Consider the following 57,671-nt stretch of genomic DNA (forward strand, 5'->3'; position numbering starts at 1 on the left):
GAAAAGCCTGTAACAGACAGAACGTAAACGGAGCCATCAACCGCAGATTTGGCCCATCGAACGGACTTACTGAACGTAGTGTGAAGAGTACCAGTAGATACGTAACGCCTGCCAGAGTAAATAAAAAAATGAGCGGATTACGATCACTACGTTGCCACGTTGCACTACATAGGGATAATGTTCGATAAAACAGACCGAAAAGTACAGCTTGACTAAGCAGACCAATCCAGGCAAGGGTGTTGTTTCTGGATGCTGTAAAATCCCGGATGAGCAAAAATTCGTTGAAAAGCGAACAGGTAAAAAGTTTGGACAGTTCATGCCCTGATTCAGTTGGGAAAAAACGTTCTCCACCAAAGTAAGTGCCGGAAAGTGTCTGATTATGCCAGAAATAAAAGGCCATCGCTACGACGCCCAAAAAGGTATTCAGGAATAACCATTTCGATGCCAGTTTAGCATTGATTCCGCCCATTTTGCTTTGGAGTCGTAACGGAAAAATCCAAAATAAAATAGCAAGCAAGCCTGTCAAACCAAACACAAATCCGCCAACGTAGCGAACCAGAAACATAGCACAGCCGATACCAAAAAGTAGTACAGTACTACGTAGTGATGTGTGATGCAAAAGCTGAAGAATGGCCCAGATCCACTCGGCCAGCAAAACCAGAAATACGGTTTCAGACCACGTATAAGCCGCAATTTTTAGAAAACTGCCCAGCAGCCAAACTGAAAGAAGCCAACTGGCTCGGTAAACATCCAACCGATTCGACCACCGCCAGACCGAGAAACCTATCGCAATAAGGTTCATCAGTTTTGACCCTACCAGAACGGGAACGCCAAGCAAACCCGACAACGTAGCGATCAGTAGTGAATAGCCTATGGGAAATGTGCTATTCCAGACAAATCGCCCATTTTCCTGAACGGAATAACCTAGGCCTGCCAGTATATTCTCTGCCGATTGCAGGTAATAGCCAGAATCAATGCTTCTACAATGAGTTGGGTGGAACCACGATATGCCTGTTACCAGTAAACAAATTCCTGCAAAAATTGACCATACCAACGTTTTCCCTTTCATCGAGTCAGCAGAATTCTACCGGTCAGCGATACGGAACTGGCTATGGGTATGTCAGAGCCCGTGAACGTATAGAGATACACGCCCGCAGGTAAAAGTATGCCCGAGTCAGACGTGCCATCCCAATACCATTCGTTGAGGCCAATTCGCGTAACTTCCTGAAATGTTCGCACGAGTTTTCCAGATAAATCGGTGATACGTAGTGTTACTGGCTTTGATGAAGCATCCCCCGATATGGTGGTAAAAAAACGAGTCCACTGACTAAATGGATTGGGATAAACGCCAACAGTCATTAGTTCTAAAGCGTTTCTAACCCGAAAACGAATCTGATACATTGCCGCCCGATTGCCACTCAAATCGCTACCTGCAACAGCCAACGTATACTGCCCGTCGGGTAATGGAGAACGAGGTTGATAGCTAAATCGAAATGAATTAACGGATTCAGTTACAGTTCGTTGGATATTACTTTCACGTAAATTAAGCCGTTCATAGGGACAGGGTAACGTAACACAGGGCGGTTGTACGTAAAGTTCTAGTCCAACAGTGTCGGTGCGTACCAGACGCTTATTTTCATCCTGAAGTAATATGTCAATAATGGGTTGAGCCGAAACGAGTTCGCCATTGCTAATGCGTTTCCCATCGAATGCTACGTCAAGAATTGGGGCAATCACATCGGGCACAAAAGGAGGTTTCTGAACCGAATTTGCCGAACTCAATACGGCTGAATTATTCATTTCGTTCGTTTCAGGAATTTGATTATCGGGGTCGAGAACCAACTCAAAATACGTAGTATCGGTGTTGTTACGTAACGCCGGGAATGCCCAGTTCAACGTATCGGCATAGAATGGAGTTTTATGGGTAAATGCTTGTTCGTGAATGAGTTGGCCGTTGCTTTTGTAATGCCGGATACGTAGCGTGAGGGGCCGATACGTAGCACGACCATAGTTCACAACCACGCCCGATAAACGTACTGAATCGGCCTGATTTTCTACTCGTTGCAAACTACCCAATTCAAACGCTACGTCTGGCATTGAAAAAGGAAACACACGAATGGCTGGATCGCCCTGCAAGGTCATTTGCTGCGCCGTTGTGACGTCGTAAACAGAGGTGTTTGCTTTAAGAAAACGACGGATGGTTTCCTGCTGAATAACGCCGATTGGTTTTGATACGTACTGACTATCGGCCAGCAGAGCGTAAAGCTGGTCGGAGTAGCGTTTTAAAGGCTCCACAAAACCGTTATAGGTATGCGCCAGAAAAAGCACCGCACCCCGATCTGGCGTCAAAATCCAGTCGTTTCCGAATGTTGGCCGACCAAAATAGACATTCCCGGATGCGCAACCATTGACTAGTAAAAACGGGTATCGTCCTTTATTCCGGTAATTGCGTAAATCATTGCTCACAAATCCAATATCAACATCGGCAACATCTAACCCCGAATGTCCGAAAAGGCTAATCATACCAACTCCCTGATTCACAAGATCTGTAATAGGTAGCACTTCAACAGGATTGTCGGTTTGTTTAGAGAGCGTTGTTACACGAGCGCCAACGTAGCTCGTTTGCATTGTTTGGGTAAAATCGTCGATGAACTGGCGAAACTGTTTAAGCTCAGAAACGCTACGTCCACCACTCAGATGTAGGCTATTTTTGCGCCAGAGTGCTGGTTCGGATGTGTTTTCGTGCGATTTTACTTTAGTCAAATAATCCAGTACCTGTTGCGACTGACTGGCGTTGAGTCGGCCAATAGCTAGAGCGGGTACGTGGGCAGGTTCATCTTGCAACCCTTCTACAAGCGCTATATCTGAACCGGGCCATCCTGCATTAGGAACCATATCGAGTAACTCACCATTGGCCAGTTTGCGAATGCTTTGTGGATCGAGTGATTGACCGACTAGAAACAAGAATTTTGGCCGACTGTTGCCACTTCGTAGCATATAATCCGCAAACCGTCTGATTGCCAGCGGATGCCGTTCGCCATAACTAAATTGGTCAACTAATTGGCTTATGTTCACCGTCAACGTATCGAATCGGCCACCCGCTTCTGAGGCACGATAAGCGGCATACGCCTGAATTGGATTTGCTTCGTTTCCAGCGGGTTGCTGTAAGAGTGGATGGGTAATTATGAGGAAGTTTGCGTTCGATGTAGCGAATTTTCGGAACGTAACGGGTCGAATGGCCGGTACCTTCATGGGTTGATTGGTAGCTAACAATGTTCGTTCAGACTGACTGTTCCGTATTACACCTTTCCATTGTTGAGCTACTGGAGAGATTTGAATTCGAATCGGATTACCTGAGTCGCTAATATCGAACAGACGGGTGTTGGCCGGCGTATTCGCAATATTTAACCACGAACGACCATTGACATTGCTACGTAGGTGGAACAACTTCTGCGATTTCCCTGTCAGATCAGTACGTTGCGGATAACGTAGTTTCAGATACGAAACCGAAATTTCTTCACCGATTTCGTTCGGTTGTGCCGATAATACCAGCGAACCTGATGAAGAAATGGCGTTTCCATCAATTTCTGTGTCGATACGTAGCGAACGATAATCTGAAAAATGCGCGGTATCGAGCGGCTGAAGTGAGGTGATAGATGAACCCGCGAGGCAGGCGATCCGGTGCAATCTGGCACTACGTCCGACGAGTAGATAACTAGCTTTAGGGCGAATCTGCGAGCCACTAGAATCGGTTGCATGACTGAAATTTGTTAGCGAAAACATCTGGTCAAATCGGTTTCCAGCGGTTACTACTGGCCCAGTCCATCCCTCACCTGTATCATAGTTGCTTAAAATGGACCCATTGCCATAACCAGCTCCCAGCGGATAAATCGTACCGGCTGGATACGTATCGGTAAAAACGCGAAGCTCTTCTTCCCAATGATATGGTTCTGGCTGAAGCCCGGCATACGTTGTGTCGGTATAAGCCTGCATTCGTTTGCCGGGTTTGTTATCAAGTCGCCATGTCAGAAAATAAGCCGTTGTGTCGCTGAATAAGCTATAGTACGTATGTGGTTGAGCAGTAGTAGGTTCATAGAGAAGTGAATCCTGTATACCATCGTTACCTCGTCCGTAAAACTCCAGAAAATCGGTTGCGTCGAATCGTTGATCATTTTCACCTTCCACATAAATAGCCTGCTCGACACCCCGATGAACTAATTGAATCGTAACCGGATTTATCTGTTGAATCGGAATCCCCGCTCGCTGAAGTTCAGAAGTAGTGATGCGATAAAGGCCAGCCTTTGCAATTGGAATTTTGTAATAGTTCTGCGAATAACTAATCCAGCGCGTCGGGTCAGGGTCGTTCGATAGGGATTGTGCCGAGGCACTAATAAAGGAGAAAAGAGTAATAAGGACGCCAAGAATGGCGTATGCATAGACAAACGTAGTAGTGCTACGTTGTGTGGCAGGAGTATTTTTGAGACCAAGGAAAAGGCTTGTCACGTCTTAGTTTAGTTAACGTATACATACTAAGACGTGACAAAGGGTATATTTGTATCGGACTGATACGTATCAGTTTGTTAATTGTCTTTTGAAAAATGCCCATGCTTCGAGATACACATCAATATCGCCGGGGTTATTGTGCTGGCCATTAAGCACCTTAAGCAAGGTAATTTCGGGCTTACCTTTTTCTTTGAAGGTATATTTTTCAATCGTTTTGCCATCAGACGGGTCGGTATCAGGCAGCAGCGTTTTCTTCGGACTTCCTTTATATCCTGCCAGTTCAGACCAGTATTGAAAGGTTCGGTCGGTCGAGCGAACCAGACCAAGACTGATGTTGCCCGTTCGGACTTCGCCACCACCGTATGGATTTGTTTGATCGGCAGTGCCGTTGACAATCATTACAGGAAGCGCAATCCGTTTTTCAATACAGTCGAAATTATTGGTATCCGGAAGATTGGCAATAAGCGCCGTTATAGCCCGAAAACGGTCTGGCATGGTTAAGCCTAGTTTATAGGCCATGTGCCCACCCCCCGACGTACCAACCGCGAAAATCTTCTTAGAGTCGATCTGGTATCGTTTTTCGAAATAACGTATCATCTCCTCAAAGAATGCGTTCTCGTTGATATTCTCCAGATTAGCCGCCGATTGGGCCGTTTTCCGGCATTCGTTCCAATAGCGTTTATAGCCATCCGGATAAACCAGCAGAATATTTTCGGTTGGGGCGATAGCTTCAAATTTTCCGGCTCCTTTTCGAATGCCTTCGCCGTTGCCCCCCGAACCATGCATCACAAACACCAGACTCGCATTTGTCTGGGCCGGTTTTGCGTAATGAAAGCTACGATAATGGCCTTCAATCAGGAGTGAATCGGAGAGTAACTGGCTATATGTTGTTGTGGCCAATAAGGTAAAAACGATAAAGAGAACGTAGCGTTGAAAGGTCATTAGTAAAATTAACTTATTCGTGAACTGATTGCTAATAAGACCCAAACAGGCTTTGGCTGTTTGGGTCTTATTACTTAACGTAGCGATAACTAGGTTAAGTCGCTTACTTTTGAATTCCTGCCCAGGTGTACTTTGCTTTTTTGTGTTCTCGTTTTACCGTTTTCCAGGCCGTCTTTTTTAGCTGCTTTGCAAAATCTTCAGAAACCTCTTCTGGCTTGAAACGGAGCTTAACCGGCGACTCATTAAACAGAAAGCCATACCAGACGAGCCCACCCAAATAACAACCTGCGGCATTAGCGTGATGCGAGTCAAATGCTAGTTTCCCCTTGTCGTCCCAACGATAGCCTACGTGCAGCGAATTTGTCTGATCCGGCAGATTGGGTGCTTTGGCATTTCGTGGATCAAAGCTGGTGTCTTTGTGATAAGCCCATTTGGGTTTTGCTGTCATCTGCCAAAATGCATCGCCATTCGGAATAACAGGCATCGCTAATTCATTGGCTACGGTTTGGTACGCTGTTCTCAACTTTTCCCACATCTGCTCAGCGTTTTTAGCAGAATCGCCCGGTGCAATCCGACTGAAATCTTTTGAGTCGGAACGATAGGCCCAGGTTTCATGAAAAACGACGGTTGCCGTTGGCTGTAATGCATGAACGTACTCATACAACTTCTGAGCGTAAGGCCGATACGTATCGACATCGCCGGAGTTGATTGAGCTTTGCTGAATGGTCACTACGTCCCACACGCCTGTTGACAGTAATTCTTTTAACGATTTTCCGCCGTATGGTTTGCCGTTGGGATCGTCTGGATTTTTTTCGAATGCTTCAGCATGGCCCCAGTGCCGCTGCAACGAGCTCCCGCCGATTTCTGCCCGACCAATTATAAGCTCATGACCTCCTTCCTTGCTCAACTGCGGGAGATAGCGAGACGCATTCTGAGAAAAACTGTTGCCAATCATAAACAGACGTAACGTCGATTTAGACTGAGCGAACGTAGTGATTGTGTAGAAAAAGAAGAAGAAAAGAAAAACAGGTTGCCCCAATCGGCGGTACTGGTTCATAACAGGTAGGTTAAAGTAAGTCAGGTTGTGAATGCTCCTTTTAGTGATTACTGAATTAATACGTTAAAGACGCCTTGTTCGGGTCTTTAATGCTCCGAGGCTGATTATCCCTGACCTAACTATGAAACGAAACGGGATTAATCTGCGAAAATAGAACGTAGTGGCCAAAATCGACGTCATTTTTAACCATTTCTAATGGGTACCATTCTTTAACAAATCAGGCAACCATGCGCATCCTGCTGTTGCAATTGTTGGTCATTCTATTTGCAATCGCTGGGTTTAGTCAAAGTAAAGCCCAGCAATCGGTGTTATTTCCATTGCGGCTTAGCGAAAATAAACGCTATCTCGTTGACCGAAACAACCAGCCGTTTCTGATTAAAGAGTATTCGGCCTGGGGAGCTATACAGGCGTTAACCGAAAGGGACGAAAGTGCTTTTTTAGATAGCCTAAGCCTGAAAGGATTCAATACCGTACTGGTGTCTGTGCTGAGTAATGCGCCTTCGCAAATGGGTGGTAATCCGCCTTATTGGCAGGGCATTTCGCCGTTAACCCTAAAGTGGGATTTCTCAACGCCAAATGAAGTTTACTTTCAGCATGTAGACCGCTTTTTCAAAATGGCCGAAGAAAAAGGCTTTTTCGTGATGGCATTGCCCGTTTATCTCGGCTACCGAACCGATCCGTCGCAAGGTTGGTGGGATGAAATAAAAGGTACAAAAAACGATACGTTGAAAATGAAAAAATACGGTGAGTTTTTGGGCAAACGTTACCAAAACACGCCTAACATAATGTGGGTTGCTGGTGGTGATAACAATGCCGAAGGCGATTTACAACCCTACGTAACAAACCTGATTCAGGGTGTAAAATCAGTGGATACTAATCATTTGTGGTCAGGCCATTTCGATATGAATTTGGGTATGAGCTGGTCTACAGATCACCCTGTTTTCGGCGGGATTATGGATATCAACGGAGAATACGTCTGGACTGAGTCTATCCTTATGGAAAAAGGACCGCAGTATAAAGCAGAACTGGCGCAGTATGCGAAAGGAAAAATGATAATGCAGCTAGACTTGAGTTACGAACATGATAGCCCGCATTACGCTGACAATGAGAATCATCAGTGGATTCGACGGAAGATGTATGAAGGCTTTCTGACCGGTTGCAAAGGCACTTCGTTCAGTGCTGGCGAAATCGGGAATGCTAGCTACTGGTTCAAAAACTGGAAACCTCTGATGAGTACAACGGGTATGAAACAGGTGGCGGCTTGTTTTCGCCTTTACGAGTCGCGGGCTTGGGAAAAGTTAGTGCCCGATCAAAGCAATGAAATCATTTTGTCGGGTCGAGGCAATTTCGGTGAGTTGGATTATATCTGTGCCGCCAAAGCATCAGATAATAGTAGTTACATTATATATATTCCAAAAGGTAACCGAACCATCTATCTGAATCTTCAGAAAATGATTGGTAAACCGGTGAATATGCACTGGTTCAATCCACGTACGGGTGAGGCACTACGTATAGGTGTAGCCGAAGCTCGCGAAAAATTTGGAATAACTCCGCCTTCTGAAGATGATTGGGTTGTCGTTTGTGATGACAACGGGTTAAAACTACCAGTACCGGGACGTAGCAAACGCTGACGTGTAAGAAGGAGCGAAGAAGCGATACGTATTATTGCCTTAATTGTTGGGCAATAACCGGGCTGAGTTGCATAAGAATTGGTTCATTTTCTGATTGTATCAAACAAATTACCCCAGCTTGTTCCAGATTCCAGATGGCTTTCGTCATGGAGAACGAATCATGAGCAGACCTATCAAGGATCGACAGATGAGACGCCCGGTGGTTGGGTTGGCACCACAACAATCGGATAACCTGTTGTTCAAGAGGAGAGCATTGTTCAAGCATCATCATGAGACAGCGTATTAGTCGTTCGCGTTAGTAACGTATTGTTTAGGTGCAATTGTTGTGAATTATCCATATTATTTCGGGAAAATGTGCTGAAATCAACCGCCCGTTACTCAATCGTTTGCCCGACGATGTTGCTTAAAGAACGTATACATTGTGGCGCAGATTGTCTGATTAGTGTATTGATTTGTAGCTGATAACCACTCATCCCCAGTTTTTTGCCATCCATACGGAAAATGATGTAAAACAAACAGGGTACCTTGCATCGCATAGTACCTTATGCTACCTTTGATGTATTAATTAGCGAACGAGTGAAGAATCTGGCCGCTAGTGTAGTAACTGAGTACGTAACATTACTTGGTTCGATTTCACCACATTACAGACACAACTCATTCGCAAGGTCACTCTTTCATCTAACGAAAACATGAATATCGAAAACGCTCAAGTGCAAATGCGGAAGGGCATTCTGGAGTTCTGCATTCTGCACATCATATCGCGGGGCGAAGTATATGCCTCCGATATGCTCGACGAGCTGACCTCCGCCCGAATCATGGTTGTGGAGGGTACGTTGTACCCGCTGCTAACCCGATTGAAAAATGCCGGTCTGCTCGATTATAAATGGGTAGAATCGACGTCTGGGCCGCCAAGAAAGTACTATCTGTTGACCGAGCTGGGTCGCAACTCACTCGAAGCATTGAACGAAACCTGGCTTGAACTCTCTGATTCGGTTAATGCAATTGTTGGAAGAGCCGAGCAGCATAAAAAACCAGCTAATGGCTCAACACCCGTTACGCCTTTATCTGACCCAACTGCGCCATCGGCCAACTCTTAACCTACACCTTCTCAATAGCCATGAAAAAGACCATAAGCATAAATATTAGTGGCGTCATCTTCCATATTGAAGAGGATGGCTACGACAAACTGAAGAGTTACCTGACTACAGTTCAGCAATATTTTTCAACCTACGAAGATAGTCAGGAGATTGTTACCGACATCGAGAATCGGATTGCGGAGAAATTACTGGCTAAATTAAAAGCGGCTGATAAACAAGCTGTTTCGCTTGAAGATGTTAACGAGCTAACAGCCGCTATGGGTACTGTAGCTGACTTTGAAGCAGTTGAAGAAGAAGAAGTTCTGGTAACCAGCGGTGGCCGCAACTCGGCAACGGGCACAGGGCAGGGGCCTCGGGGCTCGGAGTTTCAGGGATCATCGAGCAACCCCATGCCACATGCCCAAAGCACTAACTTTGAACCACGCCGGTTGGTACGCGATATACGTCGGAAAACATTGGGTGGAGTTTGCGCAGGCTTGGCACACTACTTCAACATGGACGTAGTATGGGTACGGTTGATTTTCCTGACGCTTTTTCTAGCCTTGCCACCGATTGGTCAAGAGTTCGGAGCCGGAATTTCGGGCTTCACGTTCATCGTTTACATAGCCATGTGGATCGCATTGCCCGGCGTAATGACCATTGAAGAGGACAAAACGGTAAAAAAATTCTTTCGCAACCCTGAAGATAAAGTATTAGGTGGCGTTGCTTCGGGTATTGCCGCTTATTTCGGGGTCGATACGGGCGTAATTCGGTTGTTGTTTGTACTGGGCATTGTGCTCTTTGGCGTTGGTTTTCTGCTATACATCGTTCTTTGGATGATTGCTCCTCAGGCAAATACGCTGACCGAAAAGATGGAGATGCAGGGACAACCTATTACGTTGACCAACATCGAAAACAGCATCAAACAGAATCTGAACATCAATGAGTCGCCTAATAACGAAAGCACATTGACCCGTATCCTGTTGTTCCCGTTCCGGGCCATTGCAACAATTATTGGTGGTTTAGGTCGGGCATTAGGCCCATTCATGACGGGTGTACTGGCGGTGATTCGGGTTTTTGCGGGCGTATTGATGCTGCTGATTGCTTTCTCCATGATGGTTGCCTGTTTAGCTGTAGCGGGTGCATTTATCGGCTTTGAATCTGGCGCGCATCTGGGCAATCTCCCCATCGGAATGATTCGGGATGACGTATCTGCACCGATGATTCTAGCCGGATTATTAGTTTGCCTGATTCCTGCCTTTGGGCTGGCCATTCTGGGAATTATGCTAATTACGATGCGAAGCGTAATTAGCAGCGGTACGGCGCTAACGGTAGGAGGTGTTTGGCTGGTAAGTCTAATTGTATTTGGAGGCACTGTTACCCCGTTCATCAGCAGTTTCCAGCGCCGGGGCACAGTCGAAGAAACGAAAGTACTGAACGTAGCGGCTCCGGTTCCAACCTTCGCTATGAACGATGTTGAAAACGACGACAACTGGCGGCCAACCATCGATATGAAAGGATACAGTGGCACAAGCCTGAATCTGGTTCAGTATTTCCGGGCGCAGGGGAGCACTCGCACCGAAGCACAGAAAAACGCCCGTAAGATCAAGTATGTGTACACTATCAAAGATTCTACCGTAAGATTTGATGAAACCATGGAATTAGTTTCAGGGGCACGCTTCAGGGCGCAGGATCTGGATATGGACCTGATGATTCCTTACGAAAAACCATTCCGTATGACCCAGGAATTTGCTCGCTTTGTACGTAATGAAACATTCGGGGAGAAAGAGATGGATCGGATGGAACGTAGCATCTGGAAATTCACAAAAGAAGATAAACTGATCTGTATCAACTATCCACGCGAAAAAGATCGGGATTATAATGACGAAGATGACGACGTAACGGATTTGACTGACGACGTTCAGGATGCGTTGGCGCACGAACTTGGCGATGATTTCGACCGGATTGGTTCGCATACCCGTCAGTTCAACGTTAGCGAATTCTCGAAAGTAGACGTGAGTGGTGCGTTTGTGGTACGTTTCCGCAAGGGCGATACGTATAAAGTGGTTGCCGACGGTCGTGAAGATGATATGAGCGATATGGATGTTCGGGTAAACGGTAGTAAGCTCGAAGTGAAATTTGACCGTCGTGGCGGAATTTTCGACTGGAACAATCGCAAGCGCATTGGTCTAACCATCACAGTTCCTAAAGCCATAGAAGAACTTGACATGTCAGGTGCTTCGAAAGCGAGCCTGACGGGTTTCGAACGCTACAATAAGCTGAGTGTTAGTATGAGTGGCGCCTGCCGGACAGTGTTCGATGGCGATGTAGACAAACTGAATCTCGACCTGTCTGGGGCTTCGAACGTCGTGCTACGTGGTCGTGCCAATCAACTGGATGCTGAATTAAGCGGGGCATGTAAGCTGGAAGCTACTTCGATGAGTATAGATAAAGCTTCTGTCGATGCCAAAGGCGCCAGTCATGCCGATTTAGGACATGTCGGCACGCTGGATTCAGAAACCTCAGGCGCGAGCAAAGTAACCCGGCAGTAGGTTAAAGAGCGAAAGAATTAAAGAGTGAAAGAGCGAAAGTTTGGCGTTGTTGCCACTTTCGCTCTTTCACTCTTTAATTCTTTCGCTCTTTTTTTGTTTGTACGGCTTCCTGTTCAACTTCTTGGTCTGCTAAAGCCGCTTCCTTCTCAAGTTGTTTATTTTCCTGCTCGAAAACCTGAATCAGAACAATGAAATAGGAGAGAAGCAACGGCCCAACAACCAAGCCTAAAATACCAAAAATAGGTACTCCCAACACAATACCTGTCAACGTGATAAGCGGGTGAATATCGCCCATACGTCTCGCAAGTACGATACGTAGCAGATTATCAATATTGATGATAACAATTGCCCCTACGAGCAAAATACCGACGCCCTGCCCTGTGTTGCCCTGCGATAATTGAATCAGGCCGGCAGGAGCCCAAACAATCGGCGTACCCAAAATCGGAATGAAGGCCATGAAAAACGCAACTGTTCCCCAGAAGCCTGAATCAGGTACACCAAAAGCCCAGAGCGTAATTCCCGTTAGCACTCCTTGAACCAGACTAACCAATGCCTGACCCAATACGTTAGCGTTAACATTATTTTTCAGTGATTCAGCCAGCTCTTTTTGCGTCTCCCGTTTAAAAGGAAGGTATTTCTGTAGGCCTTTCGTAAACGACTCCTGCTGCACAAACATGAAATACATTGCAAAGAACATCAGGCCGATAATGACAATGAAATCAAGCGCACCACCGGCAATAGATGGCAACAAACGACTGGCATACGAGCCAGCCTGCTGGGCTATCGTTTTAATATTTTGCGGGCTGGTTATTTGATAGCCAATCAAATCTTCGGCATGTTTTACCAGCTTCATGATATCGTCGGTATGCTGGCTATAGTATTGAATCCGGCCGATCAGCATCAGACTCAGCGTTAAAAACGGCATGATGATCACCACGAACGCAAATACAATCAGCAGCGATGTAACCAGCGAACGATTCCATTTGCGCTTGATGGCCAGTGCGGTAAACCACGGTCGAAAAACCACATAGAGAATTCCCGCTCCCAGAAAGGCAGAAAAGTAACCGCTTAATCCAAAAATGATGAACCCGGCAATGATAAGCAGACTCGTAATGAGCAGAACACGTTGTTGCTGGGGTGTATAAATATTGGTCATGTATGATTTAATTGGAAATATGCATTAAAACCTGATAAGGCCCCCGAATTGTTTAAGCCGATTGATAAAGTGTCTTGCCTTTCCGTAAGTTAGTTAGGCATGATTATCGTTTTTATATGAACTATATGTTGCACTTTATGAAACCATCGGAGCTTATGCGTAAAATTTTACTTTTTGTGATATTTGCTACCGGAGGACTCGTTATGTTTATCTGGTACTGGACTATTCTGATTCATTGGGTAGAGCACATCAAAGGAGGTTTTTACCCGCAAAACAGCCTTCAAACCATTGTGGAAACAATGCTGGTTGTACCGTATACATACCTAGGTATACGCTTCTTTAAGCGATTAATTCCGTTCTGACCAACAACATTTGGTGTGAATTTTGCGGGCATTAGTAAACGGGAATGCCTTGGCCGTACACAAGAAAAAAAACGACTGATGTTGGCCATTCAGTCGTTTTTTTTTAACATTCGGTGGCACTTAAAGCTAAACCGGCTTCTGATGTTTCCTTGTACTTCGTAGACATATCGCGTCCGGTGGCTTTCATAACTTTCACCACTGCATCGAGCGAAATTTTCTGGAACGATGCGGCTCCTGAGGTTGCCAGCAAAAAAGCGTTGTAGGCTTTTACTGCTCCCATAGCGTTACGTTCAATACAGGGAATCTGGACATAGCCGCCGATAGGGTCGCAGGTCATGCCCAGATGATGTTCAATACCGATTTCTGCCGCTGCTTCAATAGGACTAATATTGGGTATGTCTTGAGCGCAGCGAGTCAGAAAAGCCGCTCCCATTGCTGAAGCCGTGCCAATTTCGCCCATGCATCCCATTTCAGCTCCTGAAATGCTGGCATTATGCTTTACCAGAAAACCAATGGCCGCTGCCGCTAGCATACCTGCCCGCAACGTAGCGCGATCGTAGTGAAAGTGATGTTTGGCCAGGTATGTCAGCCCCGGAATCACGCCCGATGCGCCCGATGTAGGAGCCGTAACCACAATGCCTCCAGCCGCATTCTCTTCAGAAGCAGCCAGACAGTAAGCGTTCAGGAAAATCAAAAAACTATCAGACGACTGACTCATTCCTTTGGCTTGCTGGAACAGGATCGGTGCTTTACGACTGAGCTTTATAGAGCCGGGCAATGTACCTTTATGACGTAAACCGCGCCGAACGGCCTTGTGCATAAATTCCAGAATCTGATCGATACGTTGGTTAACATCGGCTTTGCTACGTCCGGTTAAGGCCATCTCGTTGGCCATCAGCAGGTCGTCGAGTGTCAGATTATTTATTGTAAGCTGGTCCTTCAGTTCGGCCATACTACTGTACGGAAACGGAACGCTACGTGTACTAGCATCAGCATCGGGTTCGCCTTTACGGATGATAAAACCACCGCCAATCGAATAATATTCTTCTTCGGCCAGCACCTGATTCTCCGCCACAAGTTGAAGTACCATCGTGTTGGCATAAGGCGAATCGTACCGTTTTTTCTCGAAATGAATTTGCGGCACGCCAACTTCCAGCATTCGGTCGCCAACCGGAACGGGATACGTAACAGCAGGGTCACGTAGTAACTTGTTCATAGCATCAGGGTCGGTAGTTTCGGGTTGCCAGCCAAGGAGGCCAGCCACAACAGCCCGATCGGTTCCATGTCCTTTGCCTGTCGCACTTAAAGAGCCAAAAAGTCGAACATGCAGACTGTCAGCTTTTTGCTGAATACTCGAAGGGAGTTGGTTGAGCCGTTGACGAAAATCAAAAGCGGCTTTCATTGGGCCAATAGTATGCGAACTGGATGGCCCCGGCCCGACTTTAAATAAGTCGAAGACGGAAGTTGTGATGGGTGTAGTGTTCATGTTGATGAAAGAATAGGTAAGATTAACGTATCCGTGTGGATGGTCTACACGTGACGAATCTGAACCGTTAAATTAGAAACCAAAAACAAATTATTGGTCTAAGCTACGAATCTGTTGTAAGTATTCAGAAGGAAGCAGAACACGTTGGACAAGTGATCGTAAGCCAAGGGCATTGAGCAACGTATAAAGATTTATTGAATATGTGAGTAAGGGCTTTTTCGGAAGATCGAGCAGCGTACTTACCTGCTGGGGTACAAGAATGGCCTGTACCTGACGTAGCAAATCAAACCGCCAGTTGCCTAGCTGCTCACGATACCGCTGGAATAATTTATCGGTATATTCACCATGAGCCAGATCGCGGTTGAGGTGAGCCTCACGATCAATACACCAGTCGTCATACGTAGCGGGTAAATCTGGCACCTTCATCCCCGCGCCAACTTCCCGAAACGTAGCAAATAACTCCGCCTTTTCGGTTTGAGTTAGTGGACGGTGTAAAGTTTGGTAGGCCCGTTCAGAGTAATCGATCAGCATATACAATACATCCCGGTAAGCCCAGTCCGGAATAGCGTATCCTCGTTTATTCTCAACGCCAGTGTGAATGGAAGCCATTCGGGCAATGGCTTGCCGGGCTTTTTCTTCGGGCAGAAAAACAATCTCCTGTGCGTAACGTACTGTCGAAAATAAACGCCCTATTGGGTCGGCGGGTAGTTTACCCGTGAAAAAAAGCCAGTCTACCGCCCGGTTCAGGGCAAACTCAGCCGCAGAACCAGCAAAGACCAATAAGATCACATCGGCATCGCCCCAGATTCGGCGAACTATAGAATTCTGATGAACAAAAAAAGACATTGGCAAAAGTCGTCAGCCATTAGTCGTGAGTCAATAGCTGCCGGAAAGAATTTTCTAAACCCGTAATTAGACGCTGAAAGCTTATTGATTTACAAGGCTAATACAACGAATTCAACGCGCCTGTTCTTTCGTTTATTTTCTTCGGAGTCGTTGGGTGCCGCCGGATTAGCGTCACCATAGCCCGAAGCCTTGAGCCGATCCTCAATAATACCACTCCGAACAAGATAATTGCGAATTACTTTCGCCCGATTCTCGGACAGGAGCTGATTTAGTCGCCGGTCGCCCACATTGTCGGTATGTCCTGCAATTTCAATAACTAATTTGGGCGTAGTGACCAGCGTTTTCACCAGTTTGTTTAACTGCGGATACGACTCCGGACGTAACACGTAGCTACTCTGGTCGAAATACACATTATCGAGCCGAAATGATTGGTTAACCTGCAAATTTCGGAATATTGTATCAACGGGTTGAGGTTTCTGAATTTCTTCTTTTTCGAGTCGCACAACGTAGCCGTAATCAGGGCACGTATCACACGATACGGCCATGATTTCTTCAACTTCGTAATAACCGGGCGAACTCGTTACAACGCTCAACGTATCAGTTTGGGTGAGTATGAACGAAAAAACTTTTCCGCCCAGCGCGCTGGCTCCTGTAAATTTTTTCTTCGCTTTTTTTGCTTCAATTGTAAACTGAGCCGGTAATTCAAGCGACGTTTTATCATCGACCGCCGAAATAGTGAACAGCGTTTGCTGGGTTTTCTTAGCGGTTTGCTGACTAAAACTACGGTATGAGGCCAGTAAACAAAGCAGAAGGAAGAAGGTTACGACACGCATATTGGTCTTCGGTTTTTCACGGAGAACCTCACCACAAAAGAAGTGCCGAATTTTTGAAAGGGCTGAAATTGCTACGTATCTACAGCCGTTTTTCATACGCCAAAAAGCGCAGACCCGGTCGAAAACTTAGGGTAATTTCACCCGCATAGCGGTAGCCCATTTTAGGGAAAAGCTTTTGCGTGACCTGATTCTCGGAATTCGTGTCGATCCGTAGAAATGCGATACCCCGTTCGAGCGCAAGTTGTTCGGCTTGTTCGAGTAAAGCCGCTGCTACACCCTGTCCTCGAAAGTGCGGATCAACGGCCAGTCGGTGCGTGACAATGGCACGTTGGGCTAGATTGAAACCGACTTGGGCATATTCGGGCTCCTGATCTTCGGTAAGGGCGGCAAAGCCAGCTAATTGATCATTGATTTCGGTAACCCATAACTGGTTCTTCTGGATATCCTGCTGAAAAACAGTTTCGTTCGGATACGTATTATCCCACTGAAAATTGCCCGACTCATGCATGAGCGGTACTACATTTCGGAGAATGGTTAACAAGGCGGGAATGTCGGTACTCGTGGCAGGGCGAATGATCATGCTAAGTAATAGAGAAAACTGAAGATTTTAAGACAATGTAATTTGGTCGCCGTGAACGCGGTCGCCGTGAATTCGGTCGCCGTGAATTCGGTCGCCGTGGCTTTTAGGGGTGGAGGTAACGGTGAAAATAAGCTCATCCTGCGAATCATTACGCATCTGGTGAGCTATTAAGGGTGGAATCTCTATTCCTTCAAATGGGCTTAACCGGAGTGTTTTATCTCCAACTTCCATAGTGGCAGTTCCGGCCAGAATAAAGAAAAACTGACGCGCTTTTTTGTGATAGTGTTTTACCTCCGAGGTGCCAGATGGCATTCGTTCCTGAATAATACTTAGCGCGTCTGACTTGACCAGATGCCAGCCATCACAGCCGTTTCCCCAAGTGTAATGCTCGGCTGTATTTGTGCTGACGGGACGGATCGCTTCTTCATTCATCTGATACGATTGTCTGGGACAAATACATTAAGTCAAAAATATGAGTAGTTTATTTACCCTCCTTCAGCATTTCTACCACCAGGGCCAACTCATCGACCGTTGTTTCTGGGTCGCCCGAATAACCAATGGTACGATAACGTACTCGCCCGTTGGGGCCAATAACCACCTTAGTCGGAATTCCTTTCACTTTGTAGGCATTGGCAACTTTTTGCTGCGTATCGAGCGGCACCACAAATTCATACGGGTGTTTATTCATGAAATTGTGTACTCGTTGTAAAGGGCCGCCCTCGCGAGTATTGACAAATAGGAATCGCACGTTTGGGTCGCTAAGGAATTTATTCTGTGCTTGCTGCATTGCCGGAAACGAAGCAATACAAGGGCCGCACCAGGTAGCCCAGAAATCGAGCACGATTACTTTTCCTTTAAAGGCTGATGAGGAAATGCTACGTCCTTTTAAATCGGTAAGAGCAAAGGCTGGAGCCGGTTCATTAATAAGCAGTTGTGCTAATTCATCCCGTTTATCGGCACGAATGTCGGCTTCTAAATCGGCTAGATAGGTGTCAGCTTTAGCAATCGTATTTCCCGGCTGTTTGGCATACCAGTCGCGAAGGGAAGTTTTAAGTCCGATGTTTGCTTTTCCGATCTGCACCGCTGATTCGATATAGGGCAGTGCTTCATTCATCTGATTGGCACGTATTGCACAAAGAAGATAACGTTCGTTAACGCGGACTTCGCTGTTATCGACATCGTCGGGAATAATCACATCCTTGTAGGCTGTATAGGCATCTGCAAATTTCCCCTGCTGTTCCTGCGTTCGGGCATACGTATTCATGAGCTGCCGGAGACGGGCTTTTTGTTCGGCTTCCCACGTACTGTTAATCCGTTGAGGCTTTGGCTGGGCTTTGAAAACCGAAAGGGCTCGCTTGATCAAAAATTCGGATTCGGGCAAGGAACGACGTTCGTCGGCGAGTTGAAATGCAATCGTATTGAGCACCAATACGTCAGTTTGCGCGGCTGGCAAAGGTTCAACAAACTTCACTAGTCCGGCGATATCGTTTTGCTTGAAGTAACTATCAGTCATGGCCACCGCTAAAGCCGGTAAGTGGGGCGATGTCGGGAAATCCTGCACGAATGATTGATAAGCCGCCTTTTTTTTCGCCCAGTCAATTTCACTACGTACAGCATTCGCACGATCTTTCTGCACTAGCGAACCGGCTGGATCTAGTGTTTTCATTCGTTCGCGCAGGGTATTAGCTCGTGGAAAATCGCCCATGCTTTCATACAACTGTGCAGCCGCCGTTAATTCTGCCGCCGTTGGAGCAGTGCGCGACGCCAAATATGATTCAATTCCTGCTTTTACGGATGGTCCATAACCCGGTTTTCGCTGTTTGATCTGGGTTGCCAACAGGTCTGACCAGTAAAAAGACTGCAAATCAGGGTTCATCGCCAGTTCGTGCTGAAACAACGTAACAACCCAGTTGGGGTCGAAACGGGTGCCGGTTTCGTTCAAGAAATGACTGCGGGTAAATACCGAAGCCTGGCCGCCCACCGCGTGTGGCAGAATTTTGCCAGCGGCATCATGCACCGGAATGACATACAACTGCCCTTTATTCAAGTCAGTACGTTTGGGTTGGGAGCTGTTTCTAAAAAACAGCATCGTTCCCATTACGTCCTTTTTCGGAATATAAATTTCGCCCACAAAGTCGCGCCCCTGACGTACTAACGTAAGCGTAGTTGGCCGACTAATGTGCATCATGTTCGGCGCACCGTAGCGAACGTAACGGCCTTCCAGCGTACTGTCGTTTGCCAATGGCGTTGTTTGGGGAGTATAGGTAAACGAAACCATTTGTCCAATCTGCGGGCGTTCCGGCAAAAAGCAGAACTGGGCAAACGTACTATGTGAAATAATACAGATTAAGGCGAAAAGGTAGGTAAGAAATCTCATAACGTACTGATTCATTGATCGAAAAAGAAATTGAGTAGGGATTCTGCCGCTTGCTGATACCAAAGCGACAGACTCACATTTAAGCACAAAAATGTGGTTAAACTGAAACGGATTGTTCCTGTTTTTTAGGTTTCGAGACGATCAACAAGCCTACAAACGTAATTAATCCGTTTAGCAGGAGCCGTTCAAAGCCAAACTGATACCCACCGAACCAAGCCGCCGAATTCTGATTGATGATATATGTCAGAACGGGCGAAGCTACACAGATAAACGGTACAGCACCATCCATAACCGGACGTTTACTGAAAATACCGAACGCGTATAAACCCAGCAATGGGCCATATGTATACCCAGCAATGTCGAAAACAGCCGTGATCACTTCTTTGCTGTTCAATTGACGGAAAACAATGATAACCACGTAGAACAGCAACGAAAAACCAATGTGAACGATGTGTTTGATACGTGCCCGACTCGCTTCAGGTCGTTTCTCTACATTCATGAAATCGATACAGAATGAGGTAGTTAAAGCCGTAAGAGCCGAATCGGCACTGGCATACGTAGCGGCTGTGATACCCAGCAGAAATGTAATTCCAACTACCAGACCAAGGTGATTCAGTGCCAACATTGGGTAAAGGTCGTCGGTGCGTTCGGGAATGGCAATGCCTTCGCGTTGAGCATAGGCGTAGAGTAGCACGCCTAACGACAGAAACATAAAATTGACGAAGACCAACGTAACGGTAAACCAGAACATATTTTTCTGTGCTTCACCGATATTCTTGCAGGTCAGGTTTTTCTGCATCAGATCCTGATCGAGACCGGTCATTACAATGGCAATGAACGCACCCGAAACAAACTGCTTGAAAAAGTTTTTTGGGTCGTTGGCATCCCAATAAAAAATCTGCGACATAGGGCTGTCGGATACGGTACTGACTATGCCGCTAAAGGATAAATTTAATTCCCTGGCAATCAGGAAAATGGTTAGAATGACGGCTGTTATTAAGAACACGGTCTGAAGCGTATCGGTAACGATGATGGTTTTCACCCCTCCTTTAAACGTGTAAATCCAGATAAGCCCGATCGTAATCAGCACTGAAACCTCAAATGGAATTCCGAGCGGACTAAACAGAGCCAGTTGTAACACACCTGCGGCCACATAAAGCCGTACTGCCGAACCAACCGTGCGCGATAAAAGAAAGAATCCAGCACCCGTTTTGTAGGACCAGAATCCAAAGCGTTTTTCGAGATAACCGTAGATCGAAATGAGATTTAGCCTGTAGTAGAGTGGCATCAACACCGAACCGATCACGATATAACCGATAATGTAGCCTAATACAACCTGAAAATAGGAAAACCCGATTTTGCCAACGGCTCCCGGCACCGAAATAAACGTAACACCCGACAGCGACGTACCGATCATGCCGAACGCCACTAGCCACCAGGGCGATTGGCGGTTGGCCGTAAAGAACGTAGTGGTATCGGCCCCGCGTGCCGTATAAAACGAAACGGCAATCAACATGCCGAAATAGGCAATCAAAATGACAAGTGCAAGTGTTGTATTCATGGAGAAATTGACAAGCGACGGTCTCGAATGACAACGTGAAAATCTGGTAGTTTATCAGTGTTGGAAAGCCACCACACTACCTGCAAAATCATTGGTTGTGATTCGCTTATATGGTCGATTTTTTGTAAATTTGCTAAGTAAACACGCTTTTTGCTCCCATGCAACCTTTTGAAGAAAACGACTGGTCGACTGAGGTGGACGTATTGGATGATGTTGTCGAAACCGACGTACATAACCTCGTGGTTTTCAACGACGATGTGAATACATTTGACCACGTTATCGAAACACTTATTGATGTGTGCGGCCACACGCCCGAACAGGCCGAACAATGTACGCTGTTGATTCACTACAAAGGCAAATGCGCCGTGAAGCATGGGTCTTGGGATGAACTAGTGCCGATGCGTAACGAAATCTGCCGTCGGGGCATCTCGGCGGAAGTGTTAAATTAGTGATGAGTGATGAACGATAAGTGATAAGTAAGCCGAAGCGCTCTATTCATCGTTCATCACTCATCGTTCATCTCTTATCACTAATTCTCTTGGAATACCCCTCCAAACTTATAGAAGAAGCAGTCAACGAAGTGTCGAAACTGCCCGGAATTGGCAAAAAAACGGCGCTCCGGCTGGTTTTACATTTGTTGAAACGTGACGAAGATCAAACCGAATTGCTGGCGCAAAGCCTGACGGCAATGCGGACAAAGGTGAAATACTGCCGCAAATGCCATAATCTGTCCGATCATGACGTTTGTACTATTTGCGCCAGTCACAAACGCGACCAATCGCTGATTTGCGTGGTCGAAGACACGCGCGACGTACTGGCGATTGAGAATACAGCCCAGTATAAAGGCTTATATCACGTATTGGGTGGTATCATTTCGCCGGTAGAAGGAATTGGCCCCAGCGACCTTCAGATTGACTCACTCATCGAACGGCTAAAAGGTGCTGAAGGAGAGTCTGTTCGAGAAATTATTTTGGCGATCAGCCCGACAATGGAAGGCGATACGACTGCCTTTTATCTTCAGAAAAAGTTAAAACCGTTTAACCTCAAGATTTCGACTATTGCACGTGGTATTCCTATCGGTGGCGATCTTGAATATGCCGATGAAGTTACCCTTGGCCGAAGCATTTTGAGCCGGATTGCCTACGAATAAGCCCCATTTGCGTTAAATCAATTGATTGTTGATGCGCTTGGGTACGAAAAACTCGTTTATTTGCGTCTGTGTCCTTCTTTCTGTTGAACATTTACCCAATTGGAGGGTTGTTTGTTCGATGGCCCAAATGGCTGTAAACAGAATGGCACAGACGCTTTTTTGTTCTTCCCCAAAATCAACATTCGCATGAATCGCTCCGAGTTTTTGAAACTGGCCTTCGGTGCTTCGGCTGGTTTAGTTGCCTTCCGCTCATTTGGATATACACCTGCTCAGGCTGAAGGGCCGTTTAAACTGGCCCCACTACCTTTCGACGCGGGTGCGCTCGAACCGCACATTGATAAAATGACCATGGAAATTCACCACGGTAAACACCATAAAGCGTATGTCGATAACCTGAACAAAGCCGTTGCCGGAACCGATATGGCTAAAATGGACATTGAAGCGTTGGTAAAAAGTGTGAATGCCAGCACGCCAGCCGCCGTACGTAATAATGCCGGTGGTCATTGGAATCATACGTTCTTCTGGAATATTCTAGGCCCCGGTGGTGGGGTGCCAAAAGGTGCTTTGGCTGATGCTATCAACAAGAAATTTGGCTCGTTCGATAACTTTAAAACCGAATTCGGCAAAGCGGCAGCCGGTCGTTTCGGATCGGGCTGGGCATGGCTTATCAAAACAGGAAATGATATTGAAATCATCTCGACGCCTAATCAGGACAACCCACTCATGGCCCTCGCCGAGAAAAAAGGAACCCCAATTCTGGGCCTCGATGTGTGGGAGCATGCATATTATCTTAAATATCAGAACCGTCGGCCAGAATACGTAACAGCATTCTGGAACGTAGTAGACTGGAATAAAGTCGGAAAGAATTTCTCGTAATACGTATTGAGTTATAAACCGGGCCGCCGGAGTGGTTGTAGGGTTATAGAGTTGTAGAGTGGCTGACGCAAATCATACGCGCTGAGCAGCTTTACAACCTTATAACCCTACAACTTTATAACTTAACATTCACTATTTTTGTCAAAATAGCTTTCGTCTATGATAAACGAAGAATTATACAACGAAATCCCATCGTTAGATCTGGCTGATTTTACCTCCGGCGACGCGGAACGGAAAGCACGTTTTGTACAGGATTTAGGACGTGCGTTTAATCAAATTGGCTTTGTTGCCATTCGTAATCACGGTCTGACCGACGAGCTAACCAAAGAACTTTACGATTCGGCCAAGGCATTTTTCTCGGCTCCAGATAGTGTAAAGCAGAAATACGAACATCCTGAGCTGAACGGTCAGCGCGGTTATATCGGTAAAGGAAAAGAAACGGCTAAAGGATTTAAAGTCGCTGATCTCAAAGAGTTTTATCACGTTGGCCAGCCTGAACCCGAGGGTGATATGCCCGCCAACGTATTTCCAGAAGAATATCCGGAATTTCAGAACGTAACGCTGGAAACGTATCGGACGCTGGAAAACACTGGAAAACAGTTGCTACGTGCCATTGCACTCTACCTGGAACTGCCCGAAGATTACTTTGACGCTAAAGTTCGGAATGGCGATAGTATTCTACGGGCTCTTCATTATTTCCCGCTTAATCCCGAAACCACACCCGATGGTGCAGTACGTGCTGCCGCACACGGCGACATTAACCTCATTACATTGCTGATGGGCGCTTCCGCCGATGGTCTTGAAGTGCTACGTCGCGATGGTAAATGGATCGGCATTACCGCATTACCCGATCAGGTTATTGTAAATGTAGGGGATATGCTCGATAGGCTTACTAACCATAAACTGAAGTCGACCATTCATCAAGTTGTGAATCCGCCACGCGAAAAAATGAATCAGTCACGCTACTCGATTCCATTTTTCATGCATCCCCGTGGCGACATGGATTTGAGCAGTCTGGAAAGCTGTATCGATGCGCAACACCCGAAACTATATGTAAATATGACAGCGGGTGAATTTCTGGACGAGCGCTTAATGGAACTGGGACTGAAGAAGAAATAGGTAATGTCTAGACAAGGGTTGTTACGATTAGTCAGGACTAGTCGGAGATATACAGCGAAAGGTGGCTTCTCGCGACGATGGCCAGTTATATCCTGATCCGTCTCTGATCCGACCGAAATAATCCTAATAACCCTTTGGCATATCTAACCCTTTCTGAACGCGTTGAGCATGTTGCCTTACATTACCGCTGTTAAACCCGTACGTAGGATTCGGTATATCATCTTCTTAAAAGATGTACTAATTCTGGCACTGACAACGTTTGGCGGGCCACAGGTTCATCTGGCTATGCTTCACGACCGTTTTGTTCGGAAACGACGCTACGTTACGGACGAAGAATTACTAGAATTAAACGCACTCGGACAGGTACTTCCCGGCCCAACCTCAACGCAGACGATTACCGCCATTGGCTTTAAAATTGGTGGCCCAAATCTGGCATACTTAACCCTTATTGTCTGGATACTTCCTGCCGTAAGCATTATGACGGCGGCTGGAATTGGAATCTATTACATGGAGCGGCACAGTATGTCGCTACAATTTACCCGGTTTATTCAGCCAATGGCCGTGGGTTTCATGGTTGTAGCCGGGTATCGGATCGGGCGAATTGTAATTAAGGACAAAGTAAGTTTGGCACTGGCGTTAACGGCTGCTATGGTGGGTTACGTATTTCGGTCGCCCGTTATGACACCTATCGTGATTGCGTTGGGTGGGCTTACAACGGCCTTAACTTACGAGAAACAGCAACGAATGGAGAAAGAGCCCCTGCGTATACAGTGGGCTAATTTTTTTCTGTGGCTAGGCGTTTTTGTGGCCGCTGCTACGTTGGGAGCGGCTACTCGTTCGTTACCCGTTCGTTTGTTCGAAAATTTTTACCGTAACGGAAGCTTTGTTTTTGGCGGAGGACAGATTCTGACGCCGATGCTTTATAATGAGTTTGTTGAATTTAAGCGCTACCTCTCTCGTGAGGAGTTTCTATCCGGTTTAGGATTGGCGCAGGCCATACCGGGGCCGGTCTTTGCCATAGCTTCCTACATCGGTACGTTATCGATGCGCGACGCGGGTGTTTCGGGGCAACTGTGGGGGAGCTGTGTGGCTACCGCCGGTATATTTCTGCCCGGTACGTTTCTTATCTTCTTTGTCTACCGTTTCTGGGAGCAGCTCAAACGATATCGGGTAGTGCGAGCCTCATTGGGCGGCATAAATGCTGCCAGCACCGGCCTTACGGCAGCAGCGGCCATTGCCCTGTTTGAGCCAATGGCACCGTACTGGCCTTCTGTGTCAGTTGTCATTCTGACCATCGTGTTGCTGATTTATACCAAAATTCCGCCTTATGTATTAATACTCGGGGGCTTATTGGTTGGTTTTATTATTAGGTAAATTTGGTATATTGCACAATACGTAATGATTTTAGAGGAGTACTTAATGTACTTTCCTTCAGGTATATAGCCCGTACTAGTTAAGCTTTAGCTCTATTCAAAAATACCAGATACGCTGACTTCGCCTATTGAATATGGAAAACTTTGGTTTTAGACTAGTATGGGATTTCCCTTTCAGTTCTACCTCCGTTTATCTCCGCCGATAGTCTGGTATGATACGTATCAATGATTTCTGGCTACGTTGGCTAGGTCCACTTGGGCTTTTTCTGTTTGGGAATCTGTTTTTTCGGCTTTCATTCTGGATGGATGCTGATCTGCAAACGCTTTTCGATTCGATATTAGTGGGGCTGGTTGCCGGGTATCTGTTTTGGGAGGTAAATCGATTGGTTATTTCCGAGTTGCAAGAGCAATTTCCCGGCCTGGAACGTAGCCAGAAAAGGCTTTTGCTAATATTACTGCTGAGCCCGCTGCTAGTCAATGCGGCCGTTTTCTTTCGTTACGTCCTGCATATTCTGCTTGGGTCAAGGCACGTATTGTGGATAGATTTAGTCGATTACGTTACGTCGCTGGGTATTCAGTTGTTTTACTTCGCGGTTTATTTCAGTATTTACGAAGGGTGGTACGTCATGCAACAATGGCGACAGACGTATCAGGAAAAAGAAGCATTGGTAAAAGCACAATGGCAAACCCGTTTCGATTCGCTTAAGAGTCAGGTCAACCCGCATTTTCTGTTTAACTCACTAAATTCGTTGTCGGCGTTGATTGATGAATCGCCGATGCAGGCCAGCCAGTTTGTTGATGAATTATCGACTATGTATCGGTATTTACTACGTGCCAATGATCGGGAATTAATTTTGCTAAGCACAGAGCTGACATTTATTGAGTCCTATGCCCATTTGTTGAAAACTCGGCACGGCGCCGGGCTGACTATTCAAATACACGTAGCACCAGATTATCTGGGTCATTCGATACCACCCCTAACTCTTCAGTTACTGGTCGAAAATGCGGTAAAACATAATATTGTTATGGCTGAGCAACCGTTGAAAATTGAAATTGCAACGACCAGCGACGGCCAGTTGTTGGTGCGTAACAACTTACAACGGAAGAATGTGCATAACGCCAGCAACGGCATTGGACTGGCAAACGTTGCCGCCAAATACCAGATGCTGGCGCAGTCTACGATTGTTATTGAGGACGAAGACGAGCATTTTACGGTCTTACTGCCTCTGCTGAATTAAATCTCTATAATTCGTCAGACAGAAATTTACGGATGTTCTGGTAAGGTCGAAGCGCATTGGGCTTGCCATTAGCGCCATTGGTGGGCGTTGTTGTGGCTGGTGGGCGAGGCTCTTCAGTCCGTTTGCGATTACTATTCTGAAGCGTCAGCATTTCTTTACGTAGCTGCTGTTGTTCTTCGTCGCTCAAAACATTTCGAGTTGCTTCGCCCTGACCATAACCGTCGTTGAATGTGCTGATTCTACTGTCGGTCTGCGAAAGTTTCAGTTCGGCCAGTAGTGCGTCAATGTCGTTGATAAGTGCCTGACGGCGTCCGCGCAACTCATTGAGTGATGGAAGCAGGTCGAGGTTATGTTGAAGTACCTGTTGACGAGTGCGTTGCTCAGCCAATTGTGCTTCGAGCGGAGCTATTTCCTTATCAATACGTTTCAGCCGTCGGCGTAGTCTGCCCAGTTTAATGTCGGCCTGTAGCCATCGAAACCAGAAGGCCGACAGCACAGGCAAAGCAATCCCTAAGCAAACTGCTCCGGCCAGGGCAAACAGAATACCACTCAACACAAATGACATCAGCGCCCACGGACTGTTGACCAGCGCCAGATTCAATTCGCTCGACTCGCTCAGTTGTTTCTCGATTTTACTCATCATAGAGGGGCTGAGAACCTGCGTAGCTGCCGATGGATCGGTGTTGAGCTGAAGCTGGCGAACCGATTTGTTAATGGCTGCTTTCAACTGATCAGTACGGTAGGCTTCATACCGAAACCAGCCCAATACGGCCAGAGTTATGACCGAAAACACCGCTAGCATGATCTTGAACCGACTGTATTTTGTCTGATTCTGTTCTGGATTTTCCTGATATGGTTTTTCAATTAGTCGGTCATAGGCAGGTTTTAGTAGTATTGATACCATGGCCAGGCCAAATGCAAATGCCCAGGCCTCATCGGAGTTACGTATGTTGAGCGCATACGCTACGATTTCGTGGGAGATAATCAAATCACCCGCCAGAAAAGCAATACCAGCTATCAGAAACAGTAGACCCGCCAGTAATGAATAATCAGGAGAGGCTTTGGCGCGTCGTTCCTGCAGGGCGCTACGTTCGGCTTCAACGGCCTGTCGGTTGGTTTCGATCTGTTTTACCTGTTTCGACAGCCGTTCTACCTGAAGTGTATGGTTCTGCAAGTCGGAGTAGGCAGCCCGATTAGCTTCAGTGGTTTCAGCCAACTGTCGTTCGACATTATCCAGATTCGTGCGCTTTTCCTGAATGCGTTCAGTCAACCAGTCCGTATTAATCTGGCTGGATAAATAGCCTTCGTATGTTTCCCGACTAACACCTTCGACACCGCTGTTATAACCGTGCTGAAAATCGGGACTGTTCGTTGGTTCCATATTCAAGGTTGTAAAGTTGTTGGGTTATAAGTGTCCAGTTGTAAGGTTATAAAGTTGTCCAGTTGTAAGATTAGAATTTTCAAAAACTCTAAAACGTTACAACCCTATAACTCTACAACCATACAACTCTATAACTTTCTTACTCCAATTTCCTATTTAAACATTGCTTCTCGTTGAGACTCAGTGAGTCGGTCGCGGAGGCTACGGGCGAGTTCGAACTCGCTGATAAACAAATTAACAAGCCGATCGCGCTGAGTGTTCAATTGCACTCGCTGTGCTTCGGCCTGATTGAGGGTAGAAATCAACGGCCATTTCTGTGTTCGATACTGATCAATTTCCCGAATCAGGAACGTTAATTCGGATTCAAAACGGGGGATATCTTCCTGTTTGCGGCCCTGTAGACTCTGGTTTGCGGCCAATACGTTGATGTCATTTTGGAGGGCAGTTAACGTACTGAGGGCTAATTTGCCGCCTAACAGAAACAGAAAAAAAACGAATAAAAATAGTCCAATTGCCTGAGTAGGTGTTTTGTATTCCAGCGCCTGTACGAGAATAAATACCGCCGTTGCGAGTGGTAAACCCAATTCTTCAATGAGCCGACGACTGGTTAAGCGTGTGCCAGTTTCATAAAAGAACGATGTGCGGCCAAACAAATTGAACATACCCGCCAGAAAAACCCCAACCGAAATCCAACGATTCGGAAAAGCGGGACGTAGTGTTTCGTCGATAAGGTAAAACGTACCAATACACATTACCGCCGATAATAACAGACTGCCTACAGTTCGAATCAGGTTTGTGGGAGCTGGTTGCTGGTTGCGCAGGTCTGCAATTTGCGCACGAAGGGTTGATGCGCGGTTTTCGCGTTCGCTGATGAATTGATTGATTTCGCCAATTTTTTCGGAATACTGCCCAACTAATTCATCAGTAAGAGCTGATTGTTGGGCGAACCAGGCGCGAATCTGCCCAGTTTTTCCATCGGGACGCGCATCCGATAAACCAAACAAGACACCTTCATCACGTAACGATTCTTCATCGGCCAGCCAGTTGGGAAGTGGTTCGGTAGGTAATAACGTAGTAAAAAGCGGGGGCGCAAACGTAGCATTCTCTTCCTGCAAGGCAGGTACTACGTTCATAGTCACGGGTATAGCTGCCGGAGTATCCGACGTAGTACTGACTACTGGTATTGGTTTTGAAAAAAAAGTACGAAGTCGTTGGGTAAGCGTCATTATCGTTGCCAGACAACGGATTTGCTGTCGGAGTGGGTTGTCGAACAAAAAACGGCTGTAAATACGTAAATAGTGCTTTATCAAAGCAAATAGTATGTGATGAAAGGGGAAACTATTTTCGATAATAAGCCGGAAAACCGTTGTCTGCTATAAGCTGGATTGTGAATAGATAGGTAAACACAACCAGTTATTTGCTGGGGTATACTCAGTATTGACTTCCGATTGGTAGATCAAGGTTGGCCGCGCAATTTTGTGATCAATCAGTTCTTATCGATACATCAGCGAATCATGAAATTTCCGGCGGGGGATTTATTTATACTTCTTTTCTTCCTGATTGGTGCTACGTTGGTTAGCGTAGCGTACTACGTCTACTGGAGCCATCAGCAACTCGTGAAAAATGGCATTTCCACCAAAGGCACTGTCATTGGTATGCATCGCATGAAACCGCGCGAGTATCCTGTAGCCCCATCGATACGTTACCAGACGCAGGACGGGTGCGAGCGTATTTTTCATAGCTCAGAAGGACGAAACCCTCCTGCTTATCAGATTGGCGAAGAAGTAACACTTTATTATGATCCAAACCAGCCCGATAAAGTAGTGTTAGATGGAGATTTTCTACTGGTCTATGTTTTTGGGGGAATGGGCCTGGTTTTTATCTTCCTGTCGGTCTGGGGCATTGGCGAATCAGTGACCAATGTCTGGCAATGGATGATATATCGGTAAAGCCGTTTTCACTACCTAACAATGATAAAATACATCACGATCATTAACTGGATTGCCATCATCGTGCTGGGTGTGGTTGTGGTAGTTTCGCTGGTGTTTCCAACAAAAGGGGGCGATGCGGCCAGTAAAGGTATGGGCGAAGCTATTGTTTTGTTCGCTTGTATTGCGCTGGCTACGTTGCTGTTACTTACTATTTTACCATTTAACTGGTCGAAATATGTAGCATTTTCGATCATCATGCTTCCGGTGGCGTTTATACTGCTGAATAATGCCGGAAAAATGATAAAGGATTTGACGCGAGCCATTACGTATTCACAGACCGATTTTGATGGCTCCAGTTATTTTTCAAATCCGAAACAGAAGGCCCTCATGGCGGCTGTTTTTCATGAGGACGTATCAAAAGTAGAGCAGTTGCTACGTGAACCTGCTCCTTATATTAATGATCTGGATACCGAAAACGAACAGACAGTAATTGATTATACCGCAACGCACTTTAGTGAGTATAGCAGAAATTGGGCCTCAACGAAGCGTATTCTGGAATTGATGCTTGCTGCTGGAGCAACGCTAAACAGTACTGATTCAAGGCGAGAGTCGACGCACGTAGCGGCCATTCGAAATGCAACACCAGATATGCTGGCTTTTTTTCTGGAACATGGAGCCAACCCCAACGCAGTTGACGAGAATGAAACTCCCATGTTGTATCGGGCGATTCTAACAGGCGAAGAGGATGCTCTGAAAAAAGTGAAGCTATTGATCGACTATGGGGCCGATTGTAATGTGATTGCGACGTATGACCGAAACAGCCCGAATTTCTCACCCGTACTTTTTGCCGCTGCCTATGGCTACTGGGATGTTTGCTGGTTGCTCATTCAACGCGGTGGCGAGGGTCACTACGTTACGCCGAACGGCACGTCGTTAAAAACTTACATTGATCACTTCGACAAAGAATTTAAAGAACGTAGCGAAACGCCACCAAACTCATTCGAACAAGTGAAGAAGTTGATGAAGAATGAAAAATAGGGAGTTTTGTAAAGCATGATCCATTTCTATCGTAAGAAAATGCGTTTCAAGGATCTCCAGATTCGTTTTATGAGATTTTTCGCTTCGAAATTAGAGGGAATATTAGCGATTTTGCCTTAGAGATACACTAAGGAGCCACAGAGACGCACGGAGTTCTCTGTGGCTTTGGGGATTTATGGTGGGTTGCTACGTCGCTAAGGCTTCCAGTTGCTCGTTCACTAGTACCTTCCATCGATTAATTGGCTGATGGTTTAGAACTCTTTTATAAACCCAGCAATGTGATAAATATTAGTTAAAAAATATGGTGTGTTTGTGAGCTAAAAGTAAGCGTTATTGGTGTGAAGTTAAACGCATGGTCATTTACAAGGTAGATTGTCTTTAACACTGAATAGCTAGTGGTTCTTTACAAAGCGCACAGTAAAGCGATTGAGGGAATTATTGCTATCGCCATAGAACGATAAATTATGTGTTGAGCCTGCCACTTCCTGAATACTAACAGTTTTGCCATCTGCTAGCCAGAATTCCGCTAAGTCGCCATCCTGAGGGGGAGCATCCCGAAAACAGTAGCCCGTTGGATAGGCGTTGAAGCCCGATGCATTGCTACCGGCTTTGGTTCGCCAGCTCGTTGTGGAAAGTAGTTTCTGAATGGCATCCTGACGAGTTGCTCGGTTATTTTCAAGTACAATACCCTGATTTTGAGCTAGAACAATATAATCCTGCATGGTTGGAATTCGCCAGCCAGTAGGCAGTTTGATGGCTTTAACCTCCTCGAAGGTGTAATAGCGGCCATACTCAGGCTTTTCGCTTTTGGTGCCGTATGCCACTCCACCTTGTCCACTGTAATTGACGGTAGTCCATATCTGATTACCTATGGATTGTATTGAATACGCCCGATTACTAATCTGAACTGAATCGGCCTGTGGAGTCAGTGGGTTGTCTGAACCGGATTTACAAGATGCAATTATTAGCCAGCTTAAAAGCAGGATGCCCCAGGTACGAATAGCCGTAGATGGGATTAATTCGAGTTGCATTTCCATTATAATTTGCTGTTTGATAAGCCATTTAGAGCGAACAGAGGATTGCCCTACTATTCGTTCTGATAATGGGACAAACCTAGGTAACCTAAGCGATCAGGAGAAGATAAACCGTACTGAGTTGAGAGAAGATGGATTTAAAGCGGAAAAATCATGCGTGAATTGTATTTATAGCAAACTGGTATGATCAGATACAAATTCACTCTAATCTGGTTGAGCTAATCCGCTAACATCACTTGTTGAGTGCCTTTTCTAAAGTCTTATCGCCACTTGCCAGATGTTGAGTGTATAAGGCTTTTTGCTGTTCTCTCAACTATTCTGTTTTACAGTAGAGTGAGTAACGTTGGCATTACTTATTGCTACCAAAATATTTTTGACCAATTGTTGTTTACTCAACTTCGCCCATTTCTGCTCGTATCGCGCTGTTGACGAAGCGGATTTCGCTATACGTAACGCCGTTGCCAATATTTTGTACGAGTTCGGTGAAGGTGGCCGATGGAGTCGTTTCGAGGTGGGAGCGGATGAGCTGGATGCGGTCGGTTTGTAGAACGGCTTCAACGGATAACTCACCCCGGCCAATACATTGCGCCAGATGGCCCTCGATGGTCGAAACGGCAAAGCCACGCTCGGTAGCAATTTCGACGATGCTCTTGCCCGATTGAAACAAGGCCAATGTCTGCGTAGTAGAGGGAATTTTAGCTTCCTTTGGCTCTTTGACCTTTTTTTCTTTGACCTCTTTCGCTGGTTTCGGGCGTTCAAGGAAGTCTTTAATAATGGCCAGCACTTCCTGACCAAACTGCTTTGCTTTGGTTTTTCCGAAGCCTTTAATTGTTAGCAGTTCTTCAACGGTAGTAGGTCGAAGCTTGGCCAGCTCGGCGATGGTTTTCTGTGGTAAAACCATATAGCCCGACGTATCGTGTTCGCCCGCAAGATCGTTACGCCATTTCATCAACGCGCCGTATAACCCTCCGCGTCCAGTGCTGTCAGTGGTTGTAGCTGTTTCTTTTTCAAGGCGTTTACGTTCTGGCTGAAAGTCAAGCTCGGCATGATTGCGGGTCTGTAAATAAATCAATGCGTCAAACCCATTCTGGCAGCTTTCAAACGAGCGTAGTTTTACAAATAGCTCTTTTTCCAGTTCATCCAGCACTTCCAGTAGCGATTCACGTACCTGCTTGTTGTCGGAGTCGGTGGGGCAGCGGTGAAGGAGAGGCAGGAGTTCGCTGTTGAGCACCGTCTGGAAATAGGAAGCCGCTTTACGAATGCGCTCCTGTAACGTAGCGTTTTCTTCGGGTAAGGTTTCTTCGGCGAAGTAAACAGGGAGTTGCTGCTGAAATCGATTCGTTACGTTGCGGGCTTTGTTTTCCAGTAATTCTCTTAATTCAGTAAGAATAGGGGAACATTCCGCATCTAAACTACTCATGTGTTCGTTCACGACCCGGCGGCAGCGATACGTTAGCGAATTTGCCCGTTCGAACGAAAATAACTCCTGAAGGAGCACTTGCTGATTGGTACGTCGGGAATCGCGCAGGTGCTGCTCAGTGGGTGTTTGCTGCTGCACTTCGTCGTGAAAATCCTCAAGTGTCTGCTCGGTTTTGATACTATGCGACGGAATTGGCGAACGTAGCACCAGCCCATCCAGGGTTTTACAACGACTCAACGCTACGTATACCTGTCCGTGGGCGAAAGCCGACGACGCATCGATAATGGCTTTCTCGAAGGTTAGTCCCTGACTCTTATGAATTGTAATGGCCCAGGCAAGCTTAAGCGGAAACTGACGGAACGTACCAATTGCTTCAGCCTTAATTTCTTTGGTGGTCGGGTCGAGTGTGTACTTCAGGTTTGTCCAGTCGACAGGGAGTACATCAATCACATCGTCATTGTCTCCACATTTGACATAGATAATGTCATCGTCGATGTCGACAATCTGCCCGATTTTGCCGTTGTAATACCTTTTTTCGCGGGTGATGTCATTTTTTATGAACATTACCTGCGCGCCAACTTTCAGTTCCAGACTGGCTTCAGTCGGGTAGATGTTGGCCGGGAAATCGCCTTCAACCGTAGCTTCGAACGTATGTAAAGCCGTTGGAAGCCCCGTAAGCTTATTGCTGTTAATTTGTTGCGCAGTTGTATTATGCGTCGAAAGTGTAATGTAGCCTTCTTTGTCGTGGGGCGTAAAATTAGGGATATGCCGTTGGTTGAGATCGGCTAATTGCTCGCGGGTGATCCTTTTTTCACGGATACTGTTGAGCAGACTAATGAATCGCGCATCGGCTTGGCGATAAATATGGGTTAGTTCAATTGATACGTAGGGAATCTGACGTAGTGCTTTACTCCCGAAGAAGTAGCCCGTTTCGTAGTGTGGTTGCAAGAGTGTCCATTCTTCATCTCGAATAACGGGCGGTAATTGCTGCATATCGCCGATCAGCAACAGTTGTACACCGCCAAAAGGATGCCCATTGTTTCGATATCGACGAAGTACTTCATCAATTCCATCGAGCACATCGGCCCGAACCATACTGATTTCGTCTATTATTAAAAGGTCAAGCGTTCGGAGGAGCCGGATTTTGTCTTTGTTAAACTTGCGACTTTCACGTAGTGTCGATCCGGGTACCAGTGGCCCAAAAGGAAGTTGAAACAAGGAGTGAATCGTAACGCCACCAGCATTGATGGCTGCTACGCCCGTGGGCGCAACCACCGCCAGCCGTTTGGCACTTATCTGTTTAACCTGATGCAGAAACGTAGTTTTGCCTGTGCCGGCTTTCCCGGTCAGGAAAATATTTCGGTTGGTATGCAGTACAAACTGATGAGCAAGTTCAAGTTTTTCGTTGATGGGAGAATTCATAAAAAGCAGGCAACTAAACCATCAAAAGTACGCATTTTTGAGCGACTAATTTACATTCGTAGCACATAGATAAAGCCCGTAATCTGGCTGGATTGCGTAAACAGATCTCTTTGGGCAGCTCCAATTACGACCGCAGTTATTTTTTGAAGATTAACGCTGGTATATAGCCATTTTAACCACGTATTGCTTGTATTTTTGATCAGAACGTACAACCTGTCGATTACTTCCTGAATTCATGGCAGAAAAATCTCCCGTACTCAAAAGAGCATTAGGGCCTGTGCATCTATGGGCTATTGGCGTAGGTCTAGTGATATCGGGCGAATATTTCGGCTGGAATTATGGCTGGGGTGTTGCCGGAACGGTGGGTCTGCTGATCGCTACGTTATTCATAACGTTACTCTACATTACGTTCATTTTTAGTTTTACCGAACTGACAACGGCCATCCCGAATGCGGGTGGCCCGTTTGCCTATGCGTTGCAGGCGTTTGGCCCGTTGGGTGCGCTGATTGCTGGTTATGCTACGTTAATTGAGTTTCTTTTTGCTACGCCTGCCATTGCGCTGGCGCTGGGGAGCTACATTCATTTTCTGTATCCGTCAGTTCCGGTAGTCTGGTGTTCGGTGGGGGCATTTGTGGTTTTTACTGGTATCAACTTGTTGGGAATCAAAGAAGCCGCCTGGTTCTCACTGATAATGACCGTTATTGCCATTGCCGAACTACTATTGTTTATCGGTGTGGTTTATCCATATACCAGCCTCGATACGTTCCTGCATAATCCCATGCCATTCGGATGGGGGGGCGTTTTTGCCGCATTACCTTTTGCTATCTGGCTATTCGTTTGCCTCGAAGGAATCGCTATGGTTGCCGAAGAAGTCTCTGACACAAAACACGCCATCGCCAAAGGATATATTTCGGCAGTAATCACATTGGCTTTTTTGGCCATCACGGTTATGATTAGCGTGGGCGGTATCACAAACTGGGAAAATCTCGACCACCTCGATTACCCGATGCCCGAAGCGGTTGCTATTGTGCTCGGTCGTCAGAATCCACTAACCAAGTTTTTTACCAGTGTAGGTTTATTTGGGCTGATCGCATCGTTTCACGGGATTATCATCAGCTATTCCCGACAGATTTTTGCGCTGGCCCGTGCTGGTTATTTGCCAACTGGATTATCGGCAGTGAGCGGTGGACGACAGGTACCGGTTTGGGCGTTGCTAGTCGGTGCTACTTTTGGTATTATTGCACTGATGGTTCTGGATACCAGTAAGTTGGTAATTGCGTCGACTATTGGGGCAGTGGTGGTATACATTATCAGTATGCTTTCGTTGTTTCGACTTCGGCAAACGCAGCCTACGCTACCCCGTTCCTTCAGAGCACCGTTTTATCCTGTTTTTCCGGCAGTAGCCCTATTTCTGGCGGTTGTTGCTCTGGGCGCGATGGTGTATTTTTATAGTGAACTGAGTTTACTGTTTTTTGCCGGCCTGATCGTCGTGATGGGTTTGTTCCTGCTGGCACGTCGAATTAAAAATGGTCAGTTAAATTAAACGAGTAATGCCTTACACATATACCATTCGCGGCTTTACATATCGCTTCAACAACCTCAACGAATTGCTGGCGAAAGCGAGTCCGTTACGTTCGGGCGATACGTTGGCGGGTTTGGGGGCACAGAGCTATGAAGAGCGTGTAGCTGCTCAAATGGCGCTGGCCGAAGTACCACTCACTACGTTTCTGAATGAGGTAGTAGTCCCATACGAAACCGATGAAATTACCCGGCTCATCATCGATACACACGATAAAACGGCGTTTGGTTTACTACGTTCCTTTACGGTTGGCGAACTACGTGACTGGCTTTTGAGCGACGACGCTACGTCGGAACGATTGCGGGATGTATCGCCGGGGCTCACACCCGAAATGGTTGCGGCTGTTTCGAAACTGATGCGGAATCAGGACTTGATTCTGGTTGCCAAAAAATGTGAAGTTGTTACACAGTTTCGGAATACGCAGGGACTGCGCGGGCATTTGTCGGTACGTCTGCAACCCAATCATCCAACCGACGATGCTAAAGGAATTGCGGCCAGCGTGATTGATGGGTTGTTGTACGGCAGTGGTGATGCAATGATCGGAATTAATCCGGCAACTGATAGCCCGGCCGCTACGTCGCGTCTGCTTTGTATGCTCGACGAGTTGCGGGAGCGATTTGCCATACCTACCCAAAATTGTGTACTCAGCCACGTAACCACTACGTTGCAGCTCATCGAACGTAAATTGCCCGTTGATCTTGTTTTTCAATCGATTGCGGGTACGGAAAAAGCGAATGCCAGTTTTGGTATTACGTGTGCTCTCTTGCAGGAAGCCTATGAAGCGGGCCTTTCACTGAAACGGGGCACGTTGGGGCAAAACCTGATGTATTTCGAAACGGGGCAGGGAAGCGCGTTATCAGCAAATGCGCACCACGGTGTTGATCAGCAAACCTGCGAGGTTCGGGCCTATGCACTAGCTCGAAAATTCAATCCGTTTCTGGTGAATTCGGTGGTCGGTTTTATTGGTCCCGAGTATCTGTTCGATGGAAAACAAATTATTCGGGCCGGACTGGAAGACCATTTTTGTGGTAAACTGATGGGTTTGCCCATGGGCATGGACATTTGCTACACCAACCACGCGCAGGCCGATCAGGACGATATGGATACGTTGCTAACACTGTTAGGTGTAGCGGGCGTCAACTTCATTATGGGCATTCCCGGTGCCGATGATATTATGCTGAATTACCAATCGACCTCGTTTCATGATGCACTTTACGCTCGTCGTGTTTTGGGTCTTAAACCTGCTCCAGAATTTGACGACTGGCTGGTTCGGCAGGGAATTATTGATAATCAAGGGAATCGACTGTCGGAGGGCGTGCTCAAAAAACTGTCTACAGCCTTACTCCCCGCATGAACGAACCGAAACAAAACGTAGTGGAATCTGACGAATGGGAAAGCCTTCGTGCATATACCAAAGCCCGGATTGCGCTTGGCAAAACGGGTGTTTCAATACCGCTACGTGAATCGCTGCAGTTTAAGCTGGCGCACGCTCACGCGAAAGATGCCGTTTACTCGCAGATGCAGTTAGCCGATCTGGAACAGGATTTACGACAAACCAATCTACCCGTCGAATTCCTTCATAGTCAGGCAACGTCACGTGATACGTATCTGCAACGGCCCGATTTTGGTCGTTTACTGGCTAACGATTCAGCCATACAACTTCGGGCAAAGCAACATCCAGCTAGCGACGTCTGTATCATAATTGCCGATGGCTTGTCGGCAACAGCCGTGATGCGCTACGCCGGTTGGGTGGTACGTTTACTGGTCGATAAACTACGAGCGGTTAATTACACAATTGCGCCGATTCTGGTGGTTGAGCAGGGGAGGGTTGCCATTACAGATGCTATCGGCGGATTGCTACGTCCCCGGCTGGCGGTAATGCTGATCGGCGAACGGCCCGGCCTTAGTTCGCCCGATAGTCTGGGCGCTTACCTGACGTATGCACCAGAGCCGGGACTTACCGACGAACGCCGGAACTGTATTTCGAACATTCGGCAGGAGGGGCTTGCTCCCGAAAAAGCCGCTGATAAACTTGTGCAGCTTATACAGGCGGCTTTTCGGCTGCAAGTATCTGGTGTGGCGTTGAAGGAAGATGATGGACTCGATGGCCCTGATACGTATCAGGAATTGGGATTCAGTCTGGAGTGAATACCTGGTAATTAGCCATATACTTCGGTTTGCTTTGGCAGGGAAGAGGATTGACTACGTAGCAATCGCACACCAAATTGCCTCCCCCGTTCTTCGATGAAATGATAGGTGAAGGTCGAGATGAGTGTTGTTATAAAAACCACTACGATAAATTTCAAATTGAAGTTAATCACATTGGTAAGCGTGTTTTGAACTGGTATAAACTGTTCGGGCAAAATCTTATCCATCCAGAACAACACCCCAAAGTGCGTTAAATAAGCGCTGTAACTAACCTTTCCAATATATCTTGTAATCGGATTTACCAGCAACCAGATCGGCGATTTTGCTAAGCCGATGATGAGAAAGATAAACGCAATGCTGCCCCAGAAATGAATGGTACGCGGTAAATTGGGGATAAAGTGTTTACCTACTGTTTTGCTCAAAATTAGCAGCGAAAGAACCGTTAGTGTCAGGTATAACGTCCTTTTGGACAGGTGTTTATCTTTTCGAATCACTACGTAGTAAGCAATAATGCCGCAGCCGAATACGGGTAACTGATATGGTAAATAAAAAAACAGATAATGCGTCAGTAAATCGTCTGACTGAATAGTTGGAATCTGATGTAGCAATGCTGTTAACATATAGCCCGCCAGTAATGAACAGGCTGTGAAATTTACAGCCTTGTCGAACGTAGTGATCGTTCGGTACAAGTACGGAAGAAGTGCATAAAATAGGACTTCGATACCTACCGACCATCCGCCGGGAATAATGCTGTTGATCCACTCCGGGGATAAACCATGTACCATGAACGTATTGGCAATAATGCCAGAAGCATTTTCGGTTATAGTCAACGACAGCGATTGATTATGGTTGTACGACAGTTCCAGTAAATAATAACTCATCGCTACGTAATAAAGCGGAGCAATTCGGAAAAGGCGTCGAAGGTAGAAGTTTGGGATAGAATAGCTGGTTTTTTGGGTTTGGCCCATAGATAGAAATAGCGTAAAGGCACTTAACGCATAAAACAATTGTACGCCCATACCCGCAGGCGATCCCAGCGTGTCCATGAGTGAGTAAAACTCTGTCTGGCTGTAGTGATGGAGGTGACAATGGAACCAGATAACACCTAAAATGGCAATGCCGCGTAATGCATCGATAAATGGTAAATTCATTTTTTTATAAAACCGTCAGGAAAGATGTGGCTGGACAGTCGACCTTGTATAAGGGTAGGCGGAAAAAGGTGAGTAGAATTTGTTGTTTTTTTCGACGTTTGGGCCGGAAACTGAATTGTCTAAACCGCCGTTACGAATATAAAAACCTGCAAAACCTTCCTTTTTGAATGGTTGTTAGTTCTTTAAGAAAGGCAGATAAAATTTAGTACAACAACCGAAACCAGATGAATATTGGGGATAAAGTCCGGCTTTTACGGGCAAAAGAACAAGGAGTTGTGTCGCGCTTTTTACCGGGCGATATGATTGAAATTGAGATTGAAGATGGTTTTCGGATTCCGGTGCTACGTTCGGAACTGGTTCCGGTTTCGCCTGTTGAAGCCGAACGATTACTGAAGAATAACCCGTTCGACGCTCAGAAAACGGTTGCTCCAACAGCGTCGAAAATTCTGGCCAATCAGGGTATTTATCTGGCGTTTGTTCCGGTCAATGATCGGGAATATACCTTACATCTCATTAACAACACCGATTGGGAATTTCCCTATGTTTTGGGTGAAGAATCGGCTGCTGATGGGGGAGGAGTTCAGTTTAGGGGGCTTCAAGGTGGTGTTTTGAAAGCAAAATCGCAGCAGAAATTCAACGACCATTACCTGCATGCCGACTTTGAAAAATGGCCAACTTTTGTGCTTCAGGGGTTGTGGTTTCGAGCGGGTAAGATGACGTTACGTCAGCCATTGATCAAGCGCTTTAAAGCACGTGCCACTACGTTCTTCAAAGCCAAAACGACCATTCCGGTTTTGAATCAGCCGGGTTTTCTGACGCAACTGGATGCTGATAACTCGGAGTCTCAACTATCATCAGCCAGCACCAACCGTCCTGCAACGTCCAAACCGGTAACGCTACGTCCAGATGAATTGAAAGCCGAAATGCTTAAGCCCAAAAACGAACCGGAACAGGTTTCGATTGCTCGACCAAGTTCCGTTGTCGATTTACACGTAGAAGCCTTATTGCCCAATGGAGCCGGTAATCGCACACCCGCCGATTTACTGAAATTGCAGCTTCATACCTTCGAACGTACGATTGAAAATGCGATCGCCAGTGGTATGAGCGATATTACGTTTATTCACGGCGTGGGTAGTGGCGCCCTCCGAACCGAATTGCATAAACGGCTTGGCCAACATCCGAACGTTAAATTCTTTGAAGACGCTCAGAAACAGAAGTTTGGCTATGGTGCCACCAGGGTTACGATTAAATAAAACAGAATTTTTAGTGAACATTCACGACTGTTTAGTACAATCGCGATACGTAGTGAAGAACGCTACGTTGCCAAAATTTTCTTGTCTATCAATAGGGCTTTTTTGTGTATTCCTATGCCTTGCTTTATCTTGTCAGCCGCCCGGTAATCGACTGAACCCGAAGGCACCAAAGGAAGCTTATAACATCACTGAAATGGAAGTCCGAAATGAACGATTTTTATCTACGGTCCACGTACCGGTTTCCATTGCGTTAAGCGACGTAGAGCGGCAAATCAATACGCAGGTTACCGGACTGATTTATGAAGATAACAGTCTGGAAGACAATCACCGCGATCAGTTTATGGTGAAAGTCTGGAAACGGGGCACCATTCTGCTTAGTGCTGAAGACAGCCTGTTTCATATTACGGTACCGCTGAAAATCTGGGCTAAAGCTGGTGTTACGGTGCTGGGTTTCACGCAGTATAAAGAAACGGAGTTTGAGATCGACCTGCGGTTTAAAACTAAATTCGACCTCGACCCTGACTGGTCTGTTCATACCCATACGGAGGCCAATGGTTATGGATGGGTTCGCAAACCTACGGTAAGTATTGTTGGAATGAACGTGCCTGTTACCGGTATTATCGGTCGATTGATTGATAACAATCTGGGCAGTATAACCAAATCGCTGGATACACAGATACGTCGGAATGTTGATCTGAAAACACCCGTATTGAAAGCCTGGAATACGTTGCGGGAGCCGTATTTGATTTCGGAGAAATATCGGACGTATTTACAAGTTGTGCCGAAACGGATACTTATTACACCGTTACGTTTCGAGGGGCGGGTTATTCGCTCAACGATCGGGATTGAAGGGTATACACTCACTGCAACTGGAGCCAAACCTGAGGTGCATCCGGCTGTTTCGTTGCCCAATCTGGTAGTGGTGCCGAAAGTAAAAGACGATTTTCAGATTGGATTGCTGAGCGAAGCTACGTATCCGGAAGTGGCGCGCATTGCTGCCGAGGAGTTTGTCGGTAAATCATTTTCCTTTGCTGAGGATCGCTATCAGATTACGATTACCGGCATGGATTTGTACGGGCAGAACGAAAATCTGATCATCAAGGCTGGTTTGAAAGGTACCCTAAATGGCGATGTTTATCTGCGCGGGCGACCGTATTACGATGCCAAGAGCCAAACTATTTCGCTGAAAGACCTTCAGTATGACCTTGATACAAAAAATGTACTGGCCAAATCAGCAAGCTGGCTATTGAAAGGTACTTTTGCCCGAACGCTCGAAAAGCAGCTAACGATTCCGGTTGGTTCCCAGATTGCCGAAATGCAGAAGCTTCTGCAACAGCGACTTAAAAATAACCAGCTCACAAAAGGGGTGGTGATCAATGGGCAAATTGATGAGATAAAACCCGATCAGGTCTATCTCACTCCAACAGCCATGCTAGCTGTTGTGAATGCGCGTGGACGTATTGATGTGAAAGTAGACGGACTGTAGCTTATTGTAGTTTAGTTTTAATATAGCCTATAGCCTCTCGGTACAGAGTCAGATTTCGAAATCTGACTCTGTACCGAGAGGCTTTTGTTTACACCTCTAAAAGGAAGCTGGCCTAAATATGTATAAAAGACGAATAGAATAATAATAGTTAAATTTTGAAATTGTAATCGTAAAATATCGAGTAATGACATTTGTATAATAATTAGTGTTGCAATATCTTAAAAATTCAATTTAATATTTGGTTAGTTATATGATTTTTCAATTTTATAAGTAAAAATACTTATTTTTAATACAAATGTATTTATTTTAAAATTGTACTTTTTTATTATTGTAAGTTAATTCTAATACTTAATTAATAGAATATATACTTATTTGATATGGATTAATTTGATATAAAATTTTAATAAAAAGTATATATTAGGTATTTACTTCTATAATATACAAAAAGATCAAAATTATATTTTAACATCTTATAGGTGTATTTAAGGATGAATTATGTAATTTTTTTAATAAATTCTTTTGAGTTAAATTTTGCGAAATATACTTTTGATAAAACACGTCTTTCTTAACTTAATCTATTGTATTTAATCTATGAGACAAAAGTTACTATGGAGCTTCCTGCTGGTATGCTCGATTTGTACCATAAGCTGGGCTCAGGAGCGAAAAATTTCAGGCAAGGTGACCATGTCTGAAGATGGTAGCCCAATTCCTGGGGTATCTGTCTTGTTAAAAGGCACTAACGTTGGGTCGGTTACAGATAGCGAAGGGATGTATTCGTTATCGGCACCGGGAAAAGGCACGCTGATTTTCTCGTTCATCGGGATGCAGACCAAAGAAGTTGTGCTAGGGCCTGCAACAACCATTAATGTTCAGTTGGTAAGTGATACCAAACAACTGGCGGAGATTGTTGTAACAGGAACAGGGGTTGCTACTGACAAACGAAAACTGGCTATTTCGGTAGAGTCTGTTTCAGCTAAAGATCTTCCACAGGCTCCTTCAGCGTCTATTGATCAGGCACTTATCGGGAAAATTCCGGGCGCACAGATTACCAGCCGAAGCGGTACGCCCGGTGCCGACGTAAATATTCTGCTACGTGGTATTAACACCATTAACCGGGGAACGTCGCCTATGATTCTGATTGATGGTATTCAGATGGGGTCGACCAGCCTGCAAACCATCGATCTGAACTCGATTGAGCGTGTTGAGGTAGTTCAGGGTGCTGCGGCTGCTACAATCTACGGTGCTCAGGGTGCGAATGGAGTTATTCAACTGTTTACCAAAAAAGGAAAAAATGGCCAGTTGAATATTGACATTTCGTCGGGTTTTGCGCAAAATACGTATCTGAACGTGGGTGGTGTGAGTAAAGCTCAATATCATGCGTTTGCAACGGACGCCAGCAACAACATCATCGGATCGTCGGGCAAGCCCATTACGTTCGATGCGACGAATGGTATCTACACGGAGAACGTGCAGTATAACTCCATCGATCCAACGGCAACAAACAGCAAGCCGTATAATGCAAATCTACAATATCACGACCATTTCGCGTATTTCTTCAAGCCTGCCAATACGTTCAACAACAGTGTCGCCATTTCGGGCGGTAGTCAGAAGTCTGATTTTAGCCTGTCGGTGTCGAATAGTCATCAGGAAAGTAACATCATCAACAACGGGTTTTTCGATCGGAGCAACCTGAGCGCTAATATTGGTACGCAACTGGCTAAAGGCCTGACGATACGTTCGATTACGCAATTAGCTTATACGAAAAATACGCTGAAGTCGGTTGACCGTACGATCATGTACAATATGCTGAACGCATATCCGCTGGCCGATTTCTCACTTACCACCACCGACGGTTCTATTCCGCTGAACATGAATCAGACGATTGGTATCAACGCATCGAACCCTTCATATCGGCAGGCGTATAGCCGGAACAATGACAACACGGTTGACATAATTCAGAATTTTAACCTGAATTACAAGTTTCCGAAATACGTTGAGCTGGACGCTAAATATGGCCTGAATTACCAGACCCAAAACCGCGATCTGGAATTCTTCAACCAGTCGAACAATCCCAACATTAAGTACTGGCTGACTCAGGGAACAGCAAGCTACCTGTCGAACTACAACAGTAACAACACAGGTGATCTGACGAAGTATGTGAACAGCAAAATGTTCCAGAACTTTTTGGCTACCGCTACGTTTGTCTTCGACTTTAAGGAAGATTTCGCGTCAAGACTGCCAATTAAATCGGTTACACAAGCTTTGTTCGATTATCGGAACAGCAGTCTGAAAGAATACACTAGTGCCGCCCTGGGGCTACCTGCGGCTTACGCACCCTATAACGCGGCAAACACTACGTCATGGCGCGTGTATCGGGATTATCAGGAGCCGTTTATTACGTATGGCTACCTGATCAATCAGCGGTTTGAATATGGGGATTTCGCCGGAATTTCAGGCGGTTTCCGAAGCGATTACTCATCTGCGTTCGGTCAAGGTTCGAAACCGTTTACGTTCCCACGTGGTGATGCCTTTATTCGTTTATCGGCTATGCCATTCTGGCAAAATGGCAACGTAAATGGTTTTCTGCCCGAATTTAAACTACGGGCTGCTTATGGACAGGCTGGTATTCAGCCGAAACCGTTCGACCGCTACGTTACCATCACACCAACTACACTTGGAGCAAACACGGCGTTTTACTATGCAAACGGTCAGAGTAACCCGGCGCTGGGCGTAGAAGTTTCGGAAGAGATCGAAGTAGGAACCGACATGGTATTCAGCCTGCTGAAAGGATCGAATTGGCTGAACGGAATTGCGCTGGCTGCTACGTACTGGAATCGGAAAACCAAAGACGCTATCTATTCGGTCGACGTAGCACCATCAGTTGGTTTGGGTACGCTGATTGATAACGCCTTTACGTTAGGCTCGAATGGTATTCAGTTGTCGTTGAACTCGACCGTTTATAACGGTTCGGATCTGAAATGGAATACAACGGTCAACTTCGGTAAGCAAAGCTCAAAAATCATTTCGATTCGTGGCGGTGCGCCCGTTGTTGTGACGTCGAACGCTGGTAGCACCAACTACGTACTGAAAGCTGGGGAGAAAATTGGTCAGCTTTATGGTTTTAAATCAATCGGTAGCGTTGATGCCCGAGACCCAAGTGGCAATTACTTCATTCCACAGGCTCAGCAGGAGCAATATACGCTTGCCAGCAACGGATTTGTGGTGAATAAGGCGACGAAGCAACCTTTCTTCACGGCTGATAAGTACAGTTTCGGTGATCCAAATCCGAAATTCAACATGTCGTTTATCAACGACTTTTCGTACAAAAACTTCCTGACTTTCGGCTTCCAGTTCGACTGGGTTGCGGGTAATCACCTCTACAATCAGACGAAAGAATGGATGTATCGCGATGGTATTCACAGTGATTATGCAAACCCATTCACCATTGACGGTCAGACGGGTGCCTGGACGGCTTTCTATCGGGGTGTTTATGCGCAACGTACTGCTAACGGCACCAAAGATTATTTCTACGAAGATGCGTCATTCCTGCGGCTGAGAAACATTCAGATCGGACTTGATTTTGCCCGGCTGTTCAGAATTCCAGCAACGAAACGACTACAATTGGTACTTGCTGGCCGGAACCTCTGGACACTGACCAAATACACCGGTTTTGATCCTGAAATCAGCTCAGGTACGTCGAACTCGGCTTGGGACAGAGGAACGGATCATAGTACGATGCCAAACTTCAAATCGTATCAGGCCACCTTGAACATTGGTTTCTAAGAACACCATCGTAAAAAATTGACCTTATGAATAAGTTGAAATTATATGCCCTGACGCTGGCTTTTTCCGGCTTAATGGCCTCTTGTAAAGAACAATTACAGGTAGAAAACCCCAACCAGCCGTCGTCTCCGGCCTTAAAAACGGAAACGGGCCTAGTGTCTTTTGGTGAAGGATTTTATTTGACAGGTTTCCGCGATGTTAAATATTATGATGGCGTTCCGGGTTATTTCTGGTCGGGTACCATCGGCAATCTCGAACTTATGGGCGACGTAATCGGGACAGACATTGCTAACGTATTTATCAATCAGATCGGCTGCCCGGATCAGGTTAAACTGGACGATGGCACAATTCTGAGCAACCCTAACTCACCAAGCAAGCAGATCGATTTTCTACGTATCACAGCTAACGTCAATTCAACGGGATACCAGAACTCGACGTATTATGAGTGGGCGTATATGTACAACATGAACAATGCGGCTAATACACTGTTGGCCAACATTGATGGTGTTACGTTCACCGGGGAAGCTGAAACGAAAAAAGGCGTTCTGAAGGCGTGGGCTTACTGGTGGAAAGGATACGCCTATTCACGGATTGGCTCGATGTATTATGCCGGTATCATCAATGAGAAAGCCAACGGCGAAGTGCTAAGTGGTACTAACGGTAACTACGTAACGAAAGAAGCGATCATTGCCGAAGCGAGTAAAAACTTCGATCAGGCGGTGACACTCCTCAATGGACTGACCGTAAATGCTGATTATACAGCCACTATGCAGGGGCTTATTCCGAGTTTCAACCGGGTGGGTAAAGGTGGTGTGCTTACCCCCGCCATGTGGATACGTAACATCAATACCATGAAAGCTCGTAATATTCTGGTTAACACGCGGGTAGCTACAATGACAGCAGCTCAATGGGCCGAAATTCTGACGCTGACGAACGCCGGTATTCAGGCAGCTGATTTTGTATTTACAGGTCGTTCGAACGCTACCAGCGATTTCCTGTCGCCAACTACAGGTACTGTTTCTGGAAAAACCACGGGCGCAAACAATACGTACAAGATCTCGGAACGCTTAATTCAGGATTTTAAAACCGGCGATGCGCGTCTGACGAATAACTTTCAGCAAAGAACTTCGGCTTATATTGGCGAGACATCGCGTGGAAATTCATTCTTCACCCGCTGGAATTTAATTAACCGGGGGGCGGCTGGTTCAGAAGGCAATGCATCGGTTATTACGTATTCAAACCTGAATGCCGGTGGTTACGAACTTTATCTGGCGAGCTCCTACGAAGAAAACCAGCTCATGAAGGCGGAAGCGTCGATTTACACCGGAAAAATTGAGGATGGTCTAACACTTATCGACGAAGTTCGTAAAGCTCAAGGTGCTGGCTTAACGGCCGTTGCCAATACGAATCTGACACTGGATGCTGCTAAAGAAGAGCTTCGTCGGGAGCGTCGAATCGGTTTACTATTCCGGGCGCTGGCGTTCTATGATGCGCGTCGTTGGGGATTACTAGAAACTGGCCGTACAGGGGCCATAGCACTTAGCCGGACGGGCGTTGTTAGCCGAAATGCAACGATCACCTACGGCTATCTGGATTACTGGGATGTACCAGATAACGAAATCGCTTACAATCCGCCAGCAGCGGGTAGTGCACCAATCAAAAATCCGAAACAATAACGGTCAGAACATATTCTGAAACATGAGTCATCCTGAATTTTGTCTCCGTAATCGGATGGAGGCTGTTCGGGATGACTCATATTTGTTTCCGCCTTTATTTAATAACAAATGACTATTTGCATATGAGCAGAGCAGAGCTTTTACCAACATACGACGTTGCGTATACGTTTGTAAACGTGTATCGCGAACTCACCTATAGCCCCGAAAAAGAAACTTTGATTTGAGAGATGTCAATCTAAGGTAGTAGATCAAACCAAGAACTAATGCGTAGCATGTACAGCAGTTATATGAAGAAACGGGCGTTTACTTAAACAGTAGTTAGCCTCCCATTTCGTACTTTGGTTAGCACATATGTTAATTGAAAGACATTTGAAATAACCGTCTATATCGCATTAGTAGGAAACCTAAATTGTTCTAGTCAGGTATGCTAACCTTTACACGTTACATAGTAACAACTGTTGCCTTATTTCTGATTAGTTTAATTGGATGGGCTCAATCGGAAAAGCCGAAAATTTACATTGATCCACAAGGTATTCGCTATACCCCAGAACAATTTGATAGCATTCAAACAGCTAATAGGGGTAAGCCTATTGCTCAAATGGATGTCATCCAGAAAGAGAATGAAACCCAGATTACCTTTGAAATTTTGGCGGTAAATCCCAATGATCTATTTAAACAAAAATGGATTGGCAAACAACTACCTCTCTTTTCGTTGAAGGATATTCAGGGTAACGTTTATAGTAACACCTCGTTGGAAGGCAAACTAATCGTTATTAATTTTTGGTCAACAACCTGTGTGCCCTGTTTGAAGGAGATGCCCCTTTTAAGTGATTTAATGGCTAAATACACAGGCAAAAATATTGTTTTTATCGCTCCTGCTCCTGAGTCAACTGGCCAAATTAAGAAGCTTCTGTCTAGACATCGGTTCACGTATACCGTTTTACCTCAAGCCCAAGCTCTTTTTTCCGCCTTAGCCATCGAGGGTTACCCCTATCATTTCATTATTTCTCCAAGGGGTATTATCGAGGCTATCTACACAGGTTCATCGTTTAACCCTCAAACGAATGAAGCCATACTCGATAATCGACTTATAACCGCCATTGATAAAGCTTTAAAACAGCACTAAAACTGTTACACAAGTGAAATCTCATTAATTGCTGGTTTTTGTAACTACCCAGTGGTCCACCATTGCGGCTCCATCCGTAGCATAGGAGCGAAGAAAAGTGATAAACTGACTGGACTAGTCCCTATTTATCAGCTAGTAAACGACAACTTTTTCTTTAATCAGATCGTTTTTGTTTCTCAACCAACACTGATCCCATGATACGAGGAATACTACTGGCTTTACTTAGCCTACAGTTCGGTTCGGTAATCGCCCAAACAGTGCCTGGGAATACTTTCTTCGCAGAAGCAGGAGGGAATGGCTTGTTTGCCTCCTTAAATTATGAGCGTCAACTGACGGCTCTGCCACGACTCTCGTTACGAGTAGGCGCGGGATTATACGGCGAGAAAGCAGCCTATCTCTCCCTGCCAGTGGGACTTAATTATCTCATTAAGCTGGCAAGGCCTAACTCGTTTATCGATGCCGGTTTGGGTGCCACCTGGGCGCAAGCCAACGGTCGTCTTTTCAGGTCAGAAACGAATTCGTCAAGTAACAATTTTTTTAGCTATCAATATGGGTTTGTTCCATGGGCGGGTATATCCCTAGGAAAAGGATTTTAGAAACGGTGCGTCTGGGAATAATACAAGGGGTATCATTTTCAGACGCTTTGGCCTCTGATAGAAGTTGACAACTACTAAACTATCAAAGCTACATTTTCTTAAATCGCTCCTATTTAGTTCAATCAGTATGCCCAGTTTATATAGCAATTGGCTCGAAGGTACATTAGTTTAGCAACTGCTTGAACAGCAGACCACACTATGAATAAGTTAAAAGCCTTCTTATCTGCTAGCAGGGTGGACCTACTACATTTGACTGGAGGGGTTTTTTAGGCAGATTTGAGCCTATTCTTAAATTTGCTTATTATGAAAAGACCGCAACGGCGGACCGTGCGTTTTTGATGAAACCTTTAGACAGATGGCCCGCCCCGGCGTACCGGTCGATTTGTCTTACGCAAAAGGCTCGATTCGCCAAGCGGCCGAAGAGCTAGGAATTGATTCGGGCAGAATCAGTAAATGGCGACAACGAGATAACAAAGCGGCCCCGTCAGCTAAATCAAATACGGATCTGACCGACGAGCAAAAGCAAATCCGTCAGCTTCAAAAACAACTCAAAGAAACTCAGCTAGAAAGCGATATTTTAAAAAGGCGGTCAGCATCTTTTTCAGGGGCGACTGCGCGGCTGACCGTGGGCGATGTTCCGATTTTATAAAGGAACACGCCAATCAGTTTTCCACCGTCCGCCGTTGCGGTTGAGAGGATGTGTAAAGTGCTCAGGGGGAGTATAAGTGGCTATTACTATTGGCTCAAACACGCAATCGGAACCCGACAGCTTAAGACACAGCAGTTATTGATTCAAATTCAACAGGTTTATGATCGCAGTCAATCGCGTTATGGTAGTCCGCGTATTGCCGATGACCTTAACGAATCAGGTGTGTAAGTATACCCTAATCGAGTAGCCAGAATGATGAATAAAGCGAACGTCAAAAGCATCATGTATAAAAAGTGCTGCGTGTAAACCACGGATTCAAAGCATGATTATCCAATCGCTAACAACCTGTTGAACAGAGAATTTTCGGCAGAGAAGCCAGGCCAAAAGTGGGGGTCTGATATTACGGCACGGCTGCCCCGTTATACCCGGACGGGCGAAGGCTGGTTACACTGAAACGCTTTTCCGGAGCGGCCTATTTTGCAGAGCCATTTGAAAAGCCGCAATGCTGGTATCAACGGATTTCAACGTATCACTCAAAGCCCTGTCCGCTAAATCTAAAATCGCCTGCTCCGGAAAAGCGTTTCAGTGTAAAGTAGGGAAAATCGGGCAATTGTAGTATCTTAAACAAGCAGACAATTGTCATGAAGAAAACCAAATTCACTGAAGCGCAAATCGTCTTTGCTCCCAAGCAATCTGAAACCGGCGTGTCCGTAGCCGAAGTGTGTCGCAAAATGGGCATTAGAGAGGCTACATATTATAATTGGAACCGCGACGGCGGCCCGTAAAAAGTATGGCATACTAGGTGTTGCCGAACTCCGACGATTACGCCAATTGGAAGAAGAAAACCGTCAGTTAAAACAGCTAGTGGCCGACCTGAGTCTAGACAAACAAATGCTTCAGGATTTGCTCAAAAAAAGCATTAAGGCCAGCCCAGTAGAGAAAGCTGGCCTCAAGTTTAATGGAAAGCTATCGGGTTTCGGCTCGCCGTGCCTGCGCTGTAATTCAGTTCCGTTGATGCTTTTTGCAGTTTAAGTCCTGTCGTCGAGATGACCGCTCCGGCGGCCCGGTCCGTGATCCGGAAACGGATCAAAGAAATTGCTCAAGCGCGTGTTCGGTACGGTTATCAGCGGATTTATGTGCTGTTGCGCCGGAAGGGTTGGCGTGACAACTGACGTCCTCCCAGTAAACTGGACCGCTCTAAAGTAGAGAGTTCGGGCGATTTTTGATACCTTAAACAATCAAATGATCGCTTATGAAAAAGACTAAATTCACCGAAGCGCAAATCGTTTTTGCGCTTCGCCAAGCCGACACAGGTACGGTCGTCGCTGAGGTGTGCCGCAAGATGGGCATCAGTGAGGCCACGTTTTATAATTGGAAAAAGAAGTATGGTGGTCTAGGCGTTCCCGAACTTCGACGGCTTCGTCAGTTGGAGGAAGAGAACCAGCAACTAAAACAGTTGGTTGCCGATCTAAGCCTGGACAAACAGATGCTTCAGGAGGTCATCAAAAAAAAGCTTTAAGGCCGATCCAAAAGCGAGGGTTGGCCCAAAGTCTGATGAATGACTATCGGATCTCGCAGCGTCGAGCCTGTGCAGTACTTCTGCTTCGACGCTCGACTTGGTTCTATAAAGCGCATCGTAGAGACGATTCCGTGTTGAGAAAACGTATCCGAGAGATCGCTGAAACGCGTGTTCGCTATGGTTGTCAGCGGATTTTTACCTTGCTACGACGTGAGGGATGGCGCGATAATCATAAGCGTGTGCATCGCTTATATCGTCTGGAAGGCCTAAATCTGCGTAGTAAGCGACCAAGACGTAAACGATCTGCGGCTCACCGGCTAGATCGCCCCGAGCTCTCCAGTATTCATCAGTGCTGGAACGGTCCGCCGTAGCGGTATGGATTTTGTGGCAGATCAACTGTTTGACGGTCGAAAAATCCGGGCCTTAACTGTAGTGGATAATTATAGTCGCCAGTGCTTGGCCATTCACGTTGGCCAGTCGTTAAAAGGGGACGATGTGGTAACGGTGATGAATCACTTAAAAATCGTAGATTTGGCTATTCCGCAACGCATTCAAGTGGACAACGGGAGCGAATTTATTTCGAAGGCATTGGACTTATGGGCGTATAACAACGGCGTAACGTTGGACTTTTCCCGACCCGGCAAACCGACTGACAATCCGTTTATTGAATCGTTTAACGGGAGTTTCCGCGATGAGTGCCTGAACGCACACTGGTTTTTGTCGCTGGAAGATGCTAGGGATAAAATCGAGCGATGGCGGCAAGAATACAACTCATTTCGGCCCCATAGTTCGCTCGGCGGACTGACGCCAAATGAGGCCGAAATGAGCGTCAAAAGAAGAACAAATGAACGTCCGATTCTCAATCGTTGAGCGGCACGCTTTTCGGGAGAACCTCACTCTACTCAACAGCTTTCTCTCTAAGTATATTTTTCAATGTCGATTTGGTGAATTTACCTATTCTTTGTTTGAATAACCATATTACTAGTTTTCTGTCTACCTTTGACAATACCGTCAACTATTACTTCGCTTTATGTCGTTTCTGCCTTCAACGGCATATCATCAGTTTGCTGATACTCAACTTATTTCTGCTCTGGAGGGTGGTGATCGGGACGCCTTTGCGGAGATTTATAGCCGCTATTGGAGTTTGCTTTATCGGCTGGCCTATCAGAAACTGCGCTCCCGCGAAACGGCCGAAGAACTGGTTCAGGATTTGTTCGTCAGTATCTGGACCAAGCGTAATCAGACAACCATTCGTGAACTACGCCCTTACCTGCTGACTGCGCTCCGGTTCTCCATCATTAATCACATCGAATCGCTGCGGGTCCACGAACGCTTCGTCACCTATTACGAATCTTTTCTGAGTCAGACCGATACCGAGCCTGCCGACGAGCTCGCTTTGCAGGATTTGACCGATGCCGTTGAACGGAGTCTGCAAACGCTGCCCGAAAAGTCGCAGCAGGTGTTTCGCATGAGCCGATTTGAGTATCTAACCATCCCCGAAATAGCGCAACACTTAGGCCTTTCTGAAAAAGCCGTCGAATATCATTTGACCCGCGCTCTGAGAGTGGTTCGCGAAAACCTGCGTGATACAGGCGCGTTGATCTTGTTTTTCTTTATCCAGTAACGAATAGGATAATACAAAGAAATTACAGGCTCAATGAATTTAAAAATATAAACTTTCATAGATTTTACAGTTTCTTTTAGGGTTCTAGGTCAAGCTTCCTGACTTACACTATGAACGGTTATCTGAACCGTTCACCAATTTTATGACTCCATTTGACTTTCGCCAGCTACTACGTCGATACCGATCCGGGCAAGCAACCGCCAAAGAGACCCGGCGCGTAGAAGCGTGGTATGACTCGATGGGGACTAAGTTGGAGCAGCCCATTGAGGACGTGGAGGATGAAGCCGTACAGCAACGAATGTGGGCGCACATTCAGGCAGAAACGGATTCTCAAACCACAGTTCGGCCCTTACCCGTTTATCGGCAGAACTGGTTTCGGGTGGCAGCCTCGGTGCTATTGCTAATAGGGCTTTTCGGCTACGGACTTTGGCAGTGGTCTGCTGGTCGGAACGAGCCGGTCGAATTGCTGAGTGTGCAGATGAACAACACCCAACAACCCATACACATCCGGCTCGACGACGGTAGCGACGTAACGCTGGAACCCGGTAGTTTTCTCCGCTATCCTAACCATTTTTCGGCCACCAAACGCGAAGTGTTCTTAACGGGCGAGGCTTTCTTCAGCGTAACCCGCCAGCCGCAGCGTCCGTTTCTGGTTGTAACCGACCGTGTCGTGACAAGGGTGCTGGGGACGAGTTTTCGGGTGAAAGCCTTTGGTGGAAAAGCGAACGTATCCGTGACGGTCCGGACGGGAAAAGTGTCGGTCTTCAGCCGCCCGACGGCCAATACGTCGGCGAAGGAACTGGACAACGCGGTGGTGCTGGTGCCGAATCAGCGGGCTGTGTTTTACCCGGCCGATGCGCGACTGGTCAAGACGCTGGCCGAAAATCCGGTGCTACTGACGCCTGAAAATAAGCAACCTGACTTCAATTTTGTGGATACCCCGCTGCCCGAAGTTTTCGACCGACTGGAAAAAGCCTACGGCGTCGATTTTGTGTACGATGCCGATGTGCTGGCCCGCTGTACGTTGACGGCCCAACTGGGTAAAGAATCGCTCTACGAAAAATTAGACCTTATCAGTGAAGTAACCCACGCCCGGCACGAAGTGATCGATGGGCAGGTGGTTATAGACAGCCGTGGGTGTACGCCTGCCCATAAGTTTGCAACGCCTTAAACCAACCGACCAGCGCTTATGAATCACCGAAGCCCCTTTAGTTTTACCGAGTAACCTTTCAGCAATAAAAAAGCCGGTAATGCACCACCATTACCGGCTTGAAATTCCCTGATTTCTCTGTGTCGCGAAACATGAGTTACAAAACGCCCGATTTCCGGGCGCAGGGATTGTTTTTGTCCAGATTTCCTAAAACCCGTTTAAAACACCTTAAAAGTATGCATCGCCAGTCAACTTTACCAGCATTGTTGTGGGCAATTATGAAAATTACTGTCTGCCAACTCTTATTCGCCATTCTGTTTGTCAGCATGTCAGTCGCCCACGAGGGCCGGGCGCAGGAAGTGCTCAGCCGCCGGGTTACGCTAACGGCCATCGACCAGCCCGCTCGAACCATCCTGAACCGCCTGGAACAACTGACCGATACGCGGTTTATGTATAGTGCCGAGGTCATCAAAGCCGACCGACTGGTTTCGGTCTCGGTGCAGGAACAGCGGCTCGACAACGTATTGAATCAACTGCTGGAGCCACTTCATATTACGTATCGGGTAGTGGGCCAGCAGATTGTGCTCAATGTAGAAGCTGAAGAACCACAACCCACACCGGTGGCGCCCACCGTAACGGGTACAGTAACGGCAAAAAATGGCGAAGTACTACCCGGCGTCAACGTAACCGTGAAGGGAACTACACGGGGTGCATCGACCGATGCGCAGGGACAGTACAAACTGGAAGCTGAATCGGGTCAGACGCTGATGTTCTCGTTCATCGGGTATAAAAATCAGGACGTGGCGCTGACGGGACAAACGACCGTAGACGTAACGCTGGAAGAAAGTTCGGCTACGTTGCAGGAAGTGGCCGTTGTGGGATCGCGGTCGAGCGTTGCCCGGACGGACGTAGAGCGAGCTGTTCCTGTCGACGTACTGACTCCCAAAGAATTGCAATCGACGGGGCAGGTCGAGCTGAGTCAGCAGGTACAGTTTACATCGCCTTCGTTCAACTCGGCCAAGAACGGGATCAATGGCGTAGCCAGTTATGCTGACCCGGCCTCGCTCAAGGGTCTGTCGCCCGATCAGATGCTGGTATTGGTGGACGGGAAACGGCGGCATCAGTTTGCCGCGGTGAACCTGAACGTAACGGTCGGCAAAGGTACCGTTGTGACCGATATGAACGCCGTGCCGACGCTGGCCGTTGAGCGACTGGAAATTCTGCGCGACGGGGCTGCGGCTCAGTACGGTTCCGACGCGATTGCGGGTATCGTCAACCTGAACCTGAAGAAATCGGTTGGAACGGGCAGTGCAATGCTCCAATACGGGGTGACAAGTCGGGGCGACGGGGGCGGCTATACGGCGGGCGTGAACTACGGCTTCCGGCTGGGTAAAACCGGGTATTTGAACGTAACGGGAAGCTATCAGGACGTAGCGGGCACCGACCGCTCGGACCCCTACAATCCGCAGCCCGTGGCCGGAGGAGCGTACACTGGTATCTATACGAACAACAAAACCACCGACGAATCGGCCCGCGAATCCCGTGGGGTCTACGGTCAGTACGGTACATTTCGGGTAACGGAGTACGGCAGCAACGCCATGAAATCGGGGCAACTGTTTTACAACGCGGGCTTACCCCTGAGCAAAAACTGGACGCTCTATTCGTTCGGTGGCTTTTCCCGGAAACGCGTCAACGCGCTGGGCTTTTTCCGTACCGCCAACCCGATCACCGGTACGACCAACCCCGCCATTTACCCCGATGGTTTTACGCCACAGTTACCCGGTACGGTGCAAGATTACTCCGTGGTGCTGGGCGTTCGCAAAAAGGTTCTCGAAGGCTGGAACATGGATTTCAGTACGGGCTACGGATCTAACTACCTCGATCAGAACGTAACCAATTCCACCAACGCATCGCTGGGTGCCAATTCGCCCAAAGATTTTTACGTGGGTCGAATTGCCTTCGGTCAGAGCGTGAGCGAAATCAACCTCAACAAAACCATGTTCGGGGTGATGGGCACCAAAACGCTGAGTCTGGCCGTGGGCGCTCAGTACCGCATCGACCAGTTCCAGCTGACGGCCGGCGATCCGGCCAGCTATCAGGTCGGCCCCCTGGCGGCTACTAACAACAAGATTCCCGGTTCGCAGGGGCGCGTCGGCATCGGCCTGGACGACGAAACCAACCGCACCCGCTCGAACGTCGGTATGTACGTCGACGTGGAAAGCGACCTGACCGAGCGACTCCTGCTGACTGGCGCGTTACGCTACGAAAACTACAGCGATTTTGGCGGCAATCTGTCCGGGAAACTGGCCTCGCGCTACAAGCTGAATGACAACTTCTCTATCCGGGGGTCCATCAACCGGGGCTTCCGGGCTCCGTTGCTGCAACAGGTCGCCAATGCCGTAACGACCTCAACGGTGCAGAATGGCGTCGTAACCTCAACCAAAGAAATTCCCAACAGCGATCCCCGCCTGAGCCAGATCGGTATCGAAAACCCGAAAGCCGAAACGTCGTGGAACTATAATCTGGGGCTGACAGCCAAAGCGGCCCGCAACCGACTCCTGTTCACCCTGGATGCTTACCAGATCGACATCCGCGACCGGATTATTATCACCGAGAATCTGCGGGTAGCTAACATTGCCGCACTGAAACCGCTATTCCCCGGCCTCCAGGAAATTACGTTCTTCACCAACCAGGTCAGTACGCAGACGCGCGGTATCGACTTTGTTACCTCCTTCCGGCAGACGCTCCGGCGCAACAACGTTTTTACGGCCAGTGTAGCCCTGACGGTGAACAAGACCGAAATTGTCGGTACGAAAGGAACGCCCGCGCAGTTGCAGGCCGGTACGACCGCTCCGATTCTGCTGATCGATACCGTAAGCCGCGCCCTGATCGAAACCAGTCAGCCCCGCACTAAAGTGCTGGTATCGATTGGGTATCAGATGGGTAAGCTAACCCTAAATCTGCGGTCGACGTATTTCGGATCGGTA

43 protein-coding genes and 2 pseudogenes (2 of these 45 only partly in view) are annotated in these 57,671 nt (G+C 46.8%); 28 read left to right on the forward strand and 17 right to left on the reverse strand.

All coding sequences use genetic code 11. The features are described 5' to 3' along the window. From ACYVD4_RS07055 to ACYVD4_RS07070, 4 genes are all read right to left on the reverse strand, one after another. Positions 1 to 1,069, reverse strand: partial view of a hypothetical protein gene (locus ACYVD4_RS07055; protein WP_460943836.1) — the 5' portion only. It extends 155 nt beyond the left edge of the window; 1,069 of the gene's 1,224 nt are visible here — the first part of the coding sequence; it begins with the start codon at positions 1,067 to 1,069; its stop codon lies off the left edge, out of view. After that, positions 1,066 to 4,503 (reverse strand): putative type IX secretion system sortase PorU2, encoded by a 3,438-nt coding sequence (gene porU2, locus ACYVD4_RS07060; RefSeq protein WP_460943838.1) that lies wholly within the window; start codon positions 4,501 to 4,503, stop codon positions 1,066 to 1,068. Before porU2 ends, ACYVD4_RS07055 begins: the two co-directional genes overlap by 4 nt. Before the next feature lie 69 nt (positions 4,504 to 4,572). Further along, positions 4,573 to 5,445 (reverse strand): CE1 family esterase, encoded by an 873-nt coding sequence (locus ACYVD4_RS07065; protein ID WP_460943840.1) that lies wholly within the window; start codon positions 5,443 to 5,445, stop codon positions 4,573 to 4,575. Between the two features lie 103 nt (positions 5,446 to 5,548). Next, positions 5,549 to 6,502 carry a DUF4886 domain-containing protein gene (locus ACYVD4_RS07070; RefSeq protein WP_460943843.1) on the reverse strand — a complete coding sequence of 318 codons (954 nt, stop codon included), beginning with the start codon at positions 6,500 to 6,502 and terminating at the stop codon, positions 5,549 to 5,551. Between the two features lie 227 nt (positions 6,503 to 6,729). Here ACYVD4_RS07070 and ACYVD4_RS07075 point away from each other — a divergent pair, with 227 nt between their 5' ends. The 3 genes from ACYVD4_RS07075 (at position 6,730) to ACYVD4_RS07085 (ending at position 11,761) form a co-directional block, all read left to right on the forward strand. Beyond that, a complete protein-coding gene (locus ACYVD4_RS07075; protein WP_460943845.1) occupies positions 6,730 to 8,133 on the forward strand; it encodes an apiosidase-like domain-containing protein in 1,404 nt (467 codons plus the stop codon). A gap of 689 nt (positions 8,134 to 8,822) precedes the next feature. Next, positions 8,823 to 9,230 (forward strand): PadR family transcriptional regulator, encoded by a 408-nt coding sequence (locus ACYVD4_RS07080; protein WP_460943847.1) that lies wholly within the window; start codon positions 8,823 to 8,825, stop codon positions 9,228 to 9,230. A gap of 20 nt (positions 9,231 to 9,250) precedes the next feature. Then, complete coding sequence (locus tag ACYVD4_RS07085; RefSeq protein WP_460943849.1) at positions 9,251 to 11,761, forward strand: PspC domain-containing protein; 2,511 nt, start codon at positions 9,251 to 9,253, stop codon at positions 11,759 to 11,761. A 73-nt stretch (positions 11,762 to 11,834) separates the two neighbouring features. Here ACYVD4_RS07085 and ACYVD4_RS07090 read toward each other — a convergent pair whose 3' ends face one another. Then, positions 11,835 to 12,917, reverse strand: a complete 1,083-nt coding sequence (locus ACYVD4_RS07090) for an AI-2E family transporter (RefSeq protein ID WP_460943851.1) — start codon at positions 12,915 to 12,917, stop codon at positions 11,835 to 11,837. Positions 12,918 to 13,072: 155 nt separating this feature from the next. On the opposite strand from ACYVD4_RS07090, the gene ACYVD4_RS07095 reads away from it, so the two are divergent. Continuing rightward, a complete protein-coding gene (locus ACYVD4_RS07095) occupies positions 13,073 to 13,279 on the forward strand; it encodes a hypothetical protein (protein ID WP_460943853.1) in 207 nt (68 codons plus the stop codon). Positions 13,280 to 13,382: 103 nt separating this feature from the next. Here the strand turns inward: ACYVD4_RS07095 and ACYVD4_RS07100 are convergent, their stop codons facing one another. The 7 genes from ACYVD4_RS07100 to ACYVD4_RS07130 form a co-directional block, all read right to left on the reverse strand. Beyond that, a complete protein-coding gene (locus tag ACYVD4_RS07100; protein ID WP_460943855.1) occupies positions 13,383 to 14,765 on the reverse strand; it encodes an L-serine ammonia-lyase in 1,383 nt (460 codons plus the stop codon). 90 nt (positions 14,766 to 14,855) lie between these two features. Then, the gene (locus ACYVD4_RS07105; protein WP_460943857.1) at positions 14,856 to 15,611 is read right to left on the reverse strand and encodes an oxygenase MpaB family protein; all 756 of its coding nucleotides are present in this window, start codon (positions 15,609 to 15,611) and stop codon (positions 14,856 to 14,858) included. An 89-nt stretch (positions 15,612 to 15,700) separates the two neighbouring features. Further along, positions 15,701 to 16,444 (reverse strand): OmpA family protein, encoded by a 744-nt coding sequence (locus ACYVD4_RS07110; protein ID WP_460943859.1) that lies wholly within the window; start codon positions 16,442 to 16,444, stop codon positions 15,701 to 15,703. 79 nt (positions 16,445 to 16,523) lie between these two features. After that, a complete protein-coding gene (locus ACYVD4_RS07115) occupies positions 16,524 to 17,024 on the reverse strand; it encodes a GNAT family N-acetyltransferase (protein ID WP_460943861.1) in 501 nt (166 codons plus the stop codon). Between the two features lie 27 nt (positions 17,025 to 17,051). Then, on the reverse strand, positions 17,052 to 17,456 hold the full coding sequence (locus ACYVD4_RS07120; protein WP_460943863.1) for a cupin domain-containing protein: 405 nt from the start codon (positions 17,454 to 17,456) through the stop codon (positions 17,052 to 17,054). A gap of 49 nt (positions 17,457 to 17,505) precedes the next feature. Next, positions 17,506 to 19,401, reverse strand: coding sequence for a redoxin family protein (locus ACYVD4_RS07125; RefSeq protein WP_460943865.1), 1,896 nt, complete (start codon positions 19,399 to 19,401; stop codon positions 17,506 to 17,508). A 97-nt stretch (positions 19,402 to 19,498) separates the two neighbouring features. Further along, positions 19,499 to 20,962 (reverse strand): sodium:solute symporter, encoded by a 1,464-nt coding sequence (locus tag ACYVD4_RS07130; protein WP_460943867.1) that lies wholly within the window; start codon positions 20,960 to 20,962, stop codon positions 19,499 to 19,501. Positions 20,963 to 21,120: 158 nt separating this feature from the next. On the opposite strand from ACYVD4_RS07130, the gene ACYVD4_RS07135 reads away from it, so the two are divergent. From ACYVD4_RS07135 to ACYVD4_RS07160, 6 genes are all read left to right on the forward strand, one after another. Then, positions 21,121 to 21,411 carry an ATP-dependent Clp protease adaptor ClpS gene (locus ACYVD4_RS07135; RefSeq protein WP_460943869.1) on the forward strand — a complete coding sequence of 97 codons (291 nt, stop codon included), beginning with the start codon at positions 21,121 to 21,123 and terminating at the stop codon, positions 21,409 to 21,411. An 89-nt stretch (positions 21,412 to 21,500) separates the two neighbouring features. After that, on the forward strand, positions 21,501 to 22,112 hold the full coding sequence (recR, locus tag ACYVD4_RS07140) for a recombination mediator RecR (RefSeq protein ID WP_460943871.1): 612 nt from the start codon (positions 21,501 to 21,503) through the stop codon (positions 22,110 to 22,112). A gap of 186 nt (positions 22,113 to 22,298) precedes the next feature. Then, on the forward strand, positions 22,299 to 22,988 hold the full coding sequence (locus ACYVD4_RS07145; protein WP_460943873.1) for a superoxide dismutase: 690 nt from the start codon (positions 22,299 to 22,301) through the stop codon (positions 22,986 to 22,988). Positions 22,989 to 23,147: 159 nt separating this feature from the next. Further along, positions 23,148 to 24,107 (forward strand): isopenicillin N synthase family dioxygenase, encoded by a 960-nt coding sequence (locus tag ACYVD4_RS07150; RefSeq protein WP_460943875.1) that lies wholly within the window; start codon positions 23,148 to 23,150, stop codon positions 24,105 to 24,107. A 168-nt stretch (positions 24,108 to 24,275) separates the two neighbouring features. Continuing rightward, positions 24,276 to 25,481, forward strand: a complete 1,206-nt coding sequence (gene chrA, locus ACYVD4_RS07155) for a chromate efflux transporter (protein ID WP_460943877.1) — start codon at positions 24,276 to 24,278, stop codon at positions 25,479 to 25,481. Between the two features lie 211 nt (positions 25,482 to 25,692). Continuing rightward, on the forward strand, positions 25,693 to 26,718 hold the full coding sequence (locus ACYVD4_RS07160; RefSeq protein WP_460943879.1) for a sensor histidine kinase: 1,026 nt from the start codon (positions 25,693 to 25,695) through the stop codon (positions 26,716 to 26,718). Between the two features lie 4 nt (positions 26,719 to 26,722). Here the strand turns inward: ACYVD4_RS07160 and ACYVD4_RS07165 are convergent, their stop codons facing one another. Then, positions 26,723 to 28,099 (reverse strand): hypothetical protein, encoded by a 1,377-nt coding sequence (locus ACYVD4_RS07165; protein WP_460943881.1) that lies wholly within the window; start codon positions 28,097 to 28,099, stop codon positions 26,723 to 26,725. A gap of 152 nt (positions 28,100 to 28,251) precedes the next feature. Beyond that, positions 28,252 to 29,409, reverse strand: coding sequence for a hypothetical protein (locus ACYVD4_RS07170; protein WP_460943883.1), 1,158 nt, complete (start codon positions 29,407 to 29,409; stop codon positions 28,252 to 28,254). 204 nt (positions 29,410 to 29,613) lie between these two features. Here ACYVD4_RS07170 and ACYVD4_RS07175 point away from each other — a divergent pair, with 204 nt between their 5' ends. Both ACYVD4_RS07175 and ACYVD4_RS07180 read left to right on the forward strand, forming a co-directional pair. Then, positions 29,614 to 30,048 (forward strand): DUF3592 domain-containing protein, encoded by a 435-nt coding sequence (locus ACYVD4_RS07175; protein ID WP_460943885.1) that lies wholly within the window; start codon positions 29,614 to 29,616, stop codon positions 30,046 to 30,048. A 21-nt stretch (positions 30,049 to 30,069) separates the two neighbouring features. Further along, a complete protein-coding gene (locus tag ACYVD4_RS07180; RefSeq protein WP_460943887.1) occupies positions 30,070 to 31,068 on the forward strand; it encodes an ankyrin repeat domain-containing protein in 999 nt (332 codons plus the stop codon). 392 nt (positions 31,069 to 31,460) lie between these two features. On the opposite strand, the gene ACYVD4_RS07185 is transcribed toward ACYVD4_RS07180, so the two are convergent. Then, positions 31,461 to 32,105 (reverse strand): FISUMP domain-containing protein, encoded by a 645-nt coding sequence (locus ACYVD4_RS07185; protein ID WP_460943889.1) that lies wholly within the window; start codon positions 32,103 to 32,105, stop codon positions 31,461 to 31,463. Between the two features lie 385 nt (positions 32,106 to 32,490). Next, on the reverse strand, positions 32,491 to 34,944 hold the full coding sequence (locus ACYVD4_RS07190; RefSeq protein WP_460943891.1) for a helix-turn-helix domain-containing protein: 2,454 nt from the start codon (positions 34,942 to 34,944) through the stop codon (positions 32,491 to 32,493). 235 nt (positions 34,945 to 35,179) lie between these two features. Here ACYVD4_RS07190 and eat point away from each other — a divergent pair, with 235 nt between their 5' ends. The 3 genes from eat to eutC are packed head-to-tail and all read left to right on the forward strand — an operon-like array spanning position 35,180 to position 38,671. After that, a complete protein-coding gene (gene eat, locus ACYVD4_RS07195) occupies positions 35,180 to 36,487 on the forward strand; it encodes an ethanolamine permease (protein WP_460943893.1) in 1,308 nt (435 codons plus the stop codon). A gap of 7 nt (positions 36,488 to 36,494) precedes the next feature. Further along, entirely contained in the window at positions 36,495 to 37,877 is a 1,383-nt protein-coding gene (locus ACYVD4_RS07200; protein WP_460943895.1) for an ethanolamine ammonia-lyase subunit EutB, read from the forward strand. Next, the gene (eutC, locus tag ACYVD4_RS07205; RefSeq protein ID WP_460943897.1) at positions 37,874 to 38,671 is read left to right on the forward strand and encodes an ethanolamine ammonia-lyase subunit EutC; all 798 of its coding nucleotides are present in this window, start codon (positions 37,874 to 37,876) and stop codon (positions 38,669 to 38,671) included. Before ACYVD4_RS07200 ends, eutC begins: the two co-directional genes overlap by 4 nt. A gap of 11 nt (positions 38,672 to 38,682) precedes the next feature. Here eutC and ACYVD4_RS07210 read toward each other — a convergent pair whose 3' ends face one another. Then, complete coding sequence (locus tag ACYVD4_RS07210; RefSeq protein ID WP_460943899.1) at positions 38,683 to 39,822, reverse strand: acyltransferase family protein; 1,140 nt, start codon at positions 39,820 to 39,822, stop codon at positions 38,683 to 38,685. Between the two features lie 224 nt (positions 39,823 to 40,046). On the opposite strand from ACYVD4_RS07210, the gene ACYVD4_RS07215 reads away from it, so the two are divergent. The 13 genes and pseudogenes from ACYVD4_RS07215 to ACYVD4_RS07275 all read left to right on the forward strand — a co-directional run. After that, on the forward strand, positions 40,047 to 41,075 hold the full coding sequence (locus ACYVD4_RS07215) for a Smr/MutS family protein (RefSeq protein ID WP_460943901.1): 1,029 nt from the start codon (positions 40,047 to 40,049) through the stop codon (positions 41,073 to 41,075). Between the two features lie 193 nt (positions 41,076 to 41,268). Beyond that, positions 41,269 to 42,561: a DUF4403 family protein gene (locus ACYVD4_RS07220; RefSeq protein ID WP_460943903.1), complete on the forward strand. Its 1,293-nt coding sequence runs from the start codon at positions 41,269 to 41,271 to the stop codon at positions 42,559 to 42,561. Between the two features lie 591 nt (positions 42,562 to 43,152). Beyond that, positions 43,153 to 46,344 carry a SusC/RagA family TonB-linked outer membrane protein gene (locus ACYVD4_RS07225; RefSeq protein WP_460943905.1) on the forward strand — a complete coding sequence of 1,064 codons (3,192 nt, stop codon included), beginning with the start codon at positions 43,153 to 43,155 and terminating at the stop codon, positions 46,342 to 46,344. A gap of 26 nt (positions 46,345 to 46,370) precedes the next feature. Next, on the forward strand, positions 46,371 to 48,020 hold the full coding sequence (locus tag ACYVD4_RS07230) for a RagB/SusD family nutrient uptake outer membrane protein (RefSeq protein WP_460943907.1): 1,650 nt from the start codon (positions 46,371 to 46,373) through the stop codon (positions 48,018 to 48,020). Positions 48,021 to 48,444: 424 nt separating this feature from the next. Beyond that, on the forward strand, positions 48,445 to 49,146 hold the full coding sequence (locus tag ACYVD4_RS07235; RefSeq protein ID WP_460943909.1) for a TlpA family protein disulfide reductase: 702 nt from the start codon (positions 48,445 to 48,447) through the stop codon (positions 49,144 to 49,146). Positions 49,147 to 49,340: 194 nt separating this feature from the next. Beyond that, positions 49,341 to 49,742: a hypothetical protein gene (locus ACYVD4_RS07240; protein ID WP_460943911.1), complete on the forward strand. Its 402-nt coding sequence runs from the start codon at positions 49,341 to 49,343 to the stop codon at positions 49,740 to 49,742. Between the two features lie 355 nt (positions 49,743 to 50,097). Further along, the gene (locus tag ACYVD4_RS07245) at positions 50,098 to 50,391 is read left to right on the forward strand and encodes a transposase (protein ID WP_460943913.1); all 294 of its coding nucleotides are present in this window, start codon (positions 50,098 to 50,100) and stop codon (positions 50,389 to 50,391) included. 48 nt (positions 50,392 to 50,439) lie between these two features. Next, positions 50,440 to 50,619, forward strand: a complete 180-nt coding sequence (locus ACYVD4_RS07250) for an IS3 family transposase (RefSeq protein WP_460943915.1) — start codon at positions 50,440 to 50,442, stop codon at positions 50,617 to 50,619. Between the two features lie 413 nt (positions 50,620 to 51,032). After that, positions 51,033 to 51,395, forward strand: a pseudogene (locus tag ACYVD4_RS07255) (transposase); the annotation flags it as partial. A gap of 248 nt (positions 51,396 to 51,643) precedes the next feature. Beyond that, positions 51,644 to 52,780, forward strand: a pseudogene (locus tag ACYVD4_RS07260) (IS3 family transposase). A 160-nt stretch (positions 52,781 to 52,940) separates the two neighbouring features. After that, positions 52,941 to 53,534, forward strand: a complete 594-nt coding sequence (locus ACYVD4_RS07265) for an RNA polymerase sigma factor (RefSeq protein ID WP_460943917.1) — start codon at positions 52,941 to 52,943, stop codon at positions 53,532 to 53,534. Between the two features lie 142 nt (positions 53,535 to 53,676). Next, positions 53,677 to 54,705 carry a FecR family protein gene (locus ACYVD4_RS07270; RefSeq protein WP_460943919.1) on the forward strand — a complete coding sequence of 343 codons (1,029 nt, stop codon included), beginning with the start codon at positions 53,677 to 53,679 and terminating at the stop codon, positions 54,703 to 54,705. A 131-nt stretch (positions 54,706 to 54,836) separates the two neighbouring features. Next, positions 54,837 to 57,671, forward strand: the 5' portion of a protein-coding gene (locus ACYVD4_RS07275; protein WP_460943921.1) for a TonB-dependent receptor domain-containing protein. The gene runs 264 nt beyond the window's last position; 2,835 of the gene's 3,099 nt are visible here — the first part of the coding sequence; it begins with the start codon at positions 54,837 to 54,839; the stop codon falls past the right edge of the window.

The sequence above is a fragment of the Spirosoma daeguense genome (assembly GCF_054776875.1).

Excerpts from the sequence above, each read along its gene's own strand:
- ACYVD4_RS07095 (WP_460943853.1), top strand. The coding sequence starts at position 13,073 with ATGCGTAAAATTTTACTTTTTGTGATATTTGCTACCGGAGGACTCGTT.
- ACYVD4_RS07190 (WP_460943891.1), bottom strand. The coding sequence starts at position 34,944 with ATGAATTCTCCCATCAACGAAAAACTTGAACTTGCTCATCAGTTTGTA.
- ACYVD4_RS07200 (WP_460943895.1), top strand. The coding sequence starts at position 36,495 with ATGCCTTACACATATACCATTCGCGGCTTTACATATCGCTTCAACAAC.
- ACYVD4_RS07160 (WP_460943879.1), top strand. The coding sequence starts at position 25,693 with ATGATACGTATCAATGATTTCTGGCTACGTTGGCTAGGTCCACTTGGG.
- ACYVD4_RS07100 (WP_460943855.1), bottom strand. The coding sequence starts at position 14,765 with ATGAACACTACACCCATCACAACTTCCGTCTTCGACTTATTTAAAGTC.
- ACYVD4_RS07150 (WP_460943875.1), top strand. The coding sequence starts at position 23,148 with ATGATAAACGAAGAATTATACAACGAAATCCCATCGTTAGATCTGGCT.
- ACYVD4_RS07120 (WP_460943863.1), bottom strand. The coding sequence starts at position 17,456 with ATGAATGAAGAAGCGATCCGTCCCGTCAGCACAAATACAGCCGAGCAT.
- ACYVD4_RS07075 (WP_460943845.1), top strand. The coding sequence starts at position 6,730 with ATGCGCATCCTGCTGTTGCAATTGTTGGTCATTCTATTTGCAATCGCT.
- chrA (WP_460943877.1), top strand. The coding sequence starts at position 24,276 with ATGTTGCCTTACATTACCGCTGTTAAACCCGTACGTAGGATTCGGTAT.
- ACYVD4_RS07235 (WP_460943909.1), top strand. The coding sequence starts at position 48,445 with ATGCTAACCTTTACACGTTACATAGTAACAACTGTTGCCTTATTTCTG.
- ACYVD4_RS07115 (WP_460943861.1), bottom strand. The coding sequence starts at position 17,024 with ATGATCATTCGCCCTGCCACGAGTACCGACATTCCCGCCTTGTTAACC.
- ACYVD4_RS07130 (WP_460943867.1), bottom strand. The coding sequence starts at position 20,962 with ATGAATACAACACTTGCACTTGTCATTTTGATTGCCTATTTCGGCATG.
- ACYVD4_RS07250 (WP_460943915.1), top strand. The coding sequence starts at position 50,440 with ATGTGTAAAGTGCTCAGGGGGAGTATAAGTGGCTATTACTATTGGCTC.
- ACYVD4_RS07125 (WP_460943865.1), bottom strand. The coding sequence starts at position 19,401 with ATGAGATTTCTTACCTACCTTTTCGCCTTAATCTGTATTATTTCACAT.
- eat (WP_460943893.1), top strand. The coding sequence starts at position 35,180 with ATGGCAGAAAAATCTCCCGTACTCAAAAGAGCATTAGGGCCTGTGCAT.
- ACYVD4_RS07180 (WP_460943887.1), top strand. The coding sequence starts at position 30,070 with ATGATAAAATACATCACGATCATTAACTGGATTGCCATCATCGTGCTG.
- ACYVD4_RS07090 (WP_460943851.1), bottom strand. The coding sequence starts at position 12,917 with ATGACCAATATTTATACACCCCAGCAACAACGTGTTCTGCTCATTACG.
- ACYVD4_RS07230 (WP_460943907.1), top strand. The coding sequence starts at position 46,371 with ATGAATAAGTTGAAATTATATGCCCTGACGCTGGCTTTTTCCGGCTTA.
- ACYVD4_RS07215 (WP_460943901.1), top strand. The coding sequence starts at position 40,047 with ATGAATATTGGGGATAAAGTCCGGCTTTTACGGGCAAAAGAACAAGGA.
- ACYVD4_RS07065 (WP_460943840.1), bottom strand. The coding sequence starts at position 5,445 with ATGACCTTTCAACGCTACGTTCTCTTTATCGTTTTTACCTTATTGGCC.
- ACYVD4_RS07165 (WP_460943881.1), bottom strand. The coding sequence starts at position 28,099 with ATGGAACCAACGAACAGTCCCGATTTTCAGCACGGTTATAACAGCGGT.
- ACYVD4_RS07175 (WP_460943885.1), top strand. The coding sequence starts at position 29,614 with ATGAAATTTCCGGCGGGGGATTTATTTATACTTCTTTTCTTCCTGATT.
- ACYVD4_RS07080 (WP_460943847.1), top strand. The coding sequence starts at position 8,823 with ATGAATATCGAAAACGCTCAAGTGCAAATGCGGAAGGGCATTCTGGAG.
- ACYVD4_RS07270 (WP_460943919.1), top strand. The coding sequence starts at position 53,677 with ATGACTCCATTTGACTTTCGCCAGCTACTACGTCGATACCGATCCGGG.
- ACYVD4_RS07220 (WP_460943903.1), top strand. The coding sequence starts at position 41,269 with ATGGAAGTCCGAAATGAACGATTTTTATCTACGGTCCACGTACCGGTT.
- ACYVD4_RS07110 (WP_460943859.1), bottom strand. The coding sequence starts at position 16,444 with ATGCGTGTCGTAACCTTCTTCCTTCTGCTTTGTTTACTGGCCTCATAC.
- ACYVD4_RS07135 (WP_460943869.1), top strand. The coding sequence starts at position 21,121 with ATGCAACCTTTTGAAGAAAACGACTGGTCGACTGAGGTGGACGTATTG.
- ACYVD4_RS07265 (WP_460943917.1), top strand. The coding sequence starts at position 52,941 with ATGTCGTTTCTGCCTTCAACGGCATATCATCAGTTTGCTGATACTCAA.
- ACYVD4_RS07070 (WP_460943843.1), bottom strand. The coding sequence starts at position 6,502 with ATGAACCAGTACCGCCGATTGGGGCAACCTGTTTTTCTTTTCTTCTTC.
- ACYVD4_RS07245 (WP_460943913.1), top strand. The coding sequence starts at position 50,098 with ATGGCCCGCCCCGGCGTACCGGTCGATTTGTCTTACGCAAAAGGCTCG.
- ACYVD4_RS07185 (WP_460943889.1), bottom strand. The coding sequence starts at position 32,105 with ATGGAAATGCAACTCGAATTAATCCCATCTACGGCTATTCGTACCTGG.
- ACYVD4_RS07145 (WP_460943873.1), top strand. The coding sequence starts at position 22,299 with ATGAATCGCTCCGAGTTTTTGAAACTGGCCTTCGGTGCTTCGGCTGGT.
- eutC (WP_460943897.1), top strand. The coding sequence starts at position 37,874 with ATGAACGAACCGAAACAAAACGTAGTGGAATCTGACGAATGGGAAAGC.
- ACYVD4_RS07240 (WP_460943911.1), top strand. The coding sequence starts at position 49,341 with ATGATACGAGGAATACTACTGGCTTTACTTAGCCTACAGTTCGGTTCG.
- ACYVD4_RS07225 (WP_460943905.1), top strand. The coding sequence starts at position 43,153 with ATGAGACAAAAGTTACTATGGAGCTTCCTGCTGGTATGCTCGATTTGT.
- ACYVD4_RS07210 (WP_460943899.1), bottom strand. The coding sequence starts at position 39,822 with ATGAATTTACCATTTATCGATGCATTACGCGGCATTGCCATTTTAGGT.
- ACYVD4_RS07085 (WP_460943849.1), top strand. The coding sequence starts at position 9,251 with ATGAAAAAGACCATAAGCATAAATATTAGTGGCGTCATCTTCCATATT.
- ACYVD4_RS07105 (WP_460943857.1), bottom strand. The coding sequence starts at position 15,611 with ATGTCTTTTTTTGTTCATCAGAATTCTATAGTTCGCCGAATCTGGGGC.